Source organism: Streptomyces sp. NPDC005496 (assembly GCF_042872045.1).
GTDB lineage: Bacteria > Actinomycetota > Actinomycetes > Streptomycetales > Streptomycetaceae > Streptomyces.
On the sequence record NZ_JBIAJQ010000003.1, the window covers coordinates 681,418 to 737,092 of the forward strand.

The following is a 55,675-nucleotide window of genomic DNA, read 5'->3' on the forward strand; positions in this document are numbered from 1 at the left end:
CCGTCCCAGACCCGCCCGAGCCCGTGCAGCATCGCCTGGACGGCGCCGCCGACGAGGGCGAGCACGACGAGGTCGTACGCCTCCTCGCCCATGGCGCGCAGGAACTCGACGCCGGTGACCTCGCGGAGCGAGTCGGGGCGGACGCCGACTTCCTGGAGCTGGCGGGCGGTTGGCGTGGCACGGCCGCGCAGCAGGAAGCCGTCGAGCCGGATGTCCGATCCGGCGGGGGCGATGCGGCTCGCGGTGAGCGAGCCCCACTTCCACCGGGTGTCGGAATCCGCGAGGACGGCGATCCGCAGGGACTTCCTGGTACTTGCTGGCACGTCCAAGACGCTAGGAAGCGATTCCGATGTGCGGCCCAACCCGAATGCAACAAACGGTTAACAGCACATCGACGAATGGGGAATCGGCCCGTGTTCGGGCCGGAAATCAGCCCGGTTCACGGCTTCGCCACGCGTCGTTCACCTTGCATCTCACCAACGGTCAAGACGAATGCCGGGCCGCCGCCTAACGTCACTCGGGTGGTCAAGCTCTCCGTCATCGTGCCGTTCTACAACGTGCAGCAATACGCGCCCGACACTCTGAAGAGTCTGCGTGCCAACACACGCGACGACTTCGAATTCATCCTCGTCGACGACTGTTCCCGAGACGAGACGCCGGACATTCTCGCGCGCGCGGAGCGCGAGCTCCCGGGCGCGGTGTATGTCAGACACGAGAAGAACGGAGGACTGGCGACCGCGCGCAACACCGGCATCGACGCGGCCCGCGGCGAGTACCTCACGTTCCTCGACGGGGACGACTGGCTCGCCCCCGGCTACTACGAGCAACTCCTCGCCGCCATCGAGGATCTGGGCTGCGACTTCGTCCGTACGGACCATGTCCAGTGCACCGCGCGGGCCCGCACCGTGCACCGGGTGCCGCACGGCCGGCGGGGGGTCGTACTGCGTCCCCGTGACGCGATCCTGCCCGCCGACCGCTCCACCTCCGTCGACTACGCCTACGCCTGGGCGGGGATCTACCACCGCCGGCTGGTCGACCGCGGGCTGCTGCACTTCACCGACGGGCTGCGGACGGCCGAGGACCGGCCGTGGATCTGGAAGCTGCACCGGGAGGCGGAATCCTTCGCCACGGTGGGGCTGCTCGGTGTGTTCTACCGGCGCGGTGTCGCCTCTTCGCTGACGCAGATCGGGGACGTGCGGCAGCTCGATTTCATCCGCGCCTTCGACCAGGTCGTGTCGGAGACCGCGGCGGACCGCGACGCGGACATTCTGCTTCCCAAGGCCGTGCGCACGTATTGCGCGATCATTTCCCATCACCTGGGATCCATCGAAAGGTTCGAGCCTTCCGTGGCACGGAAATTGAAGTCGATGAGCGCCGTCGCACTGCGGCGCATGCCGCAGGACGTGCTCGACGAGGCACTCGACTCGATGGACGTCCAGCGCGCGACGCGGCTGCGCCGGCTGCGGCGCCGTCCGGCTCCGGCCGCGGGGGTGGCCGCGTGACCACGCAGATCTTCATGGCGTCCACGCTCTACGGCACGGCGACGCTCGCCGCGGCGCTGGACACGGACTCCTTCGCGCCCGCCGACCGGCGCATCCTGCTCGTGTCGAACAACGCGGCGACCCCGGAGACGACTCCCGCCGTGGACGAGATGCCGGGCTTCGAGCGGTTGCGCGGCCGGTTCGACGAGGTCATCTCGTGGAACGAGACCATCTCGCCGTTCCACCCAGGGGGTTGGGCACCGCGCCCCGACGACGTGCCGCTGTGGGAACGCCATCTGCGGCTGGCCTGGCGGCTCGGGGACGACGACGTCGAACTGGCCGTCGAGTCGATCCAGGTGAACCCGGCCCTCGCCGTGGCGCAGATCTTCATGGGCGCGCCCGTCACCGTGTACGCGGACGGGCTGATGAGTTACGGGCCCACCCGCAACAAGATCGACCCGCTGGTCGGCACGCGCGTGACCCGGCTGCTCCACCTGGACCTGGTGCCGGGCCTCACGCCCCTGCTGCTCACGGAGTTCGGTGTCCCGCCCGAGGTCGTGCCGACGGACGCCTTCTCGAAAGTCCTCGCCGAACTCGGCGACACGGGAGACGCGTTGCCGGTGGTGGAGGAACCGGCGCTGCTGCTCGGGCAGTACCTCTCGGCGCTCGGCATCCTCACCGCCGAGGAGGAGGAGGACCTCCACGTACGGATGCTGCGCGGCGCCGTCGAACTCGGCCACCGCGCGGTGGTGTTCAAGCCGCACCCCACGGCGCCGGTCCGCTGGTCGCGCCTGCTGGAGAAGGAGGCCGAGAAGCTGGGCGCCGACCTGACCGTGGTCGACGTCCCGGTCCTCGCCGAGGTGCTCTACCAGCGGATGCGGCCCGCCCTGGTCGTCGGCTGCTTCTCCACCGCGCTGCTCACGGCGTCCGCGCTGTACGGCCTGCCGGTCGCGCGGATCGGCACGGAGACGCTGCTGGACCGCCTGACCCCGTACGAGAACAGCAACCGCGTCCCGGTCACCGTGGTGGACGCGTTGCTGCCCGAGCTGACGGACCGTTCGGCGGTCGCCGCGCAGCGCCCGGGACTCGGCATGGAGGACCTGACCGCTCTCGTGCGGGCCGTCGGGTTCGCCATGCAGCCCAAGATCTACCCGGCGCTGCGCCCGGACGCCGAGCGGTATCTGACACGGCATCTGGACCAGCACACCTGGCGCTACTTCAAGCGCCGACGGCTGACGTCGCTGGCGCTGCCGGGCGCGGTCCCGGCCCAGCTCGCCTTTCTGCCGCGCAACGCGACCGTCCGCCGTGTGGCGCGGCGGGCGCGCTCCCTCAAGCGGGCGACGCTCGGATGACCGCGGCGACGAAGGCACCGGCTCCGGTCCCGCCCGCCGCGGAGGCCGCCGACGTCCCTCCCCGGATAGGTCCCCGGGTGCACGCACCGCGGCTGCGTGCGCTCGACGGGCTGCGGCTGGTGGCCGCGCTGATGGTCGCCGGGTACCACTACGGCGGCCGGGACGGCGAGATCGCCCGGGCGTGGGGCACCTCGCCGAAGTACCAGTTCCCCTCGCTGCACGAGTGGTTCGCGTACGGCTGTCTCGGCGTGCAGGTGTTCTTCGTGATCAGCGGGTTCGTGATCTGCATGAGCGGCTGGGGCCGCACCCTGCGGGCGTTCTTCGCCTCCCGCGCCTCGCGTCTGCTGCCCTCGTACTGGGCCGCGGTGATCCTCGTGACGGCGGTCTTCGCGCTGCCGGTCGTGGCCTACCGGGCGGTGTCGCCGAGCGACGCGCTGGTGAACCTGACGATGCTCCAGCAGCCGCTGGGCGTGGACCGGGTGCTCGGGGTGTGCTGGACGCTGTGGGCGGAGGTGCGCTTCTACGCGCTGTTCGCGCTGTGCATCGTGCTGCCGGGCGCGAACCGGCGGCGCGTGATCCTCTTCTGCGCCGGCTGGACGCTGGCCGCGGCGATCGCGCAGACCGCGCACCAGCCGCTGCTGGACGTCGTCCTGATGCCGGAGTACGCGCCGTTCTTCGTCGGCGGGGTCGGTCTCTACCTCGTGCACCGCGACCGGCGGGACGCGTACGCCTGGGGCATCGTCGGCGTGAGCTGGCTGCTGGGCCAGCACTACGCGGTGATGCGTCTGTGGCACGCCCCGAACCCGGACTTCTTCTCGTACCGCACGTCGTACGGCATCATCCTGGTCGTCACGCTCGGGTTCCTCGCGGTGGCCGCGATCGCCCTGGGCTGGCTGGGCTGGGCGAACTGGCGCTGGCTCACCGTGGCGGGCGCGCTGACGTACCCCTTCTACCTGGTCCACGAACACCTGGGCTGGGTCGCCGTCGAGGGCTACCACCGGACCCTGCACATCCCGTCGTACGCGACCCTGCCGCTCACGGTGGTCACGATGCTGGTCCTGGCCTGGCTACTGAACCACTTCGTCGAGGATCGGCTGGCGCCCCGGTTGCGCGCCCTGCTCACCACCGCCCGCTGACCGGGCCCGCCGCGAACGTCCGCGCCGGGCTCAGACGGCCCCGCCCGGATGTCCGGGCCCGGCTCAGGCGATCCCGGCCCGGATGCCCGGCCCCGGCTCAGGCGATCCCGGCCCGGATGCCCGGCCCCGGCTCAGGCGATCCCGGCCCGGATGCCCGGCCCCGGCTCAGGCGATCCCGTAGCGGGCCTCGATGCCCGCGATCAGCAGGCGCAGTCCCTCCTCGAAGCCCTGCTCGTAGTCCTGGAAGATCACGGGGCCCGCGGCGGCGGCGAGCGGGTAGTCGGCCAGGCGCGCGGCGCGTTCCGCCAGGTCGAAGCCCTCGCCGGACTGACCGGGCGGCGGCTGCATGCCCTGTTCCTCGATGACGAAGCCGATGGTGAACAGGTACGTCGTCGACGTGGCGCGGGCCGCCTGGGCGAGCGTGAAGCCCGCGCCGGTGAAGACGCGGAGCTGCTCCTCCATCCGCGCCGCGTGGTCGATGCCGGTGAAGCGGGAGCCGCTGAAGACCTTGGCGCCGTCGCGGTAGCCGAGCAGCGCCGCGCGCAGGCCCCGGTTGGCGCCCAGGAGCCGCTCCTGCCAGGTGGCGTCGGCGGGCACGTCCGCGTCCGCCACCATGCGGCGGTACATCTCCGTCGCCATCTCGTCGAGCAGCGCCTGCTTGTTCTTGAAGTGCCAGTACAGGGCGGGTGCCTGGACGTCCAGCTCCTTGGCGATGGCGCGCAGCGTGAGCCCGTCGAGGCCCACGTCGTCGAGCAGCCGCAGGGCGGTGCCGGCGACCAGCCGCTTGTCCAGCTTGGGGGCCTTCTTCGAAGTCACGGTTGACAGTTTAACGCTGTTAAGTGCATGCTGCGGCACATGGAACTTAACAGCGTTAAGGACATGTCCGCGGACGTCGTGGAGACGGACGTGCTGATCGTCGGCGCCGGTCCCACCGGCCTCGCCCTGGGCGTCGACCTGGCCAGGCGCGGAGTGCGCGCCCTGCTCGTGGAACGCGCCGACGCGCTCTTCCCCGGGTCGCGTGGCAAGGGTCTCCAGCCGCGCACCCTGGAGGTCATGGACGACCTCGGGGTCCTGGACGAGATCCTTGCGGCGGGCGGCCACTACCCGGTGGGCATGATCTGGCGGGACGGCGTGCGCCAGGGCGAGCACCGGATGTTCGACGAGCCCACGCCGACGGAGGCGGAGCCGTACCTGTGGGCCTGGATGCTGCCCCAGTGGCGGACCCAGCAGATCCTGCACACCCGGCTGCGGAAGCTGGGCGGGGACGTGGCCTTCGGCAGCGAACTCACCGCTCTCGTGCAGGACGCCCAGGGCGTCACCGCCTCGTTCACCGCCGGACCCGCGGTCCGCGCCCGCTACGCCGTCGCCGCCGACGGCGGCCGGTCCGCCGTACGGCGCTCGCTCGGCATCGGCATGCGGGGCGAGACCGTGGACCCGCAGCCGACCCTGGTCGCCGACGTCCGCATCACCGGCCTGGACCGCGACAACTGGCACATGTTCCCGCCCGCGGACGGCGGAGGCTTCCTGGCGCTCTGCCCGCTGGCCGGCACGGAGGACTTCCAGGTCACCGCCCAGTTCCCGCCGGGCGTGACGCCCGACCTGTCGCTGGAGGGCCTGCGCGAGGTCGTCGCCGAACGCTCCCATCTGTCGCCCGACGCCGTGACCGAGGTGCGCTGGGCCTCGGCCTTCCAGCCCCGGACCGCGCTGGCGGAACGCTTCCGCGAGGGGCGCGTCTTCCTGGCGGGCGACGCCGCCCACCTCCACTCCCCGGCCGGCGGGCAGGGCCTCAACACCAGCGTCCAGGACGCCTACAACCTGGGCTGGAAGCTCGCCGCGGTGCTCACCGGCGGAGCGGGCGACGCGCTCCTCGACTCCTACGAGGACGAGCGCAGGCCTGTCGCCGCGAGCGTGCTCGGGCTGTCCACCCAGGTCCACCGCGGAGAGGTCAGGCGCGGCGCCGCGACCATGCAACTGGGCCTGGGCTACCGGGACTCGGCGCTCACCGAGGAGACCAGGACCGCTCTCGCCGAGGACGCCCTGCACGCCGGGGACCGCGCCCCGGACGGACGGCGCGGCGGCGTGCGGCTCTTCGACGAGTTCCGCGGCCCGCACTGGACCCTGCTGGCGGTGGGCACGGACGCCGGCCTGCCGTCGTTCGACGGGGTCGCGCCGCGCACGGTCCGCATCCCCGCCTACGAGGCGTACGGCACGGGCGTGTTCCTGGTCCGCCCGGACGGCTACGTGGGCTGGGCCGGCGACTCGGCACAGGGCGCGGCCGGTTACCTCGCCCGGGTCACGGGGAGCGCCGGACGCCACTGAGCACGCGCCCGGCGGTGCCTAGACGGAGCTGGCCAGCGACAGCTTGACCGCGAAGCCGAGGAACAGCGCGCCGGCCGCCGAGGTCGCCCCCGCCGACAGGGCCTTGCGCCTGCGGAAGGCGGCCGCCAGCTTCGTACCGCCGAAGATCAGGGCGGTGAGGTAGAGGAAGCTCGCGAGCTGGGCGAAGGTGCCCAGCACGACGAAGGAGAGCGCCGGGTAGGCGTACCCGGGGTCCACGAACTGCACGAAGAAGGCGACGAAGAACAGGATCGCCTTGGGGTTGAAGAGGCTCACCACGAGCGCCCGCCGGAACGGCCGCTCCCCGGCGACCGGCACGGGCTCGGCGCTCCGGACCTCCGCCCGCTCCCGCCGGGTCCGCCACAGGCTCCACGCGGCCCGCAGCATGCCCACCGCGAGCCACGTCAGGTAACCCGCTCCCGCGTACTTCACGATCCCGAACAGCACGTCGTTCGCCTGGAGCAGCGAGGCGACGCCCGCCGCGGACAGCGTCATCAGCACGGCGTCGCCGCACCAGACACCGGCGGCGGCGCGATAGCCGCTGCGCACGCCTCGGCGGGCGGCCACCGAGAGGACGTAGAGCGAGTTCGGACCCGGGAGCAGCACGATCAGGACGAGGCCCGCGAGGTAGGTGGGGAGGTCGATGACGCCAAGCATGAGCGGAGTGTCGCACAGGGGTACGACACTCCGCTCGGGGCCTTCACACGGCGGGACGGGTCAGAACGCGTCCGTCGGCACGTACGTCCCCCAGACCTCCCGGAGGGCGTTGCACACCTCGCCGACCGTCGCCCGGGCGCGCAGCGCGTCCTTCATCGGGTACAGCACGTTGTCCGTGCCCTCGGCCGCCTTCTTCAGGTCGGCGAGCGCCGCGTCGACGACCACCTGGTCGCGCTCGGCGCGGAGCCGGGCGAGCCGCTCCGCCTGCTGGGCCTCGATGGCGGGGTCGACGCGCAGCGGCTCGTACGGCTCCTCCTCGTCGAGCTGGTAGCGGTTGACGCCGACGACCACGCGCTCGCCGGAGTCCGTCTCCTGGGCGATGCGGTAGGCGGAGCGCTCGATCTCGCCCTTCTGGAAGCCGTTCTCGATCGCGTTGACCGCGCCGCCCATGTCCTCGACCTTCGCCATCAGCTCGACGGCGGCGGCCTCCACGTCGTCCGTCATCTTCTCCACCACGTACGAGCCGGCGAAGGGGTCGACGGTGGCGGTGACGTCGGTCTCGTAGGCGAGCACCTGCTGGGTGCGCAGGGCCAGGCGCGCGCTCTTGTCCGTGGGCAGCGCGATGGCCTCGTCGAAGGAGTTGGTGTGCAGCGACTGCGTGCCGCCGAGCACCGCGCCGAGGCCCTGGACGGCGACGCGGACCAGGTTCACCTCGGGCTGCTGCGCCGTCAGCTGCACGCCCGCCGTCTGCGTGTGGAAGCGCAGCATCAGCGACTTGGGGTTCTTGGCGCCGAACTCCTCGCGCATCACCCGGGCCCAGATGCGGCGGGCGGCGCGGAACTTGGCGACCTCCTCCAGGATCGTCGTGCGGGCGACGAAGAAGAAGGACAGGCGCGGGGCGAAGTCGTCGACGTCCATGCCGGCGGCGACGGCCGTGCGCACGTACTCGATGCCGTCGGCGAGCGTGAAGGCGATCTCCTGGGCGGGAGAGGCACCGGCCTCGGCCATGTGGTAGCCGGAGATCGAGATGGTGTTCCACTTCGGGATCTCGGCCCGGCAGTACTTGAAGATGTCCGCGATCAGCCGCAGGGACGGCTTCGGCGGGAAGATGTACGTGCCGCGGGCGATGTACTCCTTCAGCACGTCGTTCTGGATCGTGCCGGTGAGCTGGTCCGCGGGGACGCCCTGCTCCTCGCCGACGAGCTGGTACATGAGCAGCAGCAGCGCGGCGGGTGCGTTGATCGTCATCGACGTCGAGACCTTGTCCAGCGGGATGCCGCCGAACAGGATGCGCATGTCGTCGATCGAGTCGATGGCCACGCCGACCTTGCCGACCTCGCCGGAGGCGATCGGCGCGTCGGAGTCGTGGCCCATCTGGGTGGGCAGGTCGAAGGCGACGGACAGGCCCATGGTGCCGTTCGCGATCAGCTGCTTGTAGCGGGCGTTGGACTCCACGGCGGTGCCGAAGCCGGCGTACTGGCGCATCGTCCACGGGCGGCCGGTGTACATCGAGGGGTACACGCCACGTGTGAAGGGGTACTTCCCGGGCTCGCCCAGCTTCTCCGCAGGATCCCAGTCCGCAAGGGAGTCCGGTCCGTAGACCGGCTCGATGGGCAGTCCGGACTCCGACTCGCGCGCCATGGTGTGTGCCTCCGCTTGCTTGGTTACTCGCTAGTACAGACGACCCTTGCGACGGACTGTAGCGGCGGGCGTGCGCGCGGTGGAGAGGCCCACGCTGGGACCTTGCTCACAGACCCGTCCGGTCCCTGTCCGCGGACGCCGGGGCGTCCTGTACCGACTATTGCCGCCGGTACGCCGCCCGGCAATGCCGCCTGGTTCGCAACCGGCCGCACGGGGGGAGCATCTCAGGTGACACAGCCGTGGCGGGCCATCTCCGAGACGACAGGGGCCGGGATGCACAGCAGGGGCATGCGGAGGGGCGTCGCCGTCCTCGTGGCGCTCGCCGCCGTCGCCGGGTGCAAGGCGGCGGCCGACGGGCCCGCGGACGGGAAGCCGCCGCTGGTGCGGATCGACGTCACCGGCACGCCCGAGGGCGAGGGCGGCCCGACGAAGGACACGGGCGGGAAGGACGACGACGGCCCGACCGCGCCCGCCCCGGCGGCGCCGGCCCGCACGAAGGTGCTCTGGTCGGCGGGCGACCGGGGCACGGACGTACGCGAGGTGCAGGCCCGTCTGCGCCAGCTCGCCTGGCTGTTCGAGGGGCCCACGGGGACGTACGACACGGCGACGGTCGCCGCGGTCGAGGGCTTCCAGGGCAAGCGCGGGCTGCCGCGGACCGGCGAGACCGACACCGCGACCTGGCGGCGACTGGAGCGCATGACGCACGAGCCGACCAAGTGGGAGCTGTACGCCTTCGGCGGGCAGCCCGCCGCGAAGCCGGACCCGCGCTGCCTGACCGGCCGGGTGCTGTGCATCAGCAAGACCAGCCGGACCCTGCGCTGGATGATCGACGGCCGCACCGTCTCGACGATGGCCGTGCGCTTCGGCTCGCAGTACACCCCGACCCGCGAAGGGGTGTTCACCGTCTCCTTCAAGTCCCGGCACCACGTGTCGACGCTCTACGACTCGCCGATGCCGTACGCGATGTTCTTCAGCGGGGGCCAGGCGGTGCACTACTCGTACGACTTCGCGGCGCGGGGCTACGCGGGCGGCTCGCACGGCTGCGTCAACGTACGGGACGAGGCGAAGGTCTCGGCGCTGTTCGCGCAGGTCTCCGTGGGCGACAAGGTCGTCGTCTACTGGTGACGGACAGAGCCCGGAGCGAGGAGATGGGGCGCGGGCGGGACCGGGGGAACGTGTCCCGCCCGCGCCTCGGTGCAGCGAGCCGTGGGTACGGGGGGAACCCCGGCTCGATGCGAGGGCCGATGACCAGTCGGCTCACTCAGTACTGCGCCCCGGCGGCCGAAAACGTCACACCCCTGCGGAAAAAAGTTCATGGAAATACGAAACCGCAGGTCAGAGCCCTGCGGTGCATGTACGGCGAGAGGTTCGCGCAGCTCAGGAGGGTGCCGGTACCGGCAGCGCGCTGTAGACCGGCGCCGGGCTCGCGGCCGGTGACGGTCCGGACCTGACGGGCTTCACCGGCTCGGGACCCGCGACGGGCGGGGCGAAGGCCGCGGACGTGGGAGACCCGGACTCGCCGTTCTCCCGGTGGTGGTTGCCGCCCGGCGCTATGTGATGGCCGTCGTCGTCACCGCCCTTGGCGCCCTTGCCTCCCTTGTCTCCCTTGTCGTCTTTATCGCCTTTATCGGTGTTGTCGCCCTTGCCGCCGTTCTCCTGCCCGGAGCCCCGGCCGGTGCCGGAGCGGCCGTCGGCGTCCCCGAGGACACCGTCGCAGTACTTCTTCACCCGGCCCGAGCCCTGGGCCGCCCCCTCCAGGGCACGCCTGCGGTCCGGGGTGAGCTGCTTGCCCTGGCGCAGGTCGCGGCAGGACGCGAGCAGGCCGCCGCGCTTGTCGTCGGAGCGGCCGGACGTGCCCTTCTCGTCCGGGTCGGGCTGTCCGCTCGCCGCTCCGCCGCCCGCGTCGTCGTGCCGGGAGCCGCCGGACGCGCCCTGCGTGGAGCCGTCCGGCGAGGGGGCGTCCGGTCCGCGGCCGCCGGTGGCGCCGGGCGACGGGGAGAGCAGGGGCTGCCGGGGCGTCGCCCCCGCGGAGACCGAGGCCGCCGGTGCCGGCTCGTGCCCGCCGAACGGCGTGGGCAGCACTCCGTTTTGCGCCGCCATCGCGACTCCGCCGATCATTCCGGCGGCCAGCACGGCGGCCAGACCGAGCCGCGCGGGACGGACCCGGGACGACCGCCGCCCGGCCGACGCGACCCGGCCGAGGCGTACGAGACCGGCGTCCGCGGTGCGGCCACGGCGCTCGCCGGCGGGCAGCGCGGCCTCGTCGTCGGCGCCCGTGCGAGCGGCACGGAAGGCGGCCAACGCGGCGGCTTCTCCGGGGAGTTCGGCGCTGCTCAGCGGGGGTGCGGAGGACAGCGCCCGCAGGGCCCCGGCCAGCCGGTCCGCCTGCTCGCGGGTGTCGGCGTCGACGGTCTCCAGCGGCTCCCCGCGCAGCAGCCGCTCCGCGGCGTCCCGGTCCAGCCACCTGTACTGCTCGTCGGCCATCACATGTCCTTCTGCGTCCGCGCACGCGTATGCGTCACACCGGCGGACGTCACCGCGCGGGGACGCGGCTCTCTTTGTGGGGGTACGGCGCCGAGGGCGCCAGCGGATTCCGCATCCGCGCCGAGCAGCTCCGCGAGCCGCTTCAGACCGCGGTGCGCCGCCGTGCGGACGGCGCCGGGACGCTTGCCGAGCGTCTCGGCCGCGGTCTTGGCGTCGAGCCCGACGACGACCCGCAGCACGACCGCCTCGGCCTGGTCCTGCGGGAGCTGCGCGATGAGGGAGAGGGTGCTGTCGGTGGCCAGGGCCTCGATGGCCTCGCCCGCGGTGTCCGACTCGGCGGCCTTCCCGGTCAGCTCGGTCTCGTCGCCGCCGATCGCGGGACGACGCCCGCGCATGCGTATGTGGTCGAGGGCGCGGTTGCGGGCGATGCGGGCGGCCCACCCGCGGAACCGGTCGGCGTCCCCGCTGAACCGCTCCAGGTCCCGGGCGATCTGGAGCCAGGCCTCGGAGGTGACGTCCTCCGCGTCCGGGTCGCCGACCAGCGTCCGTACGTACCCGAGCAACCGCGGGTGCACGGCGCGGTACACAGTCCGGAACGCGGTCTCGTCCCCGTCCTGTGCCGCAAGCACCGCGGCGGTCAGCTCCGCGTCGTCCCCCAGCACCGCGCCCCTCTTGCGCCTCGGCCGGCGCCGCTGTCGCGGACCGGGTTCTCGCCGTCGTGGTCCCTCAGTGGATGGTCGCGGTCCGTGGGCCCTTCGTGGATGTGGCTCCGGTCCGCAGTCCGGCGCGAAAGGCACGTTACGGCGTGAAACCGCTCCTCGTCCATGTCCGTAGAACATGCAACTAACTCGTGACGCGGTGGGGTGTGACAGAAAGCGCACCCACGGCGCTGTAGAGAGTACGGGCCGCCGCGCGGCCCGTGCCGCGCGACGGCCGGGGCCTCTCCTGTGGGGGGTGGCGGCCCCGGCCGTTGCCATCGGCAACGGGAGAACGCGGCCCCGACCTGAGCTTTTGCACAGATGCCGCTACGAGCGTGACCAGCAAGCCGGCCACTTCATGTGATCCTTTCCAGCGCCGGGCCCCGACCCGTCACAGACGTCGGCTTTCGCGCCCCCTCGACTCAGCGCTCGCCCAGAAGGCCGACCAGGTGCGCTCCGACAACTGTTGCAAGCAGACCGGCGTCGCGCTGTTCCGGCCATGGCCCGGCTGGTTTCGGCACGATCCCCGGCTGGCGGGTCAACTGCCGTAGAGAGCAGGCAGATCGACCAGGAGGACGTCGTCGCGACGACTCGCCAGATCGACGAGGTCGGGGTAGAAGCCGTGCAAGGAATACAGGGCCAGAGTCGTGGCAGCGGTGTCGTGACCCTGCTCTGCGAGCAGGGCACGGATACGCTCCAGGCGCTCCAGGTCACCGGTCCCCCGGCGGGCGGCGGTTGCCTTGGCTTCGCCCAGCACCGCGATCCTGGCACGGGGAGCCTGCGGGCGCTCGCCTGCGGCCAGGGCAATGACGTCCACCTCGTGCTTGGTCCGGGCGGCCTGGTCGGCGACCTCGGTGGTACCGACCGGCCCGGGCAGCCCGCCCGGGAGCAAGGAGTGCGCGTAACGGCGGGTGAAGTCTCGGGCCAGGTCCTCGAAGTGGGGTCCGAGGATCTTGGAGTTGAAGGTTGGGGCCGCTTGCTCCCAGACCTGCTCGGCAAAGCCCTGCTCCACGGCGGCGGCCTGGGGGAGAGTGATGAGCTGATTGAAGCGGATGACCGGGTCGGCGAGGGTGATGACGGGGTGCTTGGAGCGGAGGATGTCCTGCTCCCGGCGGATGTAGCCGGTGGACTCCAGCACGCCCAGGGGGTGAGCGACGGCATTGCGCGGCCGCTCCAGGGCAGCGCCGATCTTGCTGGGCGTGGTGGCGCCGTTCGCGATCGCGGTGAGAATGTCGTAGTACAGGGTGTGCTGCGTGATCCTGGGGTCCTCGCGCAGCAGATACTCGGTCTCGGTGCGCGAGTACACCGCTCGGCCCGGATCGAGCAGTGTGCGGGTGAGCCACGCGTCGAAGCCGTCGTCCGGATGCGGTCGGCCGGCCACCGGTCGGTAGCCGGGCGCCCCGCCGAGGACCGCGTGCACCTTCAGTGCGGTCAGCGGGTCGACGATCTGCCAGAAGTCCCGGCTGTCGCGGTAGTCGAAGGCGCCCAGTCGTAGATCGACAACTGCCCGGCCCCGCAGCGGCTTGGTTCCCGAGAGCAGTTCGTGCATGACGCTCATCGCGGAGCCGCACAGGATCAATCGCGGCCCCGGCCCAGCACCACGCCGGATGCCGCGCTGCCGTTCGTCGTACAGCTGTTGAAGCAGTCCCGGAATCTCGGGCGAGTGCTGGAGCAGGTAGGGCAACTCGTCGATCACCAGGAGCGAATGCGCCGAGCGGGCCGTCACATCAAGTGCGTTGGACAACACGTCACGCCAGTCGGTCAGACGCAGACTGCCTGGCCTCAGACCGGCGTGCGTGGCGACCGCGTCGCTGAACCGTTGGATCGCGGGCAGCCGCCCCTCTTCGCGGACCGCGGTGACGTACAGACCGCCGACCTGCTCGGACAAGGCCTGCAGCAGGTACGACTTCCCGTGTCGCCGTCGCCCCGACACGATACCGAGCCGCATCGCCGGATCCGGATCGGTGAGGAACTCCGCGAGCAAACCCCACTCCCGGTCACGGTCGATCACGTCGTCCGGCTTGTTCGGCAGGCCTGTCCTCACACGCTCTCCCACACATCGACTGCGACGGTATTCGTCTAACTCTACTTCGACAGATCTGCGTCTAATGGAATTATCCCCCCTCCGATGGTTGGCATCGGCTGCCCCTGACCGCATGTGCCCAGCGTGCGGCCGGCAGCAGTCAGGGGCAGTTGGAAACGCCTGGAAGCGGGCCCGGTCCGACGGACAGCAAGAGCCGGCTCCAGACAGCAATGCGCCTGACCAGAGGCCTTTCATACGCCTGCTGGACCAGGGCGACCCCGGAAGTTGCCATCGACAGCGGGGGAACACGCCCCCGGCCCGCCCGCTCCGGGCACACCGGTCCGGCGTCCACGGACCGCAGCCGCCCGCGAGAAACCGCCCCGGACCACGGCAGCCACTTCGTGAGGCCCCCCGGACCCCGCCCGCTCGGGGCACACCGGTCCGGCGCCCGCGAACCGCAGCCGCTCCGTGAGAAACCGCTCCGGACCCCGGCAGCCACTTCGTGAGGAACCGCCCCGCACCCCGACCGCCCGGGGCACACCGGTCCGGCGGCCACGGACCGCAGTCGCCCGCGAGGAACCGCCGGTCCACGGCCGCTCCGTGAAGAACCGCCCCGGACCCCGGCGGCCGCTTCGGAGCCAGCGCTCGTTCCCGTCCCGCTCCGCGCGCCCCAAGGGCGGACACGGCCTACTCCGACCTGCCGTTGCCCTTCGACGCCCCCGGCGCGGCCGGGACCGTCCTGGTCGGCTCGGTGGGCCGCGTCGGGTCCGCCGGCCGCGTCGGACGGGTCGCCTCGGCCGAGGGGATCGGGCGGCCGCTCCCGGCGCCCTTGCCGGGCTTGCCGGCGCGCGCACTCGCCGAGGCCGGCCGCCCGGCGCAGTACGCCTCGACCCTCTCCGCGCCGCCGGCCTCGGCGATCAGGCGCCGCCAGGCCGTCGAGCCGAGGGACTTGCCCCGGCCGCCGACGGCCTCGTACGCGCGGCAGTGCGCCTCCGTGTCCGCGGCGGCCGGGGGACGGCTTGACGGGCTCGTGCCACCGGGCGCCCCGGTGGCGCCGGGCTGTACGCCGGAGTGGTCCGCGGGGGCGCTGGAGGGGCGGGTCCGGTCCCGGTCCTCGTCTCCGCCGGGCGACAGGCCCCCGGAACCGATGGCCGCCACCGCGACACCGCCCAGCGCGAGACCGGCGAACAGCGCGGCGAGCGCGGCCCGCAGCGAGCGTCTCCCCCGCCGCTGCTCCCACGTCCGCCAGTCGTCCCGCCGCCGGGCCGGCGCGCCGTGCGCCCCCTGCTTGCGGGCGGCCAGGAACGCGGCGACGGCGCTCTTCTCCCCGCGCGGATCGACCGGGTGGTCGCGCACGGCGGTGAGCAGGGCCTCGACGAGGGACTCGGCGTCCGCACCGGCCGAAGGGGACGTCCCGGCGCCCGGCCGCGCGGCGACCGGAGGTACGGCCCGGCCGGCGGGATGCCTCCCGTCGCTCTGCCGTTCACCCATGTCCGCTTCCATCCCCGGCCGTCGTCTTCCTGCCGCTCGTCTTCCTGGCGCTCATCCCGACTCCCCCAGCGTCCTGGGGCCCTCATGCGTCACACCCCGGGCGCCGAGCTCCCGGGCGAGCCGCTTGAGGCCCCGGTGGGCCGCGGTGCGCACCGCGCCGGGCCGCTTGCCGAGCACGCGGGCGGCGGCGGGACCGTCGAGACCGACCACCACGCGCAGGAGGACCGCCTCGGCCTGGTCGCGCGGCAGCCCGGCGACCAGTTCCAGGGCGTACTCGGTGGAGAGGGACTCCAGCGCCTGGTCGTGCGTGCTGTGGGTGCCGGGCAGCTCCAGCAGGTCCTGTTCCAGGGCGGTCGCCCTGGGCCGCACCCGCTGCCGGCGCAAGTGGTCCAGCGCCCGGTGCCGGGCGATCGTCGCCGTCCAGCCGCGGAAGCCCGCCCCGTCCCCCCGGAAGCGCCCGAGGTCCCGGGCGATCTCCAGCCAGGCGTCGGACGCCACGTCCTCCGCGTCGTCCCCGACGAGCCCGCGCAGATATCCGAGCAGCCCGGGCTGCACGATCCGGTACGCGACCGCGAACGCGGCCTCGTCCCCCTCCTGGGCCCGCCCGACGGCCACGCCCAGCTCCCCGTCGTACGCCTGCACGCGGCGGGGCTCCCCTCCCTGGCCCAACACTGTCCTCGTTCGCACCGAGTCGTCACGGATCCGCACCGCGTGCCACGGCCGACCGTGTCCACGCCCCCCACGGTCATCAGCGTCAGGTCTCACATAAATGTCACAGCCCGTCAGAAGCCCCTTCACGTCCGCGACACCCAAGCCGTCCCCGTTCTCACGGCAGTCGCCCTACGCGGACCGCCTGTCACAGCCCGCGGGCCGCGCCGCCCGGCCGTGCACCTGGAGATACAGCGTGCGCACGGACTCCGCCGCGCCCACCTCGAAGCGTTTGACGACCTTGCCGAGCGGGTTCCAGACCCGTCCGTCGGGCATCCGCACCCCGACCGGCTGCCCGAACAACTCCCGCTGCGCGGCGTCGAACTCGACCCACACGCCGCCGGCCCGCCGCACGAACACCTCACCGGTGTAGACGCCGAGGCCGAACAGCACGTCGTGCACGCGTGCCCGCTCGGACCCGCCCTTGCGTACCCCGTCCACGATGAAGTCGACCACCCGCAGGCTGTCCACGGAGTAGTCCAGGGGCAGCCGGTTGCGCGCCGTGGCCCGCCGCACGAACTCCGCCGCCTGCCACCGCATCCGGGCGTCGACCTCGCCCCGCTTCGCCACGAGCCCCCCTCGCATCCCGCACGTGTCCCGCGCGTCTTCCGCACGCCTCTGGCACACCCAGCGGATCGGAGCCGCGGAACGTCACTCTCCGGACTGCTGTGCGAGGCACCGTCAGAACCGTTTCCGGGCCGATGGGAAGCCCGCACGGGCAAGAGTGATGTAGCGCACACCTTCCGGCGGTGATGTGCACCCGCCCCGGTGAGCTGAAATGGAGGGTCACCTGTGTGATGGGTGATCTTTATGTGAAGTTCATCTAGGGGTGGGGCATTTGAGTCGCCGTAAGACCCATGCGTACAAGCCGTTGAGCCTGAAGCGGAGGACATGGCTGACGCTCGGGGCCGTCGTACTGGGTGGGGCGGGTGTCGTGACGTACGCCGTCGCGAATCCCAGCGACGGCCCGGCCGACGCCGCGCGCGGCAAGCGGCCCGTGACGGTGCACGGACTCGCGCTGAAGAGCGGCGCGGCGGGCGCGCGGGAGCTGCCGAGGACCGGCACCGACGCCTTCTCGCTGGTCGGTGTCTCGTGGACCGGCGCGAAGACCGAGCTGGACGGGACCGCCCAGGTGCGCACCCGCAGCAGCGCGACCGGACGGTGGACCGGCTGGCAGAGCCTCGACGTCGCCTTCCGGCCCGTCGACGGCGCCGAGCCGGGCGCGCAGGAGGCCCGCGGCGTCTCGCGGCCGCTGTGGGTCGGCCCGAGCGACGGTGTGCAGGCCCGGATCCTCGCCGCCGACGGCTCCACCGGCGCGGAGCTGCCCAAGGGACTCCAGGTCAACCTGGTCGACCCGGGCATGACCGCCGCCGAGGCCAGGACCGCGGGGGCGGGGACCGGCACCGGGGCCGACCTGGCCGACGGCACCGTCGACAGCGGCAGCCTGAGCAACGCGGCCTTCGTCGACAGCCCGACCGACCCCACCGACCCGGCCTCGCCCACCGACTCCGCGTCGCCGACGGACCCCGCGGACCCGTCCGACCCCGCGAGCCCGCCCGCGTCGGCCACCGAGTCCGAGTCCGAGTCGGCGCCGGCGTCCGCCTCCGCGTCACCGAGCGCGACCCCGTCGCCCGCTCCCTCCCCGCGGCCCTCGACCGTCGTCCAGCCGGTCGTCGTCCCGCGCTCCGCGTGGGGCGCGAACGAGTCGACGGTGGCGGACGCGCCGGAGTACGCCGACGAGATCGACGCCGTCTTCGTCCACCACACCGGCGGCACGAACGACTACAGCTGCGCCCAGTCGGCGTCCCTGGTGCGCGGTCTCATGGCGTACGACATCCAGGTCGGCAAGCGCAACGACCTCGGCTACAACTTCCTGGTCGACAAGTGCGGCCGGATCTTCGAGGGCCGCGCGGGCGGCATCGACCTGTCGGTGCGCGGCGAGCACACGTACGGCTTCAACGGCGCCTCGATGGGCGTCGCCGTCCTCGGTGACTTCGAGGGCGACGCGACGAGCACCCCGGTCAGGGCAGCGGGCAAGCCGTCGCGGGCCGCGGTGGAGGCGGTGGCGCGTCTCGCCGCCTGGAAGCTCGGCCAGTACGGCGGCGACCCGAGCGGCTCGGTCACCCTGACCGCCGACGCCGACACCGGCAAGTACGCCGAGGGCACGCAGGTCACGCTCAAGACCATCGCCGGGTACAAGGACGTCGAGACGACCACCTCGCCCGGCAAGAACCTGTACGCCAAACTCACCGAGATCCGCCGCTACGCCTCCAGCCCGGGCCGGAACTCCGCGGCCCCGACCGCCGACTACACCGGCGACGGCGTCAGCGACCTGGTCGCCCCCACGGCCAAGGAGGGCAGCGGCTGGCTCACGCTGGTGCCCGGCGGGACCGGCGGTCCCGTCTCCGCCGCGAAGCTCAAGCTCAACCAGGGCAGCGCCGGTGTCCCCGGCGCCGCCGAGTCCGGCGACCAGTGGGGCGCGGCCACCGCCTGGGGCGACATCAACGGCGACGGGGTCGCGGACCTCGCGATCGGCGCGCCCGGCGAGGACGACACCACGCACGCGGACCGCGGCGCGGTGACGATCCTGTACGGCCCCACGTTCGACACCGGCGCCGACACGATGGCGCTGGGCGACGACTACAACCCGAACGGCGCGCGGTTCGGGGCGACCGTCGCGGTCGGCGACTTCAACGCCGACGGCAAGGCGGACGTCTTCACGGCGGCCACCGGCACCGGCGGCAACTGGGCGGCCCGCTTCGGCGACGGCCACGAGGTCGCCGGCGACATCACCACCGTCACCGGCGCCCTGGCCTACGCGGACGCCGCGTCCGGCGACTTCAACCGGGACGGCTACGCGGACGTCGCCCTCAACTACCGGGACGCGTCCGGGGCCGGCAAGGTGACCTGGTTCAAGGGCTCCAAGACGCTCGGCCTGTCGAAGGTGTCGACGCTCACCGTCAAGGGCGGCCGGTCCATCGCCGCGGGCGACGTGAACGGCAACGGCTACGACGACATCGTGGTCGGCCAGCCGTACACGGGCGAGTCCGGCGGCAACTCCGGCGGCCAGATCACGATGGTCCCCGGCACGTCGACCGGCTTCACCACGACCGGCCTGACGGCGGTCCACCAGTCCACCACCGGTGTGGAGGGCGCCTCCGAGTCGGGCGACGCCTTCGGCACCTCGGTCTCGGTGGGCGACTTCAACGCCGACGGCTACGCGGACGTCCTCACCGGCGCCCCGAACGAGGACATCACCCGGGACACCAAGAACCGCTCCAACGCGGGCTCGGTGTGGCTGCTCAAGGGCGCCTCCACGGGCGTCACCGGCGACGGCTCGGTGGCGCTCTCGCAGGACACGGAGGGCGTCCCCGGCTCCACGGAGACGGACGACAAGCTCGGCTCGGCGCTCTCGCTGGCCGACGTCACGGGTGACGGCTACGCCGACCTCACCATCGGCGCGGAGGGTGAGGACGCCGGCAACGGCACCCTGCTGTACGTGCCGGTCCCCGGCGGTGCCGCCGCGCCGGCCAAGTCCGCGTACTACGGGGTCACCCAGCTGGGCACGGCGACGGCCGCACGCCTGGGCCAGGTGCTCACGCCGTAAGGCGGCACCGCCCGCGTCCGACAGCGCGGCCGTGACCCCGGTGAGCCGGGGTCACGGCCGCGCTGTCGCGTCCCGGCACAGCAGCCGCAGCGAGCCCTCGCCCGCGTAGCTGCGCCGGGCCTCGTCGATGGGGTCCCACAGCTTCCCGTCGGGCGTGCGGACCCAGTGGTCGCCGCCCGTCTCCCACCACTCGGCGCCGGTCTGCCGCACGACGACCTCACCGGCGTACGCGCCGAATCCGCGCAGCACGCTCTCCACGGCGGCGTACGGCGCCCCGTCCCGGCGAATCTCCTCGATCATCCGGTCGACGCGCCAGAGGCTTTGCGCCGAGTAGTCGAGCCGCAGCCGCGCACCTTCGCGCATCGCCGCGACAGCGTCCGCCGCCCAACGCACGGGCTTCGTTGCGGACGAGGGCCTGGTTGCTTGCTGTGCAGTCACACTCCCAAGAGCGCGCCCGGAGCGGGAATCGTCACTGCCGACGCGCGGTGGCGGCGACACCGGCGCAGGATCGCCGCACCGCCCCCACGTCCGCCCCGGGACGGTCACAGGACTCTCGCGGGAGCCGGGTTTCACACCCGTCCGCGGGCTCGCCGCGACACCACGGCGCGCAGCACGCGCCGCCCCTCCGTCGACACGTCCAGGGCCAGCCGCAGACCGCCGGCGCCGTGGTCCGCGAGGAGTTCCAGGACGGTGACCTGGCGCCGCAGTTCGGCCGCGACGAGCGGTGACATGCCGTCGGTGCGGCCCTCCCGGCGGGCGGTCACCGAGGACGTGCCGTCGTCGCCCACGTCCAGCAGCCGGTGGATCTGCAGGGCCGCCACCGAGCACGCGTCGGCCCAGGCGCGCACGGCCGGCCCGGTGGGCGGCGCGGGCACGGCGTCGAGCATGCGGCGGGCGAGCAGGGCGGCCTCGTCCTCGTCGGTGAGCGCCGGTTCCGGGACGCCGCGGTCCAGCTTCGCGCGGGCCTGCTCCAGCCGGTCCTGCCACGCCTCGCCGTCCACGAGACTCGCCCACAGCGGGCGCAGGATCTCGTCGTCACCGCCCAGCAGCGGCACGCAGCGATCCAAACAAGCCAGCCCACTCGCCGCCAGGCCACGGTCGTCGGCCTGCGCGACCAGTTCCACCAGGCTCATCAACGCCTCCCTCGAAATCCCAAGAAGTCCCTCGACAGGGCGTCCTTTTCTTACGGAGCCCGCACTTCCCCTTACTGCGTGCAACGGGCCCGGAGTGTCACAGGAGCACCACTCCGAGCGGGTCGGGTAACCGGAACAGGGCGTTTTCGGCCATCGGACGGTCCCCCCCCCAGGTGTTGGTTCGGCTTGCGCCGAATAGACCACACCCGAACGCCCGTCCGCCAGAGATACGGACGATCCGCGCGAACCGGGGTCCGGCGGCCATCCCCTCAGAAGCCGGCGGGGAGCGCCCCCTCGTGCGCCTTCCGGTCCTGCATACGCGTCAGCCGCAGGACGACCAGCACCGCGAACACCGCGGCCACCAGCTGGACCACGTCGGTGAACATCATGGTCTCGACCAGCACCTGAGCGTCGGCGGCGGCCGTCCCGGCCACCTCCCGGTAGTCGAGGCGCCCGAGCCGGTCGACCGTCAGGCTGATCACCCAGCACGCCCACCACCAGTTGACGAGCCCGCGCCGGCCCGGGACGCCCGACGGGCGGCTCGCGTCCCAGATCTCCATCATGATCCGGCGCGGGAACCACAGGTTCACCAGCGGCACGAACCAGCTCCAGAAGGTCCAGCCGCGCGCCATCGTGTGCCCGTGCGGGTCGAACACCTCGGCGTTGTCCCGCGCCCGCCGGAACCAGACGAGGAAGACGACGGCCGTGGCGGTCAGGAGGGCGGTCTGAACCGTCCCCGCCAGGTCGTACAGCGCTTCCGCGCGGTCGGCGGCCTCCAGGAGGCCGGGGTCCGCCACACCGGCGGCGCCGCGGCCGACGATGTCGCGCACGGCGTACTCCGCTCCGAGCGCGAAGAGGTCGGCGGCGGCCACGAGGCCGAGCAGTACGGCCGTCGCCTGCCCGAGGCCGACCGGTGAGCGCAGCAGGAGCGGCCCCTGCGGCGAGTGCAGGGGCCTGACCCCCGGCGGCCTGGGGGCGGGCCGCGCGACGGACGGGCCGTCCGGGGCCACGGGCGGCGGCGTCACGGGCGGTCCGGCCGCCGTCCCGGGTGCCGGGACCGTGGCCGCGCCGACCGCCGCGAGCGGCTCGGCCGGTGCGCTCACCTCGGCCGGTGCGGTCGCCGCGCAGTCGTGGCAGAGGGTCTCGCCGGGCGGCGCGGCGGCGCGGCGGCAGTGCGAGCAGGGCATGACGGAGTGGTCCCCCCGGGGGCGCGGTGACGAGGAAGCCGGGCGCGACCTCTCCCCAGGACCCGCTCCGGCACGCGGACGTTACGGTCCGCCCGCGCCCGGCGTCCAGAGCGATCAGCGCAGCCGGTTCGCCAGCTTCTGGAAGTCCGGCCAGGACAGCGGCGGTTTGTCCGGGTCCCACAGCTTCTGGACCGTGGCCGCCAGCGGCATGCGGATCCCGGCGGCCACCTGCTCCTGCGTCTGCGACTGCGAGAGGTCGCACCAGACCGCGAAGCTCCCGCCGAGGATCTGGCCGTCGTACTTGGCGGGCACCGGCGAGCTGCCGCGCAGGACGAGCGGGGTCCACTGCTCGTAGATGCGCTGCCCGGTCGGGTAGACGAAGGTCTGCGGCTCGCCGAGCACGTAGTAGAGGTACTCGTCGTTGTAGTTGATCACCTTGCGGCCGGCGCTCAGGTACTCGACGGGCTGCCGCGCGCCGATCTCCTTGCCGGTCCAGTACGCGACCTGGATGTCGTCGTCCGCCTGGACCTTGCCCCCGTCGAAGAAGCCGTCGTTCCACGCCCGCGCGGTCCGCTCGTGCCCGCGCACCACGTCGGCGCGGTCGTTGAGCCAGCCGGTCGCCAGGTCGGCGATGCCCGCGCCGGAGCCGAAGGAGTTCACGGCCGCGGTGGCCAGCTGGGGGAAGGAGGCCGCCGGGTTCGACACGGTCAGCGCCTGGTACTCGTCGGCGCCGACGTGCCAGTACGGGCCGGGGAAGAGTTCGGCGTACTCGTTCAGCAGGTCGTCGAGCAGGTCCGCTGACGCCTGCTTGGAGATGTCGATCGCGCCGCGGGTGGGCACGCCCTGTGTGTTGCGCAGCTGGAGGTCGGGGTGGGCGGCGAGCACCGCGCCGAGGTGGCCGGGCGAGTCGATCTCGGGGACGACGGTGATGTGCCGGCTCGCCGCGAGCTTCAGGATGCGGCGGACCTCGGCCTTGGTGAGGTGCTCCTTGGAGACGATCTCCGGGTGGGTGTCCGACTCGATGCGGAAACCCTGGTCGTCGGAGAAGTGCAGCCCCAGCTGGTTGAACTTGAGGTCGCCCAGCTCGCGTATCCGGTCCTCGATCCAGGCGGCCGTGAAGTGCTTGCGGGCCGTGTCGAGCATCAGCCCGCGCTGCGGCTTGGCCGGCTGGTCGCGGACGACGCCCTCGGCCGCCGTGCCGCCGCCGTGCACTTCCTGCTTGAGGGTGCGCGTGCCGTAGAAGACGCCCGCCTGGCCGGGGGCCGCGATGGTGACCCGCCGGTTCTTGACCGTCAGGGTGTACGACTCCGGGTTCGCGCCCCCGTCGTCCGCGCCGTTCAGGGTCAGCCGGACGTCGCCGTCCCTCGCCTCGGTCTCCCCCGCGTACGACAGCTTCAGCTCACCGGCGAGCAGCCGTCCCTCGTCCTCCAGTCCGGCGTCGTCCACCACGACACGCCCGCCCGTCGCGGGACGCCAGCCGGGGCCGCGGGCCGGGGTGTGCTCGCGGACGGCGGGAATCGTGCGGGGTGTCGTCGACAGGGCGTAGGAGCGCGAGGGGGTGGGGGAGGCCGGGGCCCTCGACGCCACCGAACCGCGCTCCGTGGGGGCCGCCGCCCCGGCGGGCCCGCCGTCGCCGGACGGCCAGAACGCGAAGGTCGCCGCGGTGGCGCCGGCCACCAGCACGCCCGCGGCGGCCAGCACGCCGTTCCTGCCGACCGGCCGCCGCCGCGCCCGGCCGGGCGCCCGCCGCCTGCCCCGGCTCACCGCGTCACGCCCCACGCCTCGGCCACCACGGTCCACTCCACGTCACCCACAGCCTCTTACGCCTTCCTGGTGCAGCACCCGTACGGCTCTCTCGTACACCTCCTGTTACTCCTCCACGGTGAACCCAAGCCAACGTCTCCGCCTCCCCACCGTCCACCGGATGTATCGAAACTCTCTCGTGCGGGTGAATTCCCGGCATTCTTCGAACAGGTCCTGATCGGGATCGATAGCGTGGCGGCACATCTGTCACACCTTTCCCTGCCGACCCGCACGTGCCGTCCCCCGGGCGTCACCGTCCCATCGCCGAGGACCCACGCTGCCTTCGCACCGTCTCCCCCGCCTGCCCGGCCAGGTCGCCCTGCCCGAGCAGAAGGGTGCCTCCCGGTCCCCGGCCCGCCTGGAGCCGTTCAACGCGGCACCGGCCGACGCCGTCGAGCAGACGCTGCTCAGCTGCCTGCGCAGCCCGCGCTGGGCCCGGCGCCTGTCCGAGCACCGGCCCTACCCCGACCTGGGCGCACTGCTCGCCGCGGCCGACGAGGCCGCGTACGACCTGACCGCCGCCGACCTCGCCGAGGCGCTGGCGGGCGAGTCGCTGACGGTCCTGCCCGAGGGTGCCTACTCCGCCGCCCACACCGCCCTCCGCGCCGCGCACGCCGCGTACGAGAGCCGTTTCGGGCATGTCTTCGTGATCTGCCTGGACGACTTCGCCCCCGACGAGGCCCTCGACCAGGTACTGGCCGGAATCCGCTCCCGGCTCGGCAACGACCCGGAGGAGGAGCGGGTCCTGGCGGCCGAGGAACTCAGGCGACTCGCCCGTGGCCGGATTGCGCGTCTTGTCCACATTTTCGAAGGCCCCGACGACCCGGGCGCCCCAGGCGCCGCACGCCCGGAATCGGCGGATTCGGGCCGACCTGATAGCCCGTACGTGCCTGTTTGATTGCCTGTTTGATCACACAGACGGGCCCGCTGTAAGCGTTCCGACAACTCGTCGCTACGATGGCCGGGGCCGGTGGACCGTACCCGGCCGGGCCCGTCCGACACAGAAGCCGGCGCGGCCCCAATCCCCGCTCCCGGAGGGTTCTTCCGTGCCGGCTGGAACGCTGTACCGCGGCCGGGAAGGAATGTGGTCCTGGGTGGCTCATCGAGTCACCGGCGTCCTCATCTTCTTCTTCCTGTTCGTACACGTCCTGGACACCGCTCTCGTCCGTGTCTCCCCCGAGGACTACGACAAGGTCGTGTCCACGTACAAGACCCCGATCGTCGCGCTGCTGGAGTACGGCCTCGTGGCCGCCATCCTCTTCCACGCGCTGAACGGCCTGCGTGTCATCGCCGTCGACTTCTGGTCGAAGGGCCCGCGCTACCAGAAGCAGATGCTCTGGTCCGTCGTCGGTATCTGGGTCGTGCTGATGGCCGGGGCGCTGTACCCGGTCCTCGGTCACGCATTCCGCGAAGTATTCGGGAGCTGACGCCGATGTCCACTGAGACCACCACCTCCGGTATCGGCCCCGTCGAGGGCGCCTCGCTGTACAGCGTCGACAACCCGGCGCCCCTCATCGAGGCCCCGCGCAAGCGGACCCAGAAGACCCCGAAGTCGACCCGTGGCAACTTCGAGATGTACGGCTGGCTCTTCATGCGCCTGTCCGGCATCGTCCTGGTCGTCCTGGTCATCGGCCACCTGCTCATCCAGCTCGTCCTCGACGGCGGCGTGTCCAAGATCGGTTTCGCCTTCGTGGCCGGCCGCTGGGCGTCCCCGTGGTGGCAGGCCTGGGACCTGGCCATGCTGTGGCTCGCCATGCTGCACGGCGCCAACGGCCTGCGCACGGTCATCAACGACTACGCCGAGCGCACGACGTCCCGGCTGTGGCTCAAGGGCCTGCTCTACACCGCCACGGTGTTCACCATCCTGCTGGGCACGCTGGTGATCTTCACCTTCGACCCGAACATCCGCTAGGCACGGGGCTGCGAGAATCATGAAGATCCACAAGTACGACACCGTCATCGTCGGCGCCGGCGGCGCCGGCATGCGCGCCGCCATCGAGGCGACGAAGCGCAGCCGCACCGCCGTCCTGACGAAGCTCTACCCGACCCGCTCCCACACGGGCGCCGCGCAGGGCGGCATGGCCGCCGCGCTGGCCAACGTGGAGGAGGACAACTGGGAGTGGCACACCTTCGACACGGTCAAGGGCGGTGACTACCTGGTCGACCAGGACGCCGCCGAAATCCTGGCGAAGGAGGCCATCGACTCCGTCCTCGACCTGGAGAAGATGGGCCTGCCGTTCAACCGCACCCCGGACGGCACCATCGACCAGCGCCGCTTCGGCGGTCACTCCCGCAACCACGGCGAGGCCCCGGTCCGCCGGTCCTGCTACGCCGCGGACCGCACCGGCCACATGATCCTCCAGACGCTGTACCAGAACTGCGTCAAGGAGGGCGTGGAGTTCTTCAACGAGTTCTACGTCCTGGACCAGCTGATCACCGAGGTCGACGGCGTCAAGGTCTCCGCGGGCGTCGTGGCCTACGAACTGGCGACCGGCGAGATCCACGTCTTCCAGGCGAAGGCCGTGATCTACGCGTCCGGCGGCACCGGCAAGTTCTTCAAGGTGACGTCCAACGCGCACACCCTGACCGGTGACGGCCAGGCCGCCGTGTACCGGCGCGGGCTGCCGCTGGAGGACATGGAGTTCTTCCAGTTCCACCCGACCGGCATCTGGCGCATGGGCATCCTGCTGACGGAGGGCGCCCGCGGTGAGGGCGGCATCCTCCGCAACAAGGACGGCGAGCGCTTCATGGAGAAGTACGCGCCGGTCATGAAGGACCTCGCGTCCCGTGACGTCGTCTCGCGCTCCATCTACACGGAAATCCGTGAGGGCCGCGGCTGCGGTCCCGAGGGCGACCACGTCTACCTCGACCTCACGCACCTCCCGCCGGAGCAGCTCGACGCGAAGCTGCCGGACATCACCGAGTTCGCGCGGACCTACCTCGGCATCGAGCCCTACACGGACCCGATCCCGATCCAGCCCACCGCGCACTACGCCATGGGCGGCATCCCGACCAACGTCCAGGGTGAGGTCCTCGCGGACAACACCACGGTCGTCCCGGGCCTGTACGCCGCCGGCGAGGTCGCCTGCGTCTCGGTGCACGGCGCCAACCGCCTGGGCACCAACTCGCTGCTCGACATCAACGTGTTCGGCAAGCGGGCCGGTATCGCCGCCGCCGAGTACTCGGCCAGGGCCGAGTACGTCGAGCTGCCCGAGGACCCGGCCTCGCTGGTCGTCTCCCAAGTGGAGCGGCTGCGCAGCTCCACGGGCACCGAGCGGGTCTCCGACATCCGCCGGGAACTCCAGGAGTGCATGGACGCCAACGTGATGGTGTTCCGCACCGAGCAGACGATCAAGACGGCGGTCGAGAAGATCGCGGAGCTGCGCGAGCGCTACCGCAACGTCTCGATCCAGGACAAGGGCAAGCGGTACAACACGGACCTGCTGGAGGCCGTCGAGCTGGGCAACCTGCTCGACCTGGCCGAGGTCATGGCCGTCTCCGCGCTCGCCCGCAAGGAGTCGCGCGGCGGTCACTACCGCGAGGACTACCCGAGCCGCGACGACGTCAACTTCATGCGCCACACCATGGCGTACCGCGAGGTCGGCGACGACGGCACCGAGTCCATCCGTCTCGACTACAAGCCGGTCGTCCAGACCCGCTACCAGCCGATGGAGCGTAAGTACTGATGGCTACCCCGACCCTCGACAAGGCGGACAGCGCCGGCAAGCCCGAGGCGGGCTTCGCCGATTCCCCCTACATCACCGCCACCTTCCGGATCCGCCGGTACAACCCGGAGATCTCGGCCGAGGCGACCTGGGAAGACTTCCAGCTGGAGATCGACCCGAAGGAGCGTGTCCTCGACGCCCTCCACAAGATCAAGTGGGACCTCGACGGCACGCTGACGTTCCGCCGGTCCTGCGCGCACGGCATCTGCGGCTCGGACGCCATGCGGATCAACGGCAAGAACCGTCTCGCCTGCAAGACGCTGATCAAGGACATCAACCCCGAGAAGCCGATCACGGTCGAGGCCATCAAGGGCCTGACGGTGCTCAAGGACCTCGTGGTCGACATGGACCCGTTCTTCCAGGCGTACCGCGACGTGATGCCCTTCCTCATCACGAAGGAGACGAACGAGCCCACGCGCGAGCGTCTGCAGTCGGCCGAGGACCGCGAGCGGTTCGACGACACGACCAAGTGCATCCTGTGCGCCGCGTGCACGTCCTCGTGCCCGGTGTTCTGGAACGACGGCCAGTACTTCGGTCCGGCCGCCATCGTGAACGCGCACCGCTTCATCTTCGACTCGCGTGACGACGCGGGCGAGCAGCGCCTGGAGATCCTCAACGACAAGGACGGTGTGTGGCGCTGCCGCACGACGTTCAACTGCACGGACGCCTGCCCGCGCGGTATCGAGGTCACCAAGGCGATCCAGGAAGTCAAGCGCGCGCTGATCACGCGCCGCATCTGACCTCCCGGCCGAGCCCGGTCCGAGGCCCCGTTCCCTTCCCGGGAGCGGGGCCTTCGGCGTTCGGGGGCGTGCGGGGGCCCGGCTACAGCTGGCTCAGGATCGTCGGGTCGGTGATCTTCAGGTCGTCCGCCAGCAGCATCGCCTTGCTCAGCACGACGGCCAGCGTCCGGTCGCCCTCGAAGGGCAGGTAGCCGGAGCCGCCGGTGCCCGCCTTCGGGACGATGCACAGGTACTGGTCGTTCGGGCTGCGCAGGATGTTGCCCGAGCCGAGGTGGATCTTGTACTGGTGGCGGTCGCCCGCGACGTGCAGGAAGCGGCCCTCCAGACGGCAGCGGTCCGCGATCGCCAGCCGGGGTATCAGGCGTTCGAGGAGCGCCCGGCGGGTCTCGGCGCTCTGGTTCAGCTCGCCGAAGCCGTACGAGGTCCAGTACTCGCGGAAGCGGCCGCCGGGGCCGCCGTCCTGCCAGGTCGGGTCGTTGCCGACGCTGGCGACACCGACGAACAGGTCGACGTCGCGCAGCACCTCGGAGAGCACCAGGGGCGGGATGTCGGTGAGCGGCAGCGGTTCCACGGGCTCCTCGCCGTCGCGCAGCCACATGCGGTACTCGCCGCCGCCGCAGTGCGCCGAGTTCTCCGGGGCGCCGATCGGGTAGAAGCGCACCTGGTCGGTGCGCAGCCGCAGATAGCTGCCCGACTCGGTGGTGTCGACGCCGTACTCCTCGCCCTCGCCCTCGATCCAGTACTCGGCGCGCAGTCCCCACTGAGGCAGCTCCCGGGTGGCGGGCGGCGCCTCGTCGTCCACGCACAGCCGCAGTTTGTCGCGCCAGCCGCGGACGGCGGCGAGGGAGTGGAACTGGTGCTGGCGCAGGACGTGCGCGGCGAACCGGTTCGAGTACGTGCCCGTGGCGCGCTCGGCGTCGGTGAGCAGGTACACCTCGCGGTGCGCCTGCTTGAAGGGCTGGGTGACCGCGTGGCGCTCCAGCCAGTCCCGCCAGGCGACGACCTCGGCGGGATCGCGGTCCACGGGGTGCCACAGCTCGACGCGCTCGCCTGTGGTGACCGGGGTGTCGGTCAGCGTGCGCAGCTCGCCGTCGGCGAATCCGACGGGGGTGCCGTCGACGGTCCAGATGAGCCGGCGGGCGAGCGTGCCGACGAGGGGGTGGTCCAGGTAGCGCTCGCGCCAGGGGCCGTAGGTCCAGGTGCGGCGGGCGAGGAACTGCCGGTCGAGGCGCTCGCTCTGCGCCGACAGCATCTTGTCGATGTCCTTGACCGCGGCCTTCAGCTCCTTGAGCTCGTCGGCGTGGTCGCGCCGGACGGCGGCCGGGACGGTCTTCACCGGGGTGCCCGCGGCGTTGTGCCAGCTCAGCAGGGCCCGGGTGCCCCGCACACCGATCACCGCGGTGGCCTCGCCGAGGCGCAGCTCGGCGCCGCCGACCTCGGTGAGCCCGTACGCCGGGACGGCCAGCTCCTCGATCTCCTCGCGGGGCAGTCCGAGCGCGGTGGCACGCGCCTCCAGGGCGCCGTCGATCAGCTTGGCGGTGTTCTTGTACGTCACCCTCGTGGCGAGCCGGGCCAGTTCGGCGAGGGCGGCCTCGCTGTCGACGCGGGCCAGGGCGACGACGCCGGCGTTCGCGACCTTGGGGTTGCGGGGGCCGAGGCCGGCGACCTTCCTCAGGGAGGTCTCGACGAGGGTGCCGAGCGTGCGTGCCGTCTCGGGGTGCGGGGGCAGCAGGGAGAGCAGCCAGGCGAGTCCCCGCAGGGCGTTGGCGTTGTACGGGTCGTAGGCGCTGTTGACGTCGGGCCCGTACGGCCCGTTGTCCAGCGGGAAGGTCCGGGGGCGGCCGACGAGCGCCAGCCAGGGCAGCACGGCGGCGCGCACGCGGTCCGCGCCGAGGGCGTCGACCAGCGCGCGGGCCCGCTTGTCCCACTTGGCTGTGGGCTTGGAGGCGGTGGCGGTCGCGGCGTGGGCGAGGAGGGCGTGCCAGGGCCCGTCCGGGCCGTCGTCGTGCCGCATCGCGTGTTCGGCCCATTCCTCGCCGACGTTGAGGACGGGCTCGGTGAGCCGTCCGGCCAGTTCGGTGAGGCCGGGCGCGCGGTAGGCCTCCAGGGCGGAGCGACGGTAGACGGCGACGACCGCCGGGGGCAGTGCGCGGCCTGCGGCCAGCTCGGCCTCGGCGAGGACGTCGAGGCGGGAGCCGTACCAGACCGAGTGCTGTCCGCCGATGCGCTCCAGTTCCTTGAGCCGCTCCGTGGCGAGGGGGTCGCCGGGCAGGTCCTGGGCGACGACGTCGATCAGGGTGAGCAGGTTGCGGCGGGCGTCCGAGTCCTCGCCGAGCGAGTGGTACCGCTCGGCCAGGGCGCCGGCGAGGCGGACGCGGTCCTCCCGGGGCAGGTCCCGCAGGGCGTCGGTGATCTCGGTCCAGAGCCCGCCCCAGTGCCCCTTGGCGGCGACGGCGGCTTTCAGCGCCTCGTCGGCCAGCTTCCCCATGTTCCCGTCGGCGGCGTGCGCGCGGACGCGCTCCGCGTACGTGTTCGTCCGCACGGCTGTCAGCCCCCCACCAGCGCGACGAGCTTCAGGAAGGTGACCTCGGTGCCGAGCACGAGGTCGATCTCCTCGTCGGGGCCGGTGACCTGGCGGTCCCCCACGAGCACCAGGAAGCCGTTGCCCGCGAACGCCTTCAGCGCCAGCGCCGTCTGCGCCTCGGGGTCTATCCGCCGGGGCGTGCGCAGCGCGTAGCCGTTCAGGACGCGCTCGGTGTCCTCGGGCTGCACCAGCCCCTGGAACACCCGCGGCATGCGCGCGTTGTACTCGGCGACCTCCTGGAAGACCCGCCGCCGGATCAGCTCACCCACCGTGAGCCGCTCCTCGGCGATCTCGATCCCCCAGCCCGCCCCGCGATCCCCACTGGTCGTCTCGTCGACGATCGTCACCGTTGCCATGGGGAGGACAGTAGGCGGGGGGTCTGACAACGGGTCACCCGACCGGTGCCGGGGCGGCCTGCCCGGTGTTGGGGCGGCCTGCCCGGCGCCGCTCCTCAGCCCTCGTACACCTGGGCCACGCACAGCCCCTCGCGGTCCGCGAGGCCGTACAGCTTCCAGAGGTCGTCCAGGGACTCCCGCAGATCGTCGAGGTAACCCGCCGGAATTCCCCCTCGAAGGATGCCGGAAAGCACCTCCGGGGCGCTCTGCATCACTTCGTGCGCACTCACCGAGGAAAGGAAGCGGGCGATCCGCGCCACCTCTTCCACGGGCACGAACGTGCAGACGGTTCCCGCACCGTCGTCCCCGAGAACGTTCTCCCCGGACACGGCGGCAAGCACTTCGTCCCCTGCGCCGGCACGGACGAGCAGCTGCTCCACCACGCCCGAGTCCTCACCGAGGTCGCACAGTCCGGCGGCCTCCTCGGACTCGAGGGCGTAATGGCGGGACATCACGTGCTCGAACCCACTGTCGACCTCCCGCGGCGGAAGGGGAAACAGCGAAACGTTCATCACTCAGCGCCTTTCGAGCGGATCCTCGCCAGAGGCTAACCGCGCCCTCCGCCATGTCGGTGACCGGTGGGTCGCGCTTCCTGGGGAAGTACGGATGCCGTTTTAGCCTGACGGCATGTCAGATGACGAGTCGTACGAGCTGCTCGGTTTCGACAATGTGGTGCTGCCCGTCGGGAATCTCGGCGAGGCGGTGGGCTTCTACGAGCGGGCCGGGTTCCCCGTGGCCTTCCGGCTCGACGAGGCCGGGATCGCGCTGCTGAAGGTGGGCAAGGAGACGCCCGGCCTGCTGCTGCGCCTGGACGAGGAGCTGAGCCACCGCCAGCCGCCGTGGGCCACGCCCCGGGTGTGGCTGGAGGTGCGGGACGCGCGGGCCACGGCCGACGCGCTCGCCGCGGCCGGCATCCAGCCCCTGGACGCGCCCTTCCCGGGGGCGACCGGCTGGACCGTGGAGATCGCCGACCCGTGGGGCAACGTCATCGGCTTCACGGACTACGGCAAGCGCCCCGAACTCGCGCGCACCGTACAGCCGTAGCCGGGAGCCACGACGGACCCCCACCCTGACTTGAACATGTTCAAAAGCAGGTCTACAGTCGTGCACGACAACGTTTTGAACGTGTTCAACAAGGGGTGGGGATCATGGATCTCACAGTCGTCGCGTACGTCATCTACCTGCTGGTCAGCATCGCTCTGACCGTCTGGGTGGCACGCACGCTCAGCCACAACGGGCGGATCTTCCTCGCCGACGTGCTGCACGGGAACGAGAAGCTCGCCGACGCGGTCAACCACCTGCTGGTGGTCGGCTTCTACCTGGTCAACCTGGGCTTCGTCGCCCTCTACCTGAACCAGGACGACGAGATCGCCGACGCCCGCGGGATCTTCGAGGCCCTGTCGACCAAGCTAGGCGTGGTGCTGCTGGTCCTCGGGGTCATGCACCTGGGCAACGTGTTCGTCCTGAACAAGATCCGCCGCCGGGGTGTCATGGAGCGGGAGCAGCTCCCGCCCGTCGCGCCGCAGGAGTGGGTCGCCCCCTCGGCCGGGATGTGAGCGGGGTGAACCCGACGGCCACCGCCGCCGGTCCGGCCCGGGACGCCTCGCGCGTCCCGGTCCGCGGGCTCACGGTCCTGTACGACGCCCGGTGCGGGCTGTGCTCGTTCCTGCGCGACTGGCTGGTGCGCCAGCCGCAGCTGGTGCCGCTGCGGCTGGTCCCCGCCGGCTCCGAGGAGGCGCGCCGCCGCTTCCCCGGCCTCGACCACCGGGCCACCCTCGAGGAGATCACCGTCATCGGGGACGCCGGCCAGCTCTACCGCGGCTCCGCCGCCTGGGTCGTCTGCCTCTGGGCACTGCGCGACCACCGGCCGCTCGCCCACCGCCTCAGCACACCGGCCGGGGCGCAGCTCGCCAAGGGCGCGATGCTGGCCGCCGCGAAGTGGCGCCGCACGCACCGGGGCGGCGCCGACGGCTGGGGCGGCCGGGCCTACCACGGGAGCGACGGATGGGCGTACGACCCGAAGGACGGCTGGGTCTACACCCCGCCCGCCTGTGACGGCGGCGCCTGCGCCACTCGTTAGGCTCTGTTCCCGTGCCAGCAGCGAACGACAGCCCCGGATCCGACGCGGCCCCCGCCCCCGGCGGGGGCCCCGGCAAGCGCTCCGCCCCGGGCCCGGACAAGGGCCCGGCCAAGAGCGAGCAGACCCGTGCGCTGATCCTGGAGACGGCGCTGCGCCTGTTCCAGGAGCGCGGGTACGACAAGACGACCATGCGGGCCATCGCCAAGGAGGCCGGTGTCTCGGTCGGCAACGCCTACTACTACTTCGCCGGCAAGGAGCACCTGATCCAGGGCTTCTACGACCGGATCGGGGTCGAGCACCAGGTGGCGGTGGGGCCCGTCCTGGAGCGGGAGAAGGACCTGGAGGCGCGGATCGCCGGGGTGCTGAAGGCGTGGCTGGACGTGGCCGAGCCGTACCACGAGTTCGCGGCGCAGTTCTTCAAGAACGCCGCCGACCCCGACAGCCCGCTCAGCCCCTTCTCCCCGGAGTCGCAGGGCCCGCGCGAGGCCGCCATCGCCATGCACCGGCAGGTGCTCGCCGGTTCGAAGGCGAAGGTCCCCGACGAGCTGCGGGACGTGCTGCCGGAGCTGATGTGGCTCTCCCAGATGGGCCTCGTCCTGTACTGGGTCTTCGACCGCACGGAGGGACGCGAGCGCAGCTACCGGCTGGCCGAGCGCGGGGCACGGCTCACCACGCGGGGCGTCTCGCTGGCGCGGTTCCGGGTGCTGCGCCCCCTCGTCCACGAGGTGCACGAGCTGTTCACGGACTTCCTGCCGGGGATGACCCGGGTGCTGCCGGACCCGGGGGCCAGGGCGCGGAAATCCGGGGACGCGGATCCGCCGGACGATGCGGGTGAGCCTCCTGTGACGTGAGCGGCGCGCCGCCGGGCACGGGCGCGAGACGTGCGCGTCCCGTGCCCGGGCCCGGCGGCGCGTCCGCCTCTAGTTCACCGCGTCCACCTCGTCCGACGAGGCCAGCTCCACGTCGTGCACCAGCGGTTCACCGGTGACGACGACGTGGTGGGCGCGGGAGCCGTACGAGGCCGCGGTCGCCGCCAGCAGGTACGTCCCCGGCGAGGGCACCGACACGATGTAGGAGCCGTCGGCGAGCGAGTGCACCCGGTCCAGCCGGCGTCCGCCCTTGGAGAGCAGGGTGAGGACCGCGCCGTCGACCAGTTCGCCGTCGGCGTCGCGGACGAGGCCGTGGACGACCGTCGCCCCTCCCCCGCCGGCCCGCGGCTCCGGCTCGGCCTCCTCGCGGGGCTCGACCGCCAGATGCGGCAGGCGCTTGTCGAGCCCGGCCGGCAGCCACCAGTTCGAGCGGCCGAGCAGGTGCATCGCGGCCGGCACCAGGGCCGTACGGAGGATGAAGGCGTCCAGGGCGACGGCGGCGGCCAGTCCGATGCCCGCCATGGCGCCCTCCGTGTCGCCGCTCAGGACGAACGCGGAGAACACGCAGATCATGATCAGGGCCGCGCAGTTGATGACCCGGCTGGTCTCGGCGAGGCCGACGCGGACCGCGCGCGCGTTGTCCTTGGTGTGCACCCACTCCTCGTGCATCCGGCTGACCAGGAACACCTGGTAGTCCATCGAGAGGCCGAACAGGAGCGACAGCATGATCACCGGGAGGAAGGAGGTGATCGGGCCCTCCTTGCCGAAGCCGATGGCCTCCACCCCCCAGCCCCACTGGAAGACCGCGACCAGGACACCGAAGGACGCGGCGGCCGCGATCAGGTTCATCAGGGCGGCCGTCAGCGGGACGACCAGGGAGCGGAAGGCGACGAGCAGCAGCAGGAAGCCGAGCGCGATGATCGTCGCGACGAAGTAGGGCAGCCGGTCCCCGGTCACGGACGCGAAGTCCTTGAAGACGGCCGTGACCCCGCCGACGTACGCCTCGGTCCCGGACCCGGGGATCACCTCGTCGCGCAGCTCGTCGATGAGCCGGTCCGTGTCCTCGGACTGCGGGGAGGTCTCGGGCACGACCTGGATGACGGTGATGCCCCGCGCGGGCGGCGCCGCGGCCACCTGCGCCACCCCGTCGGTCGCCTCGATCGCCGACACCAGACCGGCGGCGTCACCGCGCTCCACGACGACCTGGAGTGGTCCGTTGAAGCCGGGTCCGAAGCCCTCGGCGAGCAGGTCGTAGGCCTGCCGGGTCGTCGTGGACGCCGGCTGGTTGCCCTGGTCGCTGGTGCCGAGGCGCAGCGACAGCACGGGGACGGCCAGCGCGGCCATCACGACGACGGCCACCAGCGCCGTCGAACGGGGGCGGCGCTGGACGTACGCCGACCAGCGGGCCGCGAGACCGCTCGCCTCGTGCGACTCCGGCCCGGTCTCGGCGAGCCGGCGGCGCTGGCGGCGGCTGAGGACCTTCATCCCGAGCAGGCCGAGCAGCGCGGGCAGCAGGGTGGTGGCCGCGAGCACGCTCAGGACGACAGTCAGGGAGGTCGCGATGACGACGCCGTCCAGGAAGCGCATGTTCATCACCAGCATGCCGGCGAGCGCGATGCAGACGGTGCCGCCCGCGAACAGCACGGCGCGGCCCGAGGTGTTGAGGGCGGTGACCGCCGCGTCCTCGGGGGCGGCACCGCGCAGGATGCCCCGCCGGTGCCGGGTGACGATGAACAGCGCGTAGTCGATGCCGACGCCGAGACCGATCAACGAGCCGAGCAGCGGCGCGACTTCGGGCACGTCGGTGACATGGCTGAGCAGCGTCGTCGACATGAGTCCGGTGCCGACGCCCGCGATCGCGACGACGATCGGCAGCACCATCGCGAAGAGCGCGCCGAAGGCGAGGAAGAGGACCACGGCGGCCGCCGCGATGCCGACGACCTCGGCGAAGCCGGTCGGCGGCTCCTGGATCCGGGTGATCGCCTGGCCGCCCAACTCCACGCTCAGGCCCGCACGTTCGGCCTCCTGGGCGCGGTCCACGACGTCCTGCACCAGCTCCTTGGGGACGGCGTTCGCCTGCTCCTCGAAGGTGACCCGGGCGTAGGCGATCTTCCCGTTCTCACTGATCTGCGCCGCGCCTTCCCGCCCGGCGTAGGGACCGGCGACCTGCCCGACGCCCTCCATGCGGCCGATCTCCGCGAGGGCGGGCTCGATCCGGGACCGTACGGACGCGTCCCGCACCGTGCCCTCGTCGACCTTCCAGACCACCGTGTCGGTGTCGCCCGAGCTCTCCGGGAAGGCCTTCTCCATCAGGTCGAACGCGCGCTTGGAGTCCGTGTCGGGGAGGGAGAAGACGTTCGAGTAGTCGGTACCGGCGGCCGATCCCGCCGCGCCCAGCCCGAACAGGGCCCCCAGCCACAGGAACAGGACCACCAGCCGGTGCCGATAGCACCACCGTGCCAATGTCGTCACGCTCTACGCTCCTTCATCGGGTCCCCCAGGTCCTGAGCCCCCAGGATCCCGGGGCACGCGGTCCCGGCGACACGACACACGCACGACTCTCAAGGAACTCCAAAGCGGGAGCCGCCCCAAGGGCCCACGGCTGTGCGGATACTGGGGGGCATGACCGGACACGAGGGAGCGCCCGCCGCCGAGCACGAGGGCGCGACCGTCCTCGTCGTCGAGGACGAGCCGAGCATCGCGGACGTGCTGGCCATCGCCCTGCGCTACCACCGGTTCACGGTCATGACGGCGGGCACCGTCCGTGAGGCGCTCACCCTCGCTGAGCGCACCCGGCCCGACGCGGCGCTGCTCGACGTGATGCTGCCGGACGGCGACGGGCGGGCGCTGGGCCGCGAACTGCGCGCGCGGCAACCGGATCTGGCGCTCGTCTTCCTCACCGCCCGCGACGCGCCCGCCGAGATCGTCGGCGCGCTCGGCTTCGGCGACGACTACATCACCAAGCCGTTCAACATCGACGAGGTGATCGCCCGGATCACGGCCGTACTGCGCCGCACCCGCTCCGCCGACGTGCTGCCGCAGCGCCCGCCCCTGCGCTACGGCGACCTGGAACTGGACGAGTCGACGTACCGCGTCCACCGCGCGGGGCGCACCGTCGAACTCACCCCGACCGAGTACGCGCTGCTGCGGTTCCTGGTCCGCAACGGCGGCCGGATCGTGCCGAAGGAGCAACTGCTGCGCCACGTCTGGCAGTACGAGCACGCGCCGTCCGAGTCGACGGTCGTGGAGACCTACATCAGCTATCTGCGGCGCAAGCTCGACGCCCTCGGCGCGCCCGTGATCACCACCCGGCGGGGCGTCGGATACGGGCTCGCGTGAGGCTCTGGCGCCCGCGGCACGGGATCCACTCGCTGCGCGGGAAGCTGACGCTGGCGAACGTCGGCCTGCTGGCCCTCGGCATCGTCGTCGCCACCGCCGTGAGCCTGATGGGCATGCGGCACTACCTGCTCGACCAGGTCGACGCCGAGCTGGTCAAGACGCGCTCCTCGCTGGGGAGTTCGCGGCTCACCCTGCGGCAGATCGACTCGCTGGCCGCGCTCTCCATCGTGCGGGACCGCCTCCTCTCACCTACGGACGGTTCACCGGAACCGGACATGATCTTCGCGCTGGCGGACCGCTCGGGCGAGGCCGTCAGCATGGGCGGTTTCGCGCCGACCCGCGGCCAGCGCGACCTCGCCGCCGCGGTGGACGACCCGGGCGGCCTCGCCGCCGGCGCCGAGCCGCGGGACGTCAGCGTGCGCGGCACTCCCTACCGGGCCACCGGCGTGCGGCTGGCCGACGGCTCGTACGTGCTGCTCGCCACCTCGACCGACGGCCTGCACAAGGGCATCGAGAAGGCGCTCCGGCTCGACCTGGCCTTCGGGACGCTGCTCCTGGCACTGCTGGCCGCGCTGACGATGGTCAGCGTGAGCCGCCGGATGCGTCCGCTGGAGGCCATGGTGGAGACCTCGACCGCGATCGCCGAGGGGGACCTGACCCGGCGCGTGCCCTCGAGCCACCACCCGACCCAGGAGGTCGAGCAGCTGCGGCTCGCCCTCAACTCCATGCTCCAGCAGGTCGAATCGGCCTACCGGACGCGGGAGCGCAGCGCGGCCCAGCTGCGCCGGTTCGTCGGGGACGCCTCGCACGAGCTGCGCACCCCGCTGTCGGCGATCCGCGGCTACCTCCAGCTCTACGAGCGGGGGATGCTGGTGAACCCCGAGGAACGGGAGCGGGCCTGGACGCGGGTGAACGCGGAGGCCGACCGCATGGGCCGGCTGGTCGACGAACTCCTCACCCTGGCCCGCCTGGACCAGCGTCCCGAGCTGCGCTTCCGGAGCGTGGACCTGAGCGCCCTGGTGCGGGACGCGGCCGAGGATCTGCGGGCCCAGCAGCCGGACCGGCCGGTGAGCGTGGACGCCGAGGGCACGATCCTGGTGCGGGCCGACGAGTCCGGGCTGCGGCAGGTCCTCGGCAACCTGGTGGGCAACGTACGGACCCACACGCCCGCCGGGGTGCCGGTGCGGCTGGGGCTGGAGCGCGCGGACGGGGCGGTGCGGCTGTGCGTCGCGGACGAGGGGCCGGGGCTCGCGGAGGACGACGCGGCGCGGGTCTTCGACCGCTTCTTCCGGGCGGGCGGCGGAGCGGGCAGCGGCCTCGGGATGTCCATCGTGCAGGGCGTGGTGGCGGCCCACGGCGGCGAGGTGGCGGTGCGTACGGCGCCGGGTGAGGGGCTGGCCGTGACGGTGACCCTGCCGGCCCGGCCCCACGACCCCTGCCCCGCGTAGCCCGCTGGGGCCGGCGCGGGTCAGGGAGGCCGGCACAGGACGGACCTGCCGGGCCGCCCCACGGCCCCTGCCCCGCCTAGCCCGGAGGGTCCACCCCAGGCCCGGGAGGCCGGCCCGTGCACAGGACGGACCCTGCCGGACCGCCCCACGGCCCCTGCCCCGCCTAGCCCCGGGGGCCGCCCCGGCTCCGGTGGCCGGCCCGGGCACCGGACGTCACCGCCCGGTCCGCCTCCGTCCTCTGAACCCGCGCCGGTTCAGGGCGCCGTCACGCGGGCCCGGTCACGCCTGCTTCGACGCCAGTTCCACGACGGTGATGTCGGAGGGGGCGCCCACCCGGACCGGCGGCCCCCAGGCCCCCGCGCCGCGGGAGACGTAGAGCTGGGTGTCGCCGTACCGCTCCAGGCCCGCGACCGTGGGGTTGGCGAGTTCGGCGACGAAGTTGCCGGGCCAGAGCTGGCCGCCGTGCGTGTGGCCGGAGAGCTGGAGGTCCACGCCGTGCTCGACCGCGTCGTGGATCTGCACCGGCTGGTGGGCCAGGAGCACGCACGCGCGTGCCGGGTCCCGGTCCCCGAGGGCCTTCGCGAAGTCCGGCCCCTGCCCCTCGCTCTCGCCCTGCACGTCGTTCACGCCCGCGAGATCGAAGCCGGCCAGCTCCGTGCGCGCGTTCTCCAGCGGGTGCAGGCCCAGTTCGCGGACCTCGCGGACCCACTGCTCGGCCCCGGAGAAGTACTCGTGGTTGCCGGTGACGAAGTAGGCGCCGTGGCGCGCCCGCAGGCGGGCCAGGGGCGCCGCGGCCGGCCCGAGGTCCTTGACGCTGCCGTCGACCAGGTCGCCCACGACGGCGATGAGGTCGGGCTGCGTCGCGTTGATCGTGTCGACGACCCGGGCGCAGAAGTCCCGCCCGAGCACGGGCCCGAGGTGGATGTCGCTGACCACGGCGATCCGGAACCCGTGGGCGGCGCGCGGCAGTTTGGCCAGTGGGACGGTGACCCGCTTGACGGCGGGCCCGCGCAGGACGCCGTACGTCCCGTACCCCACGGTGCCCACGGCGACGGCCGCCGCCGCGCCGCCCACGACACGCGAGACGAACAGCCGCCGCGAAGGGCCGTCGCCCGACCGGTCCTTCGCGCCCTCGGAAGCCGGCGCGCCGGAGGTGTCCTCGGGGGCCGGCTCCGTACCGGAACCGGAGCGGGGAAGGGCGCCGCGTGGGGACCCGGGTCCTCCGACTGCCGCCGGTTCGGCGGGCTCGGCGGTGGCCGGCGCGTCCGGGTCCGTCTGCGCGGCGGGCCGGTCGTCGTCGGGCCGCGCTCCGCCGCCCGTGCCCGCGGGCGTCCGCCGGGCGGCCGCCCGGCGCAGCAGCGGGCGGACGAACTCGCCCGCGACCAGCGCCAGCAGGAGGTACATCGACAGGGCCATCCACAGGAACCCCGGCCAGGCCAGCACCCGCTGGAGCAGGAACGGCGCCCCGCCCCGCTCGGCGGCCAGACCGGCGAACATCAGCACCGGCCCCGCCACGAACACCGCGGTGCCGGCGCGCCGGGCGGGACCGGGTCCGCGGGTGGTGTCGCGGACCAGGCGGCGCCACGCGTACCAGTGCAGCGCGCCGAACGCGGCCAGCACGGCCGCCCCGATCAGCACGAAGACGATGACCATGACGCCGTACCCCCCGCAGTTCCCTCAGTCATGAAGATCCGACCCGTCGGTCAGCGCGGCCCGCGGGCCTTATGGCGTCCGGCGCAATGCCCGCAGGCCGCGCAACCCGATGCCCCCGACGATCGTCCCCAATGCAAAGGAGACGACGGCCAGAGTCAGGTGCACCCAGAAGTACGCCGTGGGGTCGCCGTCGTCGAAGGCGAGCCCGCTGCCGTCCGCGGCGAGATTTTTGACGAAAGTGATCCAGATGACCCAGCTCCACACCCCGAAGGCGAGCAGGAACCAGGAGACGGGGCGGCTGAGCTTCATGCGTTCAGTATCGCCGCCGCCGAACGGACACCGTGGCCGGGGTGGGGAGGGCGGCGGGACTTCGCGCGCGCGGCCCTGTACTTTCTCGACCGTGCCCGCCTCGAAACAGAACGCCAGGCATCGCCTGCCGGCCGCTTCCGCCGCCCTGTTGTCGCTCTCGCTGTCCCTCTCCCTCGCGGCGCCCGCCTTCGCCGACGCGACGCCGACGGCGACGCCGGCCCCCTCGCCTTCGTCGAAGCCCTCGGACCCGCCCCCGGCGGACATGTCGACCGTGGGCGGCGCGCGCCTCGGCCGGCCGGGGACGCAGGTGAACCTCGGCAGCGGCGCCCCGGTGCTGCCCAAGGACGTGACCGCGCGCTCGTGGATCGTCGCCGACGCCGAGTCCGGCGAGGTGCTGGCCGCCCACAACGCGCACTGGAAGCTGCCCCCGGCGAGCACTCTGAAGATGCTCTTCGCGGACACCGTGCTGCCGAGGTTCCCGAAGACCGACAAGCACAAGGTGGAGGTCTCCGACCTGGCCGGGATCGGTTCGGGTTCCAGCATGGTCGGGATAAAGGAGGGCGAGACGTACTCGGTCCACGACCTGTGGCTCGGCGTCTTCCTGCGCTCCGGCAACGACGCCGTGCACGTCCTGTCCGCGATGAACGGCGGCGTGGAGCGGACCGTCCAGGACATGCAGGCGCACGCCGAGGAGCTCCAGGCCCTCGACACCCACGTGGTGAGCCCGGACGGCTACGACCAGAAGGGCCAGGTGTCGTCGGCGTACGACCTGACGCTGATCGCCCGCTCCGGGCTGCAGAACGCGGACTTCCGCGAGTACTGCTCCACCGTGCGGGCCGCGTTCCCCGGGGAGACGAAGAAGAGCGGGAAGGGCAAGACGTCCCGGGAGTCCTTCGAGATCCAGAACACCAACCGGCTGCTGTCCGGCGACAGCGATGTCACCCCGTACCAGGGCATCGCCGGGGTGAAGAACGGCAACACGAGCAACGCGGGCGCCACCTTCACGGGCGTCGCCGAACGCGACGGCAGGGTGCTGCTCGTCACCGTCCTGAACCCGGACAAGGACGAGCACAACGAGGTCTACAAGGAGACCGCGCGCCTCTTCGACTGGGGCTTCCAGGCGGCCGGCAAGGTCACGCCGGTGGGCATGCTGGTGCTGCCCAAGGGCGCCGAGGCGACGGCGCAGCCGGGGTCGACCGCGTCCGGCACCCCGGACGGCGCCGCCTCCGCGAAGCCGGTGGCCGCCTCCTCCGCCGGCAAGGGCGGTTCGAGCGGCATCGCCACCGCCCTGGCCGTCACGGGCGGGCTGCTGGTGCTGCTCGCCGCCGGGGTGTTCGTGGTCAACCGCCGGTGGCCGCTGCCGGATCTGGTACGCCGTCGGACGCGGCGCTGACCGGCCGGTCCTCCTCCCGGCTCGGTTCCGCCGTCCACGCGGCGCAGAACAGCACGAGTTTCGCGGTGAAGTTGATCCACAGCAGCAGCGCGACGGGCACGCCGAAGGCGCCGTACATGCTCTTCGAGGCGACGCCCTGGATGTAGCCGCTGAGCAGCAGCTTGAGCAGTTCGAAGCCGACGGCGCCGGTCAGCGCGGCCACCAGCAGCCGGCGCCGGGTCGGTTCGACGCCGGGCAGCAGGGTCAGGACGTACAGCAGGAGCAGGAAGTCGGCGAGGACGGCGACGAGGAACGCGGCGACGTGCAGCAGGACGCTTCCCCAGCCGCCCTTGTCGAGGCCCAGCCGGTCGGCCGTCCAGCCCACCAGGGCGGAGGCGACGATCGACGCGGCGAGGGTGACGAGGACGGCGCCGCCGAGGCCGAGGAGCACTCCGCCGTCCTTGAGCTTGCGCAGGAACGGGTTCTCGTCGGTGTCGTCCAGCTCCCAGACGGCCCGCAGGCACTCCCGCGCGGAGCCGACCCAGCCGATGCCGGTGAACAGCAGCACCGCACCGGCGATGATCCCGACCGTGCCGGCGTTCTCCACCAGGCCGTTGATGTCGAGCTGGTCGGAGATGCCGGGGAACTGTTCGGCGATCTTGTCCTGGATCTCCTTCTGGCGGCCGGCGCTGAGCGTGGCCGCGCCGATCGCGGCGGAGACCGTCAGCAGCGGGAAGAGCGCCACGAAGCTGATGAAGGTCATCGCCGCCGCGAGGCGGGTCCACTTCACCCGGTCCAGACGCTCGTACGACCGCCACGCGTGCGTCCGCGTCAGGCGCACGACGAGCGGGCCGACCCCCGGGAGCTTCTTCAGCCAGTCCATGATCCGACTCTGCCCCGCTCCTGTCGGAACACCCATGTCCGGGTGCCCCAGAACCGCAGCACCGTGGCGAGCGCCATGCCGACGCCCGCGCCGGAGACGGTGTCCGCGCGCTGCGAGGTGAGACCGAGACCGTAGTGGCTGACGGCGATGCAGAGCAGCTGGACGAGGGCGCCCGCGACGTTCACCGCGAAGAAGACGGCGTACCGGCGCAGCCCCCGGGTGCCGGTGTGCCGGTAGGTGCCGAGCGCGTTGCCCGCGTACGCCACCGAGCAGCCCGCCACGAACGAGAGGGCCTTGGCGGTGAGCGGGTCGAGGCCGGCGGGCCCGCGCAGCCAGACGAAGAGGCCGAGGTCGGCCGCGTAGGCGAGCAGGCCGACGGCGGCGAAGCCGAGCAGCTCCCGCAGGAGGGCACGCCTCCCGGGGCTCCCGGGGCTGGCGGCGCTCCCGGGGTCGGCGGCGCTCCCGAGGTTCCCAGGGCTCCCGGCGCTCCCGGGGCTCCCGGGGTTGGCGGCGTTCCCGCGGTCCGGCGCGGGCGCTCCCACGTCGCGCGCCGGGGACCGCCGCGTGACGCTCACCAGTTCGCGACGGCGAGGCCGTACATGGCCAGCCACACCAGGCCGATGAGGGCGAGCGCGCGGTCGCGCAGGACGACGTCCTCGGGTTCGCCCGCGGTGCCCCGGTCGGCGAAGACGGCGTACCGCAGGACGGCGAGGATGAAGGCGACCATCGACAGCTGGCGCCAGGGCAGCACGCTGGTGCTGGCCACACCGCCCTCCTCCAGCGCCCACAGGCAGTAGCCGAGGACGGCCACCCCGGCGGCCAGCTGCCAGACGAAGCGGAGGTAGCCGGTGGTGTACTCGGTGAGCAGCGCGCGGGTGGCACCCGCCCGGCCGGCCATCTGCACGGCCTCGGAGTAGCGCTTGGCGGACACCATGAACAGGGCCCCGAAGCCCGTGGTGATCAGGAACCAGCGCGAGAGCGGGATGCCGAGCGCCAGCCCGCCGATCATCGCGCGCATCAGGAACCCGGTGGTGACGACGGCGAGGTCGACGACCAGGACGTGCTTGAGGCTGAGGCAGTACGCCAGTTGCATGCCGAGGTAGGCGGCGAGCAGCGCCGAGGTGAGCGGCGAGCACAGCCAGGCCGCGAGGACCGGGGCGAGGACGGCGAGGACCCCGCCGGCGGCGTACGCGAGCGGGACCGGGACCTGTCCGGCGGCGACCGGGCGGTGGCGCTTGACGGGGTGGGCGCGGTCGGCGGCAGCGTCCCGGGCGTCGTTGACCAGGTAGACGGCGGCTGCGCTCGCGGTGAACAGCGTGAAGACGAGCGCGAGCTGGGTGAGGGCGTGGCGTGAGAACAGCTCGCCCGCAGCGGCCGGCGCGGCCACGACCAGGACGTTCTTCACCCACTGGCGGGGGCGCGCGGTCCTCAGCAGGCCGAGGGCGACACCGCCGCGTGCGACGGCCGGCGGGGCGGGGCTCGGGGCCGGCAGGACCGCCGTGCGTTCGGTCATCGGGCCACCCCCATCCAGCGGGCGCCGAGCCGGGCGGTGAGCGCGCCCAGCGCCGCGCCGGCGGCGACGTCGGAGGGGTAGTGGACGCCGACGACCAGCCGGGAGAGGCACATGGCCGCGGCGAGCGGGGGGACCGCGTGGGCGCCGAGCGCTCCGTAGGCGACCGCGGCGGCCGCCGCGGACGTGGCGTGCGAGCTGGGGAAGGAGTGCCGGCCCGCGGTGCGGACCAGGGGCTCGACGTGTCCGGGGCGCGGGCGCCGCACCAGCCGTTTCACTCCCATGCTGGTCAGGTGCGCGGTGGCGATCAGCGCGGTGCCGCGCAGCCAGGCGCCGCGCCGCTCCCGGTCGGCGGCCGCCCCCGCGAGTCCCGCCGCGAGCCAGAGCGCGCCGTGCTCCCCGGCCCAGGACAGAGCGCGCGCGACGGCCGCCACGCGCGGATCGGTCCCGCAGCCGTGGAATGCCGACAGCAGCCGACGGTCCATGTCGTCAAGGTCGTCCATGTGATCTCACTCTTCTAGGGAGTGGTCCCAGAATTACGGCAATCTTGGACGACATCCCATTAATCACCCATTTCGGTGAGGACCCGTCAAGGCCGCACCGATTCCGCCGGTATGCACCCATTCCGGCGATACGGTCACGGGCATGCCTTCCGACACCGTCTCCGTCACGGGTTGGGGCCGCACCGCCCCGACCGCCGCCCGCCTGGTCCGCCCGCGCAGCTACGAGGAGGCGGTCACCGCCGTCCGGGAGTGCGGGGCGCGCGGAGGGATCGCCCGGGGGCTGGGGCGGGCGTACGGGGACGCCGCGCAGAACGCGGGCGGCGCCGTCCTCGACATGACGGGACTGGACCGGGTCCACGCGATCGACGCCACCCCGGTCGCGGCCGACGGCTCGGCGGGCGGGACCGTGCTCTGCGACGCCGGGGTGAGCCTGCACCGGCTGATGCGGGTGCTGCTCCCGCTGGGCTGGTTCGTGCCGGTCACGCCCGGCACCCGCTACGTCACGGTCGGCGGCGCGATCGGCGCCGACATCCACGGCAAGAACCACCACGTGTCCGGCTCCTTCTCCCGGCACGTCGCCTCCTTCGAACTGCTCACCGCCGACGGCGAGATCCGCACGGTCACCCGCGGCACGCCCCTGTTCGACGCCACCACCGGCGGCATGGGCCTGACGGGCGTGATCCTCACGGCGGCCGTCCGGCTCCAGCCCGTCGAGACCTCGCTGATGTCCGTCGACACCGAGCGCGCGGACGACCTCGACGACCTGATGGCCCGGCTCACCGCCACCGACCACCGCTACCGCTACTCGGTCGCCTGGATCGACCTGCTCGCCCGGGGCGCGGCCATGGGGCGCTCGGTGCTGACCCGCGGCGACCACGCGCCGCTCGACGCCCTGCCCGACCGGACCCGCAGGCACCCGCTGGAGTTCCGCCCCGGCCGCCTCCCCGCCGCCCCGTCCTTCGTGCCGGAGGGGCTCCTCGGCCGGACGACGGTGGGCCTCTTCAACGAGCTCTGGTACCGCAGGGCACCCCGCTCGCGGACCGGTGAGCTCCAGCGGATCTCCACCTTCTTCCACCCGCTCGACGGGGTCCCGCACTGGAACCGGGTCTACGGGCGCGGCGGCTTCGTGCAGTACCAGTTCGTCGTCGGCCACGGGAAGGAGGAGGCCCTGCGCCGGATCGTGCGACGTATCTCCGAGCGCCGGTGCCCGTCCTTCCTCGCCGTGCTCAAGCGGTTCGGGGAGGGCGACCCGGGCTGGCTCTCCTTCCCGCTGCCGGGCTGGACCCTCGCCCTGGACATCCCCGCGAACCTGCCCGGCCTCGGCGCCTTCCTCGACGAGCTGGACGAGGAGGTGGCCGCGGCCGACGGACGCGTCTACCTCGCCAAGGACTCCCGCCTGCGACCGGAGCTGCTGGACGGGATGTACCCGCGGCTGGCGGACTTCCGGACGCTGCGCGCGGAGCTGGACCCGCGCGGTGTCTTCACCTCGGACCTGTCCCGCCGGCTCGGCCTGTGAGGCGGGCGCTCCCCGCGAGCGCCCCCTCCGCCCGCCCCTTAGAAGAGTGCTGTCCCATCGGCTCGCCCCCAGGAGTGTTTTCATGAAGGACGCCTTCGGCATCCCGCAGTCCCTGCTGATCCTCGGCGGCACGTCCGAGATCGCGCTGGCCACCGCGCGCCGGCTGATCACCCGCCGCACCCGCACGGTGTGGCTCGCCGCCCGCCCCTCCCCCGCGCTCGACAAGGCCGCGGCCCACCTGAAGGCGCTGGGCGCGGACGTCCGTACCGTCGCCTTCGACGCGCTCGACCCCGATTCCCACGAGACGGTCCTCGGCAAGGTCTTCGCCGAGGGCGACATCGACATGGTGCTGCTCGCCTTCGGCGTCCTGGGCAACCAGGCGCGCGACGAGAACGAGCCCGCCGCCGCGGTGCGGGTCGCGCAGACCAACTACACCGGCGCGGTCTCCGCCGGCCTGGTGAGCGCCCGGGCGCTGCAGACCCAGGGCCACGGCTCGCTGGTGGTGCTCTCCTCGGTCGCCGGGGAGCGCGCCCGGCGCTCCAACTTCATCTACGGCTCCAGCAAGGCCGGCCTGGACGCCTTCGCGCAGGGTCTCGGCGACGCGCTGTACGGCACGGGCGTGCACGTGATGGTCGTCCGCCCCGGGTTCGTGCGGACGCGGATGACGGCCGGGATGACCGAGGCGCCGCTGGCGACCACGCCCGAGGCGGTCGCGCTGGCCGTCGAGACGGGACTGCGGCGGCGCTCCGAGACCGTGTGGGTGCCGGGCGCCCTGCGGCTGGTGATGGCGGCGCTGCGGCACGTGCCGCGCTCGGTGTTCCGGCGACTGCCCGTCTGACGGCGGCAGGAGGCGCCGGGCGCGCTCGCCGGGCCCTCCCGGGCGCCCTCGTCCGGCGTACGTGGTCACGGGCCCGGCGTGACGGACTCACGACGGGCTCGGCTGCGGTCTCCCCGTGGCAGCGGGCGTGCCGGGCGCTGACGCCGGCTGCTCCTCGCCGGCGTCAGCGCGCCGGAAGCGTCGTGTCCCGCTCCGCGGGCGCGCCCCCCTGCGGGGGCACCACCGCGCCGCCGAACAGGAAGTCGCGCAGCCTGCGCCACACCCCGTCGGCACCCTGCTCGTAGAGCGCGAAGCCGGTGCACGGCCACTCGGCCTCGTACCCGGACAGCTCCTCGTAGGCCCGGTCCATCGCGGCGTCGTCGATGCCGTGCGCCACCGTGACGTGCGGGTGGTACGGGAACTGGAGCTCGCGGGCCACGGGCCCCGAGGCGTCCCTGACCTGCTTCTGGAGCCAGCCGCAGGCCTCGGCGCCGTCGACGACCCGGACGAAGACGACCGGCGACAGCGGCCGGAACGTGCCCGTGCCCGCCAGCCGCATCAGGAACGGGCGCCCGGCCGCCGCCACCTCGGCGAGGTGCGCCTCGATCGCCGGCAGCGCCGAGGCGTCCACCTCGGTCGGCGGCAGCAGGGTGACGTGCGTGGGGATGCCACAAGCCGCGGGGTCGCCGAAGCCCGCGCGCCGCTCCTGGAGCAGGCTGCCGTGAGGCTCCGGGACCGCGATCGACACACCGATCGTTACGGTCCCCACGTCGTCTCCTGTCGTCGGTCGAGCCGGTCGCCCGGTCGTTCCTTCGCGTCCCTTGGGCAGGGGGCGTCCACTGCATCAGCTATCGACTGTACGGCGGCGCGGCCCGGTACCGGATGTCGTACGGAACCCGTACGGTCCGCCGGGCGCGGCGCTCAGTGCTTGGCCGGCAGGAAACCGACCCGGTCGTACGCCTGGGAGAGCGTCTCCGCGGCGACGGCGCGGGCCTTCTCGGCACCCTTGGCCAGGATCGAGTCGAGCGTCTCCGGGTCGTCCAGATACTGCTGGGTGCGCTCCCGGAACGGCGTCACGAAGTCGACCATGACCTCGGCCAGGTCCGTCTTGAGCGCACCGTAGCCCTTGCCGGCGTACTTCTGCTCCAGATCGGCGATACCGGCTCCGGTGAGCGTGGAGTAGATGGTCAGCAGGTTGCTGACACCCGGCTTGTGCTCCTGGTCGTACCGGACGACGGTGTCCGTGTCGGTGACCGCGCTCTTGACCTTCTTGGCGGTCGCCTTCGGCTCGTCGAGCAGGTTGATGAGGCCCTTCGGCGTGGACGCCGACTTGCTCATCTTGATCGACGGGTCCTGGAGGTCGAAGATCTTCGCCGTCTCCTTGAGGATGTACGGCTTCGGGACCGTGAACGTCTCGCCGAAGCGGCCGTTGAAGCGCTCGGCGAGGTCGCGCGTCAGCTCGATGTGCTGGCGCTGGTCCTCGCCCACCGGGACCTCGTTGGCCTGGTACAGCAGGATGTCCGCGACCTGGAGGACCGGGTACGTGAAGAGGCCGACGGAGGCGCGGTCGGCACCCTGCCGGGCGGACTTGTCCTTGAACTGCGTCATGCGGCTCGCCTCGCCGAAGCCCGTGAGGCAGTTCATGACCCAGGCGAGCTGCGCGTGCTCGGGGACGTGGCTCTGGACGAACAGCGTGCAGCGGTCCGGGTCGAGCCCTGCGGCGAGCAGCTGGGCGGCGGCGAGCCGGGTGTTGGCGCGCAGGGCCGCGGGCTCCTGCGGAACGGTGATCGCGTGCAGGTCGACGACCATGTAGAACGCGTCGTGGGACTCCTGGAGCGCCACCCACTGGCGGACGGCGCCGAGGTAGTTGCCGAGGTGGAACGAGCCTGCGGTGGGCTGGATCCCGGAGAGCACTCGCGGACGACGCTGCATGGCGGAGCCATCCCCCTGGGGGCGGTGGTGGGTGACGGGCGGGCGGTCAGAGGCCATGTTCACCATTCTCTCAGGTACCCCGACCCGGTCCGGAACTGGCCGGGAACAGACGGGAACCGATCAGGGCCGGACGGCGCGGCCGAGGTGCGGGGGCGCGACGTCGCGTTCCCGCCGGTACGGACATTCCGGGCGGGAATCGGGGGGGTGGAAGGCCCTTCCTGCCGTGCGGTCGCCGGTGAGACGAGGAACACAGCGCGGGCCGCGGCGGGCGGGGGACGTCCGATCGGGGACGTGAGGCGTGACACACGCGCCGCGAGGCGGGAGAGTGCGGGTCCGAGAAAGGGGTGGGCGCATGCGGGCCACGGTCGGACGGGTACGGGTGCGGACACGGGCCTGGCCGGTGTTCCTCACGGCGGTGCTGGTCGTCCTGTGCGGGGCGGGCGGGGCGGGCGCCGCACAGGACGACCAGCACCTCCCCGGCAGGAACGCGCCGGACCGGGCGCTGGTCGTCGCCGGGGACACCGGGCGGACGGTCGCGCTACGTTCCGGCGAGCGGGACTTCGCCCGGCTGTGGCAGCTGCTGGAGCCGGCGTACACGGGCACGGAGCGCGTACCGGCGGAGTGGACGGAGGGCGACTTCCCGCGCGTGCGGGCCACCGTCGTCTGGGGGATCTCCGGAGTCGGGGGCTGGCCGCAGACCGACCGCTCGCCGGGCGGTGACGTCGCCGTCCGGCGCGCGGACCAGCTCTTCCTCGCGGAGGACGGCACGCCCTGGGTGCGTTCGGACCCGGCGCCCGACGTGCCGGACGACGACATCCGCTGGCACCGCGCCTCCCGGTCCGTCTACGAGCGCCTGGACGGGGAGCTTTTCGGGCCGCTCGGCGACGCCCCGGACGCGGCGGCGCCCGCGCCCCGGGACCGGGCGCGGTGGGCGCTGTGGGGGCTCGCCGCGGGGCTCGCCCTCGGCTGCGGCGGCACCGTCCTGCTGCGGGCCGCGGCGGCCCGGCGCGGGGCCGGACCGCCGCGGGAACCACGGCGGGAGCTGATCGACCGGTGAACCCGGCCGGTGACCCGGCGGCCGGGGTCAGCCGAGGTCGATCTCCGGGTACAGCGGGAAGCCGGCCAGCAGGTCGGTGGCCCGGTGGGCGATCTCGTCGGCGATCTTCGGGTCGAGGACGTGCTGCGCCTTGGACGGGGCGCCCTTGGCGGTGGTGCCCGGCTCGGCGGCGGTGAGGACGCGGTCGATGAGACCCGCGATCTCGTCCATCTCGGCCGTGCCGAGACCGCGGGTGGTCAGGGCGGGCGTGCCGATGCGGATGCCGGAGGTGTACCAGGCGCCGTTCGGGTCGGCGGGGATGGCGTTGCGGTTCGTGACGATGCCCGAGTCGAGCAGTGCGGTCTCCGCCTGACGACCGGTCAGACCGTATGAGGACGCCACGTCGATCAGGTTCAGGTGGTTGTCGGTGCCGCCGGTGACCAACGTGGCGCCCCGGCGCGTCAGCCCCTCGGCGAGGGCGCGGGCGTTGTCGACGACGGCGCGCGCGTAGTCGCGGAACTCGGGGCGGCGGGCCTCGGCGAGCGCGACGGCCTTGGCGGCCATGACGTGCGGGAGCGGACCGCCGAGGACCATCGGGCAGCCGCGGTCGACCTGGTCCTTGAGGGAGTCGTCGCACAGCACCATGCCGCCGCGCGGGCCGCGCAGCGACTTGTGCGTGGTGGTGGTGACGATCTGGGCGTGCGGGACCGGGTCGAAGTCGCCGGTGAGGACCTTGCCGGCGACCAGGCCCGCGAAGTGCGCCATGTCGACCATCAGGGTCGCGCCGACCTCGTCGGCGATCTCCCGCATGAGACGGAAGTTCACCAGTCGGGGGTACGCCGAGTAGCCGGCGACGATGATCAGCGGCTTGAACTCGCGGGCGGAGACGCGCAGGGCCTCGTAGTCGATGAGGCCGGTGGCGGGGTCGGTGCCGTAGGAGCGCTGGTCGAACATCTTGCCGGAGATGTTCGGGCGGAAGCCGTGGGTGAGGTGACCGCCCGCGTCCAGGGACATGCCGAGCATGCGCTGGTTGCCGAAGGCGTGGCGCAGCTCGGCCCAGTCGGCGTCGGAGAGGTCGTTGACGTTGCGGACGCCGGCCTTCGCGAGGGCGGGGGCCTCGACGCGGTCGGCGAGGACGGCCCAGAAGGCGACGAGGTTGGCGTCGATGCCGGAGTGCGGCTGGGCGTAGGCGTGGCGGGCGCCGAAGAGTTCGCGGGCGTGCTCGGCGGCGAGGGCCTCGACCGTGTCGACGTTGCGGCAGCCGGCGTAGAAGCGGCGGCCGACGGTGCCCTCGGCGTACTTGTCGCTGAACCAGTTGCCCATGGCCAGCAGCGTGGCCGGGGAGGCGTAGTTCTCGGAGGCGATCAGCTTGAGCATCTCGCGCTGGTCGGCGACCTCCTGGCCGATGGCGTCGGCGACCCGGGGTTCGACGGCCCGGATCACGTCGAGGGCGCTGCGGAAAGCGGTGGACTCGGTGGAGAGGGGCTCTGGCATGACGGCCTCCGGTCGTGGCGTTCGATCACGGTTCGGCCCAGGCGCTCGGCACTCGGTGCCCGTGTCCTCCCGCGCGGCCCTCCGGTCCCCTCGGCCTGTCCCGGCCCGGGGTCCGGGACGGGTCCCCGGCAGTCCACGGCACGGGCCGCTCCCCGATGGTCGGTCCCATCCCAGCGCGCCAGTCACGGCCCGCGGTCAGCCTACCGGGCGCGCCGGATCAGGGGGTTCCCCGGTCCACCATGCGAGCGACGATAGGAAGGAGCCCACAGTCCCGGCCCCGCCCGCTCCCCGCCCCGGCCCGGCCCTACGCGGCTCCCCCGCCGTGAGAATCGGAGATCCCGTGACCGCTGGAAAGACCGCACAGGCGCTCATCGCCTCGGCCGAGGCGCACAGCGCGCACACCTACCACCCGCTGCCGGTCGTCGTGGCGACGGCGGACGGCGCCTGGATGACGGACGTCGAGGGGCGCCGCTTCCTCGACCTGCTGGCCGGCTACTCGGCCCTGAACTTCGGGCACGGCAACCGCCGTCTGATCGACGCGGCCAAGGCGCAGCTGGAGCGGGTGACGCTGACCTCGCGGGCGTTCCACCACGACCGGTTCGCCGCGTTCTGCGCGGAGCTGGCCGAGCTGTGCGGCATGGAGCTGGTGCTGCCGATGAACACGGGAGCGGAGGCGGTGGAGACCGCGGTGAAGACGGCCCGGAAGTGGGGCTACCGCGTGAAGGGCGTCCCGGACGGGCGGGCCAGGATCGTGGTCGCGGCCGGCAACTTCCACGGGCGTACGACGACGGTCGTCAGTTTCTCCACGGACGCGGAGGCACGCGCGGACTTCGGGCCGTACACGCCGGGCTTCGACGTCGTGCCGTACGGGGATCTCGCGGCGCTGCGGGCGGCGGTCACCGAGGACACGGTGGCGGTGCTGCTGGAGCCGATCCAGGGCGAGGCGGGGGTGCTGGTGCCGCCGGCGGGCTATCTGCGGGGGGTGCGGGAGCTGACCCGGGAGCGGAACGTGCTGTTCGTCGCGGACGAGATCCAGTCGGGGCTCGGGCGCACCGGGCGGACCTTCGCGTGCGAGCACGAGGGGGTCGTGCCCGACGTGTACGTGCTGGGCAAGGCGCTGGGCGGCGGCGTCGTCCCCGTGTCGGCGGTGGTGTCCAGCGCCGAGGTGCTCGGCGTGTTCCGGCCCGGCGAGCACGGGTCGACGTTCGGCGGGAACCCGCTGGCCTGCGCGGTCGCGCTGGAGGTGATCGCGATGCTCAGGTCGGGCGAGTACCAGCGGCGGGCGGCCGAGCTGGGGGACCGTCTCCACCGCGAGCTGGGCCGGCTGGCGGACACCGGCCGGGTGACGGCGGTGCGCGGACGCGGCCTGTGGGCGGGGGTCGACATCGCCCCCGAGCACGGCACGGGCCGGGAGGTCTCGGAGAAGCTGATGGACCGGGGCGTCCTGGTCAAGGACACCCACGGCGCGACGATCCGGATCGCCCCGCCCCTGGTGATCTCCGAGGAGGACCTGGACTGGGGGCTCGCCCAACTGCGGGGCGTGCTGGGCCTCTAGGTCGTGTCCGCAAAGTCCCGTCGTCCGCCCGGAGGGCGGGTTCCGGGGCGTCTGGTGCGTCCTCTCGCCGTGTCGGGCGGAGACCCTCGTACTGGACGTACTCGGGGCTTCGCCCGGTGCGGCGAGAGTGCGTGCCAGGCGTCGCGGAACAGGCGGGACTTCGCGGACACGACCTAGGGCCTGTCGTTTGGATCAGGTCGGCCGTGACAGACGGTTCGTCCCGGCCGACCCGAGCGGGGTCTGGTGCGTGCAGCTGCAAGGCGGAGGAGGGAGTCGAAGCGATGGGGGTCCCCCCGCTCGAGCGGAGCCGAGAGTGGGGGAGTCGGCGACCGACGACAACGCCGCAGATGTGCGCACCAGACCCCGCGACACCGGCCTGATCCAAACGACAGGCCCTAGGGCACCGTCCGGGCGCCGCTACGGCAGGGCCCGGCACAGCGCGTCCAGCGCTCCCGCCCAGGCGTGGTCCGGGGGTGTGCCGTAGCCGACGACGAGCGCGTCCAGGGGGTCGGTCACGGCGTCGGGGTGGCGGTGCCGGGACAGGCCGTGCAGGGCGAGGCCGTGCCAGGCCGCCGCGCGGACCGTCGCCTGTTCCGTGCCGGGCGGCAGCCGGACGACGGCGTGCAGGCCCGCCGCGATGCCGGTGGGGCGCGCCTCGGGGGCGCGGGCGGCCAGCGCGGCGACCAGGGCGTCGCGCCGCCGCCGGTAGCGCAGGCGCGCGGCGCGGACGTGGCGGTCGTAGGCGCCCGAGGTGATGAACTCCGCGAGCGTCAGCTGGTCCAGCACCCCGGAGGACCAGCCGCCGCCGTCCGTCAGCGCCGTGACCTCGGCGGCCAGCGAGGGGGGCAGCACCAGCCAGCCGAGGCGCAGCCCGGGGGCGAGGGACTTGCTGGCGGTGCCCATGTACACGACCTGGTCGGGGCCGAGGCCCTGGAGCGCGCCCACCGGCTGGCGGTCGTAGCGGAACTCGCCGTCGTAGTCGTCCTCCAGGATCAGGCCGCCGGTGCGGCGGGCCCAGTCCACGACCGCCGCCCGCCGGTCGGGGTGGAGCGGCACCCCCATCGGGAACTGGTGGGCGGGCGTCATCAGCACCGCCCGGGTGCCCGCCAGGTCGTCCGGGCGGGTGCCGAGGCCGTCGAAGGGCAGGGGCACGGTGCGCAGGCCCGAGCGGTGCAGCAGGTTCCAGTGCACGTCGAGCCCGTAGGACTCCACGGCGAGGGTGCGCAGGCCGCGCTGCCGCAGCACCGCGCCGAGCAGGGTCAGGCCGCCGAGGAACCCGGAGCAGATCAGGATGCGGTCCGGGTCGGCGCGTACGCCCCGGGCCCGGGAGAGGTAGCCGGCGAGCGCGGTGCGCAGTTCGGGCCGGCCGCGGGGGTCGCCGTAGCCGAGGGCGCCGGACGGGGCGGCGGTCAGGGCGCGGCGGGCGGCCCTGAGCCACTCGGCGCGCGGGAAGGACGCGAGGTCGGGGGTGCCGGGGACGAGGTCGTAGGCGGGGCGGCCCTGTCTGCGGCCGGCGGGGGACGGTTCCGGGGCCGGCTGCGGGACCGTCCGCTCGGCCACGCGGGTGCCGGAGCCCTGGCGCGCGGTGAGCCAGCCCTCGGCGACGAGGTCCGCGTAGGCGTCGGCGACCGTGTTGCGGGCGATGCCCAGGTCGGCGGCGAGGGAGCGGGAGGAGGGCAGGCGGGTGCCGGGGGCGAGGCGGCCGCCGCGGACCGCGTCGCGCAGGGCGTCGGTCAGGCCCCGGCGCACGCCCGGGCCGGACGGTTCGAGGTGCAGGTCGACGCCGAGCGAGGCGCCCCTCGCGGCACCCGGACCGCGCTCGTCGCCGCCGTCGGCACCCGGGGAAGTGGCCCACTGTTCCGCCATGTAAATGGACCATACTCCTGGGCTACTCCGCTCGTAGGGTCGAGGGCATGACGACGAACGACGACAACACGACGACCCCCGAGTACACCCCCGAGGAGGGCCCCCGGCTGGACTGGACGAGGCTCGCGCCCGACGTCTACAAGGCCATGGTCAAGCTGGACGTGGCGGCCCGGCGCGGGCTGGACCCCGTGCTCCTGGAGCTGGTGAAGGTCCGCGCGTCCCAGCTGAACCACTGCGCGTTCTGCCTGGACATGCACTCCAAGGACGCGCTGGCCGCGGGCGAGAGCGTCGAGCGCCTCCTTCAGCTGAGC

The 55,675-nt window shown here is 72.8% G+C and carries 51 protein-coding genes (2 of these 51 running past the window's edge); 23 read left to right on the forward strand and 28 right to left on the reverse strand.

Going from position 1 to position 55,675, the window contains the following annotated elements; translation table 11 throughout:
* A protein-coding gene (locus ACFYQQ_RS11725) for a DUF6716 putative glycosyltransferase (RefSeq protein ID WP_355782384.1) crosses the window boundary here: on the reverse strand, positions 1 to 323 show its beginning. 1,012 nt of this gene lie to the left of the window's left edge; only the first 323 of its 1,335 coding nucleotides appear in the window; the start codon lies at positions 321 to 323; its stop codon lies off the left edge, out of view.
* A 198-nt stretch (positions 324 to 521) separates the two neighbouring features.
* Here ACFYQQ_RS11725 and ACFYQQ_RS11730 point away from each other — a divergent pair, with 198 nt between their 5' ends.
* Genes ACFYQQ_RS11730 through ACFYQQ_RS11740 form a run of 3 tightly spaced genes read left to right on the forward strand, consistent with a single transcriptional unit; the run spans position 522 to position 3,969 of the window.
* Entirely contained in the window at positions 522 to 1,502 is a 981-nt protein-coding gene (locus ACFYQQ_RS11730) for a glycosyltransferase family 2 protein (protein WP_355782387.1), read from the forward strand.
* On the forward strand, positions 1,499 to 2,833 hold the full coding sequence (locus tag ACFYQQ_RS11735; protein WP_355782390.1) for an alpha-2,8-polysialyltransferase family protein: 1,335 nt from the start codon (positions 1,499 to 1,501) through the stop codon (positions 2,831 to 2,833). The genes ACFYQQ_RS11730 and ACFYQQ_RS11735 overlap by 4 nt, the downstream gene beginning before the upstream one ends.
* The gene (locus ACFYQQ_RS11740; protein ID WP_355782392.1) at positions 2,830 to 3,969 is read left to right on the forward strand and encodes an acyltransferase; all 1,140 of its coding nucleotides are present in this window, start codon (positions 2,830 to 2,832) and stop codon (positions 3,967 to 3,969) included. Before ACFYQQ_RS11735 ends, ACFYQQ_RS11740 begins: the two co-directional genes overlap by 4 nt.
* A 165-nt stretch (positions 3,970 to 4,134) precedes the next feature.
* On the opposite strand, the gene ACFYQQ_RS11745 is transcribed toward ACFYQQ_RS11740, so the two are convergent.
* Positions 4,135 to 4,785, reverse strand: coding sequence for a TetR/AcrR family transcriptional regulator (locus ACFYQQ_RS11745; RefSeq protein ID WP_355795627.1), 651 nt, complete (start codon positions 4,783 to 4,785; stop codon positions 4,135 to 4,137).
* A 39-nt stretch (positions 4,786 to 4,824) separates the two neighbouring features.
* Between ACFYQQ_RS11745 and ACFYQQ_RS11750 the strand changes: the two genes are divergently transcribed.
* Positions 4,825 to 6,288 (forward strand): FAD-dependent monooxygenase, encoded by a 1,464-nt coding sequence (locus ACFYQQ_RS11750; RefSeq protein ID WP_388904305.1) that lies wholly within the window; start codon positions 4,825 to 4,827, stop codon positions 6,286 to 6,288.
* 18 nt (positions 6,289 to 6,306) lie between these two features.
* On the opposite strand, the gene leuE is transcribed toward ACFYQQ_RS11750, so the two are convergent.
* Positions 6,307 to 6,963, reverse strand: coding sequence for a leucine efflux protein LeuE (gene leuE / locus ACFYQQ_RS11755; RefSeq protein WP_355782527.1), 657 nt, complete (start codon positions 6,961 to 6,963; stop codon positions 6,307 to 6,309).
* A gap of 60 nt (positions 6,964 to 7,023) precedes the next feature.
* The gene (locus tag ACFYQQ_RS11760) at positions 7,024 to 8,604 is read right to left on the reverse strand and encodes a methylmalonyl-CoA mutase family protein (protein ID WP_355782530.1); all 1,581 of its coding nucleotides are present in this window, start codon (positions 8,602 to 8,604) and stop codon (positions 7,024 to 7,026) included.
* Between the two features lie 273 nt (positions 8,605 to 8,877).
* On the opposite strand from ACFYQQ_RS11760, the gene ACFYQQ_RS11765 reads away from it, so the two are divergent.
* A complete protein-coding gene (locus ACFYQQ_RS11765; protein ID WP_355782536.1) occupies positions 8,878 to 9,729 on the forward strand; it encodes a L,D-transpeptidase family protein in 852 nt (283 codons plus the stop codon).
* 252 nt (positions 9,730 to 9,981) lie between these two features.
* Here ACFYQQ_RS11765 and ACFYQQ_RS11770 read toward each other — a convergent pair whose 3' ends face one another.
* The 6 genes from ACFYQQ_RS11770 to ACFYQQ_RS11795 all read right to left on the reverse strand — a co-directional run bounded on the left by ACFYQQ_RS11770 (position 9,982) and on the right by ACFYQQ_RS11795 (position 16,593).
* The gene (locus tag ACFYQQ_RS11770) at positions 9,982 to 11,088 is read right to left on the reverse strand and encodes an extensin (RefSeq protein WP_388904308.1); all 1,107 of its coding nucleotides are present in this window, start codon (positions 11,086 to 11,088) and stop codon (positions 9,982 to 9,984) included.
* Entirely contained in the window at positions 11,088 to 11,750 is a 663-nt protein-coding gene (locus tag ACFYQQ_RS11775) for an RNA polymerase sigma factor (protein ID WP_355795791.1), read from the reverse strand. The genes ACFYQQ_RS11770 and ACFYQQ_RS11775 overlap by 1 nt, the downstream gene beginning before the upstream one ends.
* Positions 11,751 to 12,324: 574 nt before the next feature.
* Positions 12,325 to 13,830 (reverse strand): ATP-binding protein, encoded by a 1,506-nt coding sequence (locus ACFYQQ_RS11780; RefSeq protein WP_355783050.1) that lies wholly within the window; start codon positions 13,828 to 13,830, stop codon positions 12,325 to 12,327.
* 666 nt (positions 13,831 to 14,496) lie between these two features.
* Positions 14,497 to 15,300 (reverse strand): hypothetical protein, encoded by an 804-nt coding sequence (locus tag ACFYQQ_RS11785; protein ID WP_388904311.1) that lies wholly within the window; start codon positions 15,298 to 15,300, stop codon positions 14,497 to 14,499.
* Between the two features lie 51 nt (positions 15,301 to 15,351).
* A complete protein-coding gene (locus tag ACFYQQ_RS11790; protein WP_355790531.1) occupies positions 15,352 to 15,969 on the reverse strand; it encodes an RNA polymerase sigma factor in 618 nt (205 codons plus the stop codon).
* A gap of 171 nt (positions 15,970 to 16,140) precedes the next feature.
* A complete protein-coding gene (locus ACFYQQ_RS11795; RefSeq protein WP_388904313.1) occupies positions 16,141 to 16,593 on the reverse strand; it encodes a hypothetical protein in 453 nt (150 codons plus the stop codon).
* A 244-nt stretch (positions 16,594 to 16,837) separates the two neighbouring features.
* Here ACFYQQ_RS11795 and ACFYQQ_RS11800 point away from each other — a divergent pair, with 244 nt between their 5' ends.
* Positions 16,838 to 19,615, forward strand: a complete 2,778-nt coding sequence (locus ACFYQQ_RS11800; RefSeq protein WP_355790528.1) for an FG-GAP-like repeat-containing protein — start codon at positions 16,838 to 16,840, stop codon at positions 19,613 to 19,615.
* Between the two features lie 51 nt (positions 19,616 to 19,666).
* Here the strand turns inward: ACFYQQ_RS11800 and ACFYQQ_RS11805 are convergent, their stop codons facing one another.
* The 4 genes from ACFYQQ_RS11805 to ACFYQQ_RS11820 all read right to left on the reverse strand — a co-directional run bounded on the left by ACFYQQ_RS11805 (position 19,667) and on the right by ACFYQQ_RS11820 (position 23,714).
* Positions 19,667 to 20,053: a hypothetical protein gene (locus ACFYQQ_RS11805; RefSeq protein WP_355794672.1), complete on the reverse strand. Its 387-nt coding sequence runs from the start codon at positions 20,051 to 20,053 to the stop codon at positions 19,667 to 19,669.
* Positions 20,054 to 20,184: 131 nt separating this feature from the next.
* A complete protein-coding gene (locus ACFYQQ_RS11810) occupies positions 20,185 to 20,748 on the reverse strand; it encodes a hypothetical protein (protein WP_355794670.1) in 564 nt (187 codons plus the stop codon).
* Between the two features lie 269 nt (positions 20,749 to 21,017).
* A complete protein-coding gene (locus tag ACFYQQ_RS11815) occupies positions 21,018 to 21,935 on the reverse strand; it encodes a DUF4328 domain-containing protein (protein WP_388904316.1) in 918 nt (305 codons plus the stop codon).
* A gap of 114 nt (positions 21,936 to 22,049) precedes the next feature.
* Positions 22,050 to 23,714, reverse strand: a complete 1,665-nt coding sequence (locus ACFYQQ_RS11820) for a family 20 glycosylhydrolase (RefSeq protein WP_388904318.1) — start codon at positions 23,712 to 23,714, stop codon at positions 22,050 to 22,052.
* 325 nt (positions 23,715 to 24,039) lie between these two features.
* Here ACFYQQ_RS11820 and ACFYQQ_RS11825 point away from each other — a divergent pair, with 325 nt between their 5' ends.
* From ACFYQQ_RS11825 to ACFYQQ_RS11845, 5 genes are all read left to right on the forward strand, one after another.
* Positions 24,040 to 24,636, forward strand: coding sequence for a 2-oxo-4-hydroxy-4-carboxy-5-ureidoimidazoline decarboxylase (locus ACFYQQ_RS11825; RefSeq protein ID WP_388904408.1), 597 nt, complete (start codon positions 24,040 to 24,042; stop codon positions 24,634 to 24,636).
* Between the two features lie 148 nt (positions 24,637 to 24,784).
* On the forward strand, positions 24,785 to 25,165 hold the full coding sequence (gene sdhC / locus ACFYQQ_RS11830; RefSeq protein WP_121405616.1) for a succinate dehydrogenase, cytochrome b556 subunit: 381 nt from the start codon (positions 24,785 to 24,787) through the stop codon (positions 25,163 to 25,165).
* A gap of 5 nt (positions 25,166 to 25,170) precedes the next feature.
* On the forward strand, positions 25,171 to 25,650 hold the full coding sequence (locus ACFYQQ_RS11835; protein WP_355788557.1) for a succinate dehydrogenase hydrophobic membrane anchor subunit: 480 nt from the start codon (positions 25,171 to 25,173) through the stop codon (positions 25,648 to 25,650).
* A gap of 19 nt (positions 25,651 to 25,669) precedes the next feature.
* The gene (sdhA, locus tag ACFYQQ_RS11840) at positions 25,670 to 27,424 is read left to right on the forward strand and encodes a succinate dehydrogenase flavoprotein subunit (protein ID WP_355788560.1); all 1,755 of its coding nucleotides are present in this window, start codon (positions 25,670 to 25,672) and stop codon (positions 27,422 to 27,424) included.
* Complete coding sequence (locus ACFYQQ_RS11845) at positions 27,424 to 28,203, forward strand: succinate dehydrogenase iron-sulfur subunit (RefSeq protein WP_355788563.1); 780 nt, start codon at positions 27,424 to 27,426, stop codon at positions 28,201 to 28,203. Before sdhA ends, ACFYQQ_RS11845 begins: the two co-directional genes overlap by 1 nt.
* 82 nt (positions 28,204 to 28,285) lie before the next feature.
* Here ACFYQQ_RS11845 and ACFYQQ_RS11850 read toward each other — a convergent pair whose 3' ends face one another.
* The 3 genes from ACFYQQ_RS11850 to ACFYQQ_RS11860 all read right to left on the reverse strand — a co-directional run bounded on the left by ACFYQQ_RS11850 (position 28,286) and on the right by ACFYQQ_RS11860 (position 31,694).
* A complete protein-coding gene (locus ACFYQQ_RS11850) occupies positions 28,286 to 30,691 on the reverse strand; it encodes a DUF4132 domain-containing protein (RefSeq protein ID WP_388904410.1) in 2,406 nt (801 codons plus the stop codon).
* Positions 30,692 to 30,750: 59 nt separating this feature from the next.
* Entirely contained in the window at positions 30,751 to 31,143 is a 393-nt protein-coding gene (locus ACFYQQ_RS11855; protein ID WP_355792956.1) for a hypothetical protein, read from the reverse strand.
* A 95-nt stretch (positions 31,144 to 31,238) separates the two neighbouring features.
* The gene (locus ACFYQQ_RS11860; protein ID WP_355792958.1) at positions 31,239 to 31,694 is read right to left on the reverse strand and encodes a DUF1877 family protein; all 456 of its coding nucleotides are present in this window, start codon (positions 31,692 to 31,694) and stop codon (positions 31,239 to 31,241) included.
* 115 nt (positions 31,695 to 31,809) lie between these two features.
* On the opposite strand from ACFYQQ_RS11860, the gene ACFYQQ_RS11865 reads away from it, so the two are divergent.
* The 4 genes from ACFYQQ_RS11865 (at position 31,810) to ACFYQQ_RS11880 (ending at position 34,113) form a co-directional block, all read left to right on the forward strand.
* The gene (locus tag ACFYQQ_RS11865; protein ID WP_355792960.1) at positions 31,810 to 32,226 is read left to right on the forward strand and encodes a VOC family protein; all 417 of its coding nucleotides are present in this window, start codon (positions 31,810 to 31,812) and stop codon (positions 32,224 to 32,226) included.
* A gap of 104 nt (positions 32,227 to 32,330) precedes the next feature.
* Positions 32,331 to 32,738: a hypothetical protein gene (locus ACFYQQ_RS11870; protein WP_355792962.1), complete on the forward strand. Its 408-nt coding sequence runs from the start codon at positions 32,331 to 32,333 to the stop codon at positions 32,736 to 32,738.
* Positions 32,735 to 33,262, forward strand: coding sequence for a thiol-disulfide oxidoreductase DCC family protein (locus ACFYQQ_RS11875; RefSeq protein WP_388904322.1), 528 nt, complete (start codon positions 32,735 to 32,737; stop codon positions 33,260 to 33,262). Before ACFYQQ_RS11870 ends, ACFYQQ_RS11875 begins: the two co-directional genes overlap by 4 nt.
* 11 nt (positions 33,263 to 33,273) lie before the next feature.
* A complete protein-coding gene (locus tag ACFYQQ_RS11880) occupies positions 33,274 to 34,113 on the forward strand; it encodes a TetR/AcrR family transcriptional regulator (protein WP_388904324.1) in 840 nt (279 codons plus the stop codon).
* Between the two features lie 69 nt (positions 34,114 to 34,182).
* Here ACFYQQ_RS11880 and ACFYQQ_RS11885 read toward each other — a convergent pair whose 3' ends face one another.
* Entirely contained in the window at positions 34,183 to 36,594 is a 2,412-nt protein-coding gene (locus ACFYQQ_RS11885) for an MMPL family transporter (protein ID WP_355787292.1), read from the reverse strand.
* Positions 36,595 to 36,753: 159 nt separating this feature from the next.
* On the opposite strand from ACFYQQ_RS11885, the gene ACFYQQ_RS11890 reads away from it, so the two are divergent.
* Together ACFYQQ_RS11890 and ACFYQQ_RS11895 are read left to right on the forward strand one after the other, a co-directional pair.
* The gene (locus ACFYQQ_RS11890) at positions 36,754 to 37,470 is read left to right on the forward strand and encodes a response regulator transcription factor (protein ID WP_355787289.1); all 717 of its coding nucleotides are present in this window, start codon (positions 36,754 to 36,756) and stop codon (positions 37,468 to 37,470) included.
* Positions 37,467 to 38,918 (forward strand): HAMP domain-containing sensor histidine kinase, encoded by a 1,452-nt coding sequence (locus ACFYQQ_RS11895; RefSeq protein WP_356243613.1) that lies wholly within the window; start codon positions 37,467 to 37,469, stop codon positions 38,916 to 38,918. The genes ACFYQQ_RS11890 and ACFYQQ_RS11895 overlap by 4 nt, the downstream gene beginning before the upstream one ends.
* Before the next feature lie 279 nt (positions 38,919 to 39,197).
* Here the strand turns inward: ACFYQQ_RS11895 and ACFYQQ_RS11900 are convergent, their stop codons facing one another.
* Together ACFYQQ_RS11900 and ACFYQQ_RS11905 are read right to left on the reverse strand one after the other, a co-directional pair.
* Positions 39,198 to 40,571: a metallophosphoesterase gene (locus ACFYQQ_RS11900; protein WP_355784041.1), complete on the reverse strand. Its 1,374-nt coding sequence runs from the start codon at positions 40,569 to 40,571 to the stop codon at positions 39,198 to 39,200.
* A 69-nt stretch (positions 40,572 to 40,640) separates the two neighbouring features.
* The gene (locus ACFYQQ_RS11905; protein ID WP_355784038.1) at positions 40,641 to 40,880 is read right to left on the reverse strand and encodes an SCO4848 family membrane protein; all 240 of its coding nucleotides are present in this window, start codon (positions 40,878 to 40,880) and stop codon (positions 40,641 to 40,643) included.
* A 91-nt stretch (positions 40,881 to 40,971) separates the two neighbouring features.
* On the opposite strand from ACFYQQ_RS11905, the gene ACFYQQ_RS11910 reads away from it, so the two are divergent.
* Positions 40,972 to 42,273, forward strand: a complete 1,302-nt coding sequence (locus ACFYQQ_RS11910) for a D-alanyl-D-alanine carboxypeptidase (protein WP_355784035.1) — start codon at positions 40,972 to 40,974, stop codon at positions 42,271 to 42,273.
* Here the strand turns inward: ACFYQQ_RS11910 and ACFYQQ_RS11915 are convergent.
* The 4 genes from ACFYQQ_RS11915 to ACFYQQ_RS11930 all read right to left on the reverse strand — a co-directional run bounded on the left by ACFYQQ_RS11915 (position 42,221) and on the right by ACFYQQ_RS11930 (position 45,148).
* Positions 42,221 to 43,135: a YihY/virulence factor BrkB family protein gene (locus ACFYQQ_RS11915; RefSeq protein ID WP_355784032.1), complete on the reverse strand. Its 915-nt coding sequence runs from the start codon at positions 43,133 to 43,135 to the stop codon at positions 42,221 to 42,223. The two genes, ACFYQQ_RS11910 and ACFYQQ_RS11915, sit on opposite strands and share 53 nt — an antisense overlap.
* Positions 43,123 to 43,539, reverse strand: coding sequence for a GtrA family protein (locus tag ACFYQQ_RS11920; RefSeq protein ID WP_355784043.1), 417 nt, complete (start codon positions 43,537 to 43,539; stop codon positions 43,123 to 43,125). The genes ACFYQQ_RS11915 and ACFYQQ_RS11920 overlap by 13 nt, the downstream gene beginning before the upstream one ends.
* Before the next feature lie 167 nt (positions 43,540 to 43,706).
* Positions 43,707 to 44,648, reverse strand: coding sequence for a decaprenyl-phosphate phosphoribosyltransferase (locus ACFYQQ_RS11925; RefSeq protein ID WP_355784029.1), 942 nt, complete (start codon positions 44,646 to 44,648; stop codon positions 43,707 to 43,709).
* The gene (locus ACFYQQ_RS11930) at positions 44,645 to 45,148 is read right to left on the reverse strand and encodes a phosphatase PAP2 family protein (RefSeq protein WP_355784026.1); all 504 of its coding nucleotides are present in this window, start codon (positions 45,146 to 45,148) and stop codon (positions 44,645 to 44,647) included. Before ACFYQQ_RS11930 ends, ACFYQQ_RS11925 begins: the two co-directional genes overlap by 4 nt.
* 142 nt (positions 45,149 to 45,290) lie before the next feature.
* Between ACFYQQ_RS11930 and ACFYQQ_RS11935 the strand changes: the two genes are divergently transcribed.
* Together ACFYQQ_RS11935 and ACFYQQ_RS11940 are read left to right on the forward strand one after the other, a co-directional pair.
* A complete protein-coding gene (locus ACFYQQ_RS11935; protein WP_355784023.1) occupies positions 45,291 to 46,664 on the forward strand; it encodes an FAD-binding oxidoreductase in 1,374 nt (457 codons plus the stop codon).
* A gap of 82 nt (positions 46,665 to 46,746) precedes the next feature.
* Positions 46,747 to 47,502 carry a decaprenylphospho-beta-D-erythro-pentofuranosid-2-ulose 2-reductase gene (locus tag ACFYQQ_RS11940; protein ID WP_356172027.1) on the forward strand — a complete coding sequence of 252 codons (756 nt, stop codon included), beginning with the start codon at positions 46,747 to 46,749 and terminating at the stop codon, positions 47,500 to 47,502.
* Positions 47,503 to 47,665: 163 nt separating this feature from the next.
* Here the strand turns inward: ACFYQQ_RS11940 and ACFYQQ_RS11945 are convergent, their stop codons facing one another.
* Together ACFYQQ_RS11945 and trpS are read right to left on the reverse strand one after the other, a co-directional pair.
* Positions 47,666 to 48,250: a 2'-5' RNA ligase family protein gene (locus ACFYQQ_RS11945; RefSeq protein WP_355794307.1), complete on the reverse strand. Its 585-nt coding sequence runs from the start codon at positions 48,248 to 48,250 to the stop codon at positions 47,666 to 47,668.
* A gap of 152 nt (positions 48,251 to 48,402) precedes the next feature.
* Positions 48,403 to 49,413: a tryptophan--tRNA ligase gene (gene trpS, locus ACFYQQ_RS11950; RefSeq protein ID WP_356172153.1), complete on the reverse strand. Its 1,011-nt coding sequence runs from the start codon at positions 49,411 to 49,413 to the stop codon at positions 48,403 to 48,405.
* Between the two features lie 352 nt (positions 49,414 to 49,765).
* On the opposite strand from trpS, the gene ACFYQQ_RS11955 reads away from it, so the two are divergent.
* Entirely contained in the window at positions 49,766 to 50,470 is a 705-nt protein-coding gene (locus tag ACFYQQ_RS11955) for a hypothetical protein (protein WP_388904329.1), read from the forward strand.
* 27 nt (positions 50,471 to 50,497) lie between these two features.
* On the opposite strand, the gene ACFYQQ_RS11960 is transcribed toward ACFYQQ_RS11955, so the two are convergent.
* Positions 50,498 to 51,943: a glycine hydroxymethyltransferase gene (locus ACFYQQ_RS11960; RefSeq protein ID WP_355787932.1), complete on the reverse strand. Its 1,446-nt coding sequence runs from the start codon at positions 51,941 to 51,943 to the stop codon at positions 50,498 to 50,500.
* Between the two features lie 340 nt (positions 51,944 to 52,283).
* Between ACFYQQ_RS11960 and rocD the strand changes: the two genes are divergently transcribed.
* Positions 52,284 to 53,498, forward strand: a complete 1,215-nt coding sequence (rocD, locus tag ACFYQQ_RS11965) for an ornithine--oxo-acid transaminase (protein ID WP_355787929.1) — start codon at positions 52,284 to 52,286, stop codon at positions 53,496 to 53,498.
* 417 nt (positions 53,499 to 53,915) lie between these two features.
* Here the strand turns inward: rocD and ACFYQQ_RS11970 are convergent, their stop codons facing one another.
* A complete protein-coding gene (locus ACFYQQ_RS11970; RefSeq protein WP_388904332.1) occupies positions 53,916 to 55,364 on the reverse strand; it encodes a PLP-dependent aminotransferase family protein in 1,449 nt (482 codons plus the stop codon).
* A 47-nt stretch (positions 55,365 to 55,411) separates the two neighbouring features.
* Between ACFYQQ_RS11970 and ACFYQQ_RS11975 the strand changes: the two genes are divergently transcribed.
* On the forward strand, positions 55,412 to 55,675 hold the 5' portion of the coding sequence (locus tag ACFYQQ_RS11975; RefSeq protein ID WP_355792371.1) for a carboxymuconolactone decarboxylase family protein. It continues 246 nt past the right edge of the window; 264 of the gene's 510 nt are visible here — the first part of the coding sequence; the start codon lies at positions 55,412 to 55,414; the stop codon falls past the right edge of the window.

Coding starts and splice junctions, on each gene's coding strand:
- ACFYQQ_RS11935 (WP_355784023.1), top strand. CDS start 45,291: ATGCCTTCCGACACCGTCTCCGTCACGGGTTGGGGCCGCACCGCCCCG.
- ACFYQQ_RS11770 (WP_388904308.1), bottom strand. CDS start 11,088: ATGGCCGACGAGCAGTACAGGTGGCTGGACCGGGACGCCGCGGAGCGG.
- ACFYQQ_RS11865 (WP_355792960.1), top strand. CDS start 31,810: ATGTCAGATGACGAGTCGTACGAGCTGCTCGGTTTCGACAATGTGGTG.
- ACFYQQ_RS11765 (WP_355782536.1), top strand. CDS start 8,878: ATGCACAGCAGGGGCATGCGGAGGGGCGTCGCCGTCCTCGTGGCGCTC.
- ACFYQQ_RS11955 (WP_388904329.1), top strand. CDS start 49,766: ATGCGGGCCACGGTCGGACGGGTACGGGTGCGGACACGGGCCTGGCCG.
- ACFYQQ_RS11925 (WP_355784029.1), bottom strand. CDS start 44,648: ATGACCGAACGCACGGCGGTCCTGCCGGCCCCGAGCCCCGCCCCGCCG.
- sdhA (WP_355788560.1), top strand. CDS start 25,670: ATGAAGATCCACAAGTACGACACCGTCATCGTCGGCGCCGGCGGCGCC.
- ACFYQQ_RS11905 (WP_355784038.1), bottom strand. CDS start 40,880: ATGAAGCTCAGCCGCCCCGTCTCCTGGTTCCTGCTCGCCTTCGGGGTG.
- ACFYQQ_RS11900 (WP_355784041.1), bottom strand. CDS start 40,571: ATGGTCATCGTCTTCGTGCTGATCGGGGCGGCCGTGCTGGCCGCGTTC.
- ACFYQQ_RS11960 (WP_355787932.1), bottom strand. CDS start 51,943: ATGCCAGAGCCCCTCTCCACCGAGTCCACCGCTTTCCGCAGCGCCCTC.
- ACFYQQ_RS11760 (WP_355782530.1), bottom strand. CDS start 8,604: ATGGCGCGCGAGTCGGAGTCCGGACTGCCCATCGAGCCGGTCTACGGA.
- trpS (WP_356172153.1), bottom strand. CDS start 49,413: ATGCAGCGTCGTCCGCGAGTGCTCTCCGGGATCCAGCCCACCGCAGGC.
- ACFYQQ_RS11850 (WP_388904410.1), bottom strand. CDS start 30,691: ATGGGGAAGCTGGCCGACGAGGCGCTGAAAGCCGCCGTCGCCGCCAAG.
- ACFYQQ_RS11940 (WP_356172027.1), top strand. CDS start 46,747: ATGAAGGACGCCTTCGGCATCCCGCAGTCCCTGCTGATCCTCGGCGGC.
- ACFYQQ_RS11845 (WP_355788563.1), top strand. CDS start 27,424: ATGGCTACCCCGACCCTCGACAAGGCGGACAGCGCCGGCAAGCCCGAG.
- ACFYQQ_RS11810 (WP_355794670.1), bottom strand. CDS start 20,748: ATGAGCCTGGTGGAACTGGTCGCGCAGGCCGACGACCGTGGCCTGGCG.
- ACFYQQ_RS11870 (WP_355792962.1), top strand. CDS start 32,331: ATGGATCTCACAGTCGTCGCGTACGTCATCTACCTGCTGGTCAGCATC.
- ACFYQQ_RS11785 (WP_388904311.1), bottom strand. CDS start 15,300: ATGGGTGAACGGCAGAGCGACGGGAGGCATCCCGCCGGCCGGGCCGTA.
- leuE (WP_355782527.1), bottom strand. CDS start 6,963: ATGCTTGGCGTCATCGACCTCCCCACCTACCTCGCGGGCCTCGTCCTG.
- ACFYQQ_RS11750 (WP_388904305.1), top strand. CDS start 4,825: ATGGAACTTAACAGCGTTAAGGACATGTCCGCGGACGTCGTGGAGACG.
- ACFYQQ_RS11740 (WP_355782392.1), top strand. CDS start 2,830: ATGACCGCGGCGACGAAGGCACCGGCTCCGGTCCCGCCCGCCGCGGAG.
- ACFYQQ_RS11860 (WP_355792958.1), bottom strand. CDS start 31,694: ATGAACGTTTCGCTGTTTCCCCTTCCGCCGCGGGAGGTCGACAGTGGG.
- ACFYQQ_RS11890 (WP_355787289.1), top strand. CDS start 36,754: ATGACCGGACACGAGGGAGCGCCCGCCGCCGAGCACGAGGGCGCGACC.
- ACFYQQ_RS11835 (WP_355788557.1), top strand. CDS start 25,171: ATGTCCACTGAGACCACCACCTCCGGTATCGGCCCCGTCGAGGGCGCC.
- ACFYQQ_RS11815 (WP_388904316.1), bottom strand. CDS start 21,935: ATGCCCTGCTCGCACTGCCGCCGCGCCGCCGCGCCGCCCGGCGAGACC.
- ACFYQQ_RS11970 (WP_388904332.1), bottom strand. CDS start 55,364: ATGGCGGAACAGTGGGCCACTTCCCCGGGTGCCGACGGCGGCGACGAG.
- ACFYQQ_RS11855 (WP_355792956.1), bottom strand. CDS start 31,143: ATGGCAACGGTGACGATCGTCGACGAGACGACCAGTGGGGATCGCGGG.
- ACFYQQ_RS11795 (WP_388904313.1), bottom strand. CDS start 16,593: ATGCGAGGGGGGCTCGTGGCGAAGCGGGGCGAGGTCGACGCCCGGATG.
- ACFYQQ_RS11930 (WP_355784026.1), bottom strand. CDS start 45,148: ATGGACGACCTTGACGACATGGACCGTCGGCTGCTGTCGGCATTCCAC.
- ACFYQQ_RS11915 (WP_355784032.1), bottom strand. CDS start 43,135: ATGGACTGGCTGAAGAAGCTCCCGGGGGTCGGCCCGCTCGTCGTGCGC.